The 55,052-nt window shown below is 58.8% G+C and carries 53 protein-coding genes (1 of these 53 running past the window's edge); 21 read left to right on the top strand and 32 right to left on the bottom strand.

Translation table 11 applies throughout. The annotated features are described in order from the left end of the window. The 3 genes in view from hpsO to ACQ4N7_RS21190 are tightly spaced (at most 56 nt apart) and all read right to left on the bottom strand, a layout consistent with a single transcriptional unit that may run on beyond the window. Nucleotides 1–21, bottom strand: partial view of a hormogonium polysaccharide biosynthesis glycosyltransferase HpsO gene (gene hpsO / locus ACQ4N7_RS21200; protein ID WP_430713499.1) — the start only. 1,161 nt of this gene lie to the left of the window's left edge; the window shows 21 of its 1,182 coding nt (coding positions 1–21); it begins with the start codon at nucleotides 19–21; its stop codon lies off the left edge, out of view. Between the two features lie 56 nt (nucleotides 22–77). Further along, on the bottom strand, nucleotides 78–341 hold the full coding sequence (locus tag ACQ4N7_RS21195) for a DUF3253 domain-containing protein (protein WP_430713484.1): 264 nt from the start codon (nucleotides 339–341) through the stop codon (nucleotides 78–80). Further along, complete coding sequence (locus tag ACQ4N7_RS21190; RefSeq protein ID WP_430713483.1) at nucleotides 338–1,204, bottom strand: alpha/beta fold hydrolase; 867 nt, start codon at nucleotides 1,202–1,204, stop codon at nucleotides 338–340. Before ACQ4N7_RS21190 ends, ACQ4N7_RS21195 begins: the two co-directional genes overlap by 4 nt. A gap of 212 nt (nucleotides 1,205–1,416) precedes the next feature. Here ACQ4N7_RS21190 and ACQ4N7_RS21185 point away from each other — a divergent pair, with 212 nt between their 5' ends. After that, entirely contained in the window at nucleotides 1,417–2,328 is a 912-nt protein-coding gene (locus tag ACQ4N7_RS21185) for a hypothetical protein (protein ID WP_430713482.1), read from the top strand. On the opposite strand, the gene ACQ4N7_RS21180 is transcribed toward ACQ4N7_RS21185, so the two are convergent. The 3 genes from ACQ4N7_RS21180 to ACQ4N7_RS21170 form a co-directional block, all read right to left on the bottom strand. Beyond that, complete coding sequence (locus ACQ4N7_RS21180; RefSeq protein ID WP_430713481.1) at nucleotides 2,325–2,819, bottom strand: SixA phosphatase family protein; 495 nt, start codon at nucleotides 2,817–2,819, stop codon at nucleotides 2,325–2,327. The genes ACQ4N7_RS21185 and ACQ4N7_RS21180 overlap by 4 nt on opposite strands. 141 nt (nucleotides 2,820–2,960) lie before the next feature. Next, nucleotides 2,961–5,114, bottom strand: coding sequence for a Tex family protein (locus tag ACQ4N7_RS21175; RefSeq protein WP_430713480.1), 2,154 nt, complete (start codon nucleotides 5,112–5,114; stop codon nucleotides 2,961–2,963). A gap of 198 nt (nucleotides 5,115–5,312) precedes the next feature. Beyond that, nucleotides 5,313–9,071, bottom strand: coding sequence for an AAA family ATPase (locus tag ACQ4N7_RS21170; protein WP_430713479.1), 3,759 nt, complete (start codon nucleotides 9,069–9,071; stop codon nucleotides 5,313–5,315). Nucleotides 9,072–9,477: 406 nt separating this feature from the next. Between ACQ4N7_RS21170 and ACQ4N7_RS21165 the strand changes: the two genes are divergently transcribed. The 5 genes from ACQ4N7_RS21165 (at nucleotide 9,478) to ACQ4N7_RS21145 (ending at nucleotide 13,067) form a co-directional block, all read left to right on the top strand. Further along, the gene (locus tag ACQ4N7_RS21165) at nucleotides 9,478–10,398 is read left to right on the top strand and encodes an ATP-binding cassette domain-containing protein (RefSeq protein ID WP_430713478.1); all 921 of its coding nucleotides are present in this window, start codon (nucleotides 9,478–9,480) and stop codon (nucleotides 10,396–10,398) included. Next, nucleotides 10,395–11,174 (top strand): ABC transporter permease, encoded by a 780-nt coding sequence (locus ACQ4N7_RS21160; protein ID WP_430713477.1) that lies wholly within the window; start codon nucleotides 10,395–10,397, stop codon nucleotides 11,172–11,174. The genes ACQ4N7_RS21165 and ACQ4N7_RS21160 overlap by 4 nt, the downstream gene beginning before the upstream one ends. A 149-nt stretch (nucleotides 11,175–11,323) precedes the next feature. After that, nucleotides 11,324–11,638, top strand: coding sequence for a hypothetical protein (locus tag ACQ4N7_RS21155; protein WP_430713476.1), 315 nt, complete (start codon nucleotides 11,324–11,326; stop codon nucleotides 11,636–11,638). A gap of 341 nt (nucleotides 11,639–11,979) precedes the next feature. Then, the gene (locus ACQ4N7_RS21150) at nucleotides 11,980–12,702 is read left to right on the top strand and encodes an acyltransferase (protein WP_430713475.1); all 723 of its coding nucleotides are present in this window, start codon (nucleotides 11,980–11,982) and stop codon (nucleotides 12,700–12,702) included. A 173-nt stretch (nucleotides 12,703–12,875) separates the two neighbouring features. Continuing rightward, complete coding sequence (locus tag ACQ4N7_RS21145; RefSeq protein WP_430713474.1) at nucleotides 12,876–13,067, top strand: hypothetical protein; 192 nt, start codon at nucleotides 12,876–12,878, stop codon at nucleotides 13,065–13,067. Nucleotides 13,068–13,162: 95 nt separating this feature from the next. Here ACQ4N7_RS21145 and thiO read toward each other — a convergent pair whose 3' ends face one another. From thiO to ACQ4N7_RS21100, 9 genes are all read right to left on the bottom strand, one after another. After that, entirely contained in the window at nucleotides 13,163–15,151 is a 1,989-nt protein-coding gene (gene thiO / locus ACQ4N7_RS21140; RefSeq protein ID WP_430713473.1) for a glycine oxidase ThiO, read from the bottom strand. Nucleotides 15,152–15,254: 103 nt separating this feature from the next. Next, on the bottom strand, nucleotides 15,255–15,737 hold the full coding sequence (locus ACQ4N7_RS21135; protein ID WP_430713472.1) for a hypothetical protein: 483 nt from the start codon (nucleotides 15,735–15,737) through the stop codon (nucleotides 15,255–15,257). A 176-nt stretch (nucleotides 15,738–15,913) separates the two neighbouring features. Continuing rightward, nucleotides 15,914–16,474, bottom strand: a complete 561-nt coding sequence (locus tag ACQ4N7_RS21130) for a hypothetical protein (RefSeq protein ID WP_430713471.1) — start codon at nucleotides 16,472–16,474, stop codon at nucleotides 15,914–15,916. A gap of 293 nt (nucleotides 16,475–16,767) precedes the next feature. Next, nucleotides 16,768–17,397 carry a CatB-related O-acetyltransferase gene (locus ACQ4N7_RS21125; RefSeq protein WP_430713470.1) on the bottom strand — a complete coding sequence of 210 codons (630 nt, stop codon included), beginning with the start codon at nucleotides 17,395–17,397 and terminating at the stop codon, nucleotides 16,768–16,770. A gap of 215 nt (nucleotides 17,398–17,612) precedes the next feature. Further along, nucleotides 17,613–18,209 carry a 5-formyltetrahydrofolate cyclo-ligase gene (locus ACQ4N7_RS21120; RefSeq protein ID WP_430713469.1) on the bottom strand — a complete coding sequence of 199 codons (597 nt, stop codon included), beginning with the start codon at nucleotides 18,207–18,209 and terminating at the stop codon, nucleotides 17,613–17,615. 167 nt (nucleotides 18,210–18,376) lie between these two features. Next, nucleotides 18,377–20,536 (bottom strand): pentapeptide repeat-containing protein, encoded by a 2,160-nt coding sequence (locus ACQ4N7_RS21115; protein ID WP_430713468.1) that lies wholly within the window; start codon nucleotides 20,534–20,536, stop codon nucleotides 18,377–18,379. Between the two features lie 5 nt (nucleotides 20,537–20,541). Then, the gene (locus ACQ4N7_RS21110; protein WP_430713467.1) at nucleotides 20,542–21,231 is read right to left on the bottom strand and encodes a M23 family metallopeptidase; all 690 of its coding nucleotides are present in this window, start codon (nucleotides 21,229–21,231) and stop codon (nucleotides 20,542–20,544) included. A gap of 352 nt (nucleotides 21,232–21,583) precedes the next feature. Then, a complete protein-coding gene (locus tag ACQ4N7_RS21105) occupies nucleotides 21,584–21,946 on the bottom strand; it encodes an antibiotic biosynthesis monooxygenase (RefSeq protein WP_430713466.1) in 363 nt (120 codons plus the stop codon). A 99-nt stretch (nucleotides 21,947–22,045) separates the two neighbouring features. Then, a complete protein-coding gene (locus tag ACQ4N7_RS21100) occupies nucleotides 22,046–22,555 on the bottom strand; it encodes an Hsp20/alpha crystallin family protein (protein WP_430713465.1) in 510 nt (169 codons plus the stop codon). 116 nt (nucleotides 22,556–22,671) lie between these two features. On the opposite strand from ACQ4N7_RS21100, the gene dinB reads away from it, so the two are divergent. The 3 genes from dinB to ACQ4N7_RS21085 all read left to right on the top strand — a co-directional run bounded on the left by dinB (nucleotide 22,672) and on the right by ACQ4N7_RS21085 (nucleotide 25,966). Further along, nucleotides 22,672–23,760, top strand: coding sequence for a DNA polymerase IV (dinB, locus tag ACQ4N7_RS21095; protein ID WP_430713464.1), 1,089 nt, complete (start codon nucleotides 22,672–22,674; stop codon nucleotides 23,758–23,760). 570 nt (nucleotides 23,761–24,330) lie between these two features. Further along, nucleotides 24,331–24,864: a hypothetical protein gene (locus ACQ4N7_RS21090; protein WP_430713463.1), complete on the top strand. Its 534-nt coding sequence runs from the start codon at nucleotides 24,331–24,333 to the stop codon at nucleotides 24,862–24,864. Nucleotides 24,865–25,240: 376 nt separating this feature from the next. After that, the gene (locus tag ACQ4N7_RS21085) at nucleotides 25,241–25,966 is read left to right on the top strand and encodes a TVP38/TMEM64 family protein (protein ID WP_430713462.1); all 726 of its coding nucleotides are present in this window, start codon (nucleotides 25,241–25,243) and stop codon (nucleotides 25,964–25,966) included. 61 nt (nucleotides 25,967–26,027) lie between these two features. Here ACQ4N7_RS21085 and ACQ4N7_RS21080 read toward each other — a convergent pair whose 3' ends face one another. The 3 genes from ACQ4N7_RS21080 to ACQ4N7_RS21070 form a co-directional block, all read right to left on the bottom strand. Continuing rightward, nucleotides 26,028–26,315 (bottom strand): hypothetical protein, encoded by a 288-nt coding sequence (locus ACQ4N7_RS21080; RefSeq protein WP_430713461.1) that lies wholly within the window; start codon nucleotides 26,313–26,315, stop codon nucleotides 26,028–26,030. Nucleotides 26,316–26,390: 75 nt separating this feature from the next. Beyond that, a complete protein-coding gene (gene lgt, locus ACQ4N7_RS21075; protein WP_430713460.1) occupies nucleotides 26,391–27,251 on the bottom strand; it encodes a prolipoprotein diacylglyceryl transferase in 861 nt (286 codons plus the stop codon). 183 nt (nucleotides 27,252–27,434) lie between these two features. Then, nucleotides 27,435–27,995 (bottom strand): tetratricopeptide repeat protein, encoded by a 561-nt coding sequence (locus ACQ4N7_RS21070; RefSeq protein ID WP_430713459.1) that lies wholly within the window; start codon nucleotides 27,993–27,995, stop codon nucleotides 27,435–27,437. 280 nt (nucleotides 27,996–28,275) lie between these two features. Here ACQ4N7_RS21070 and ACQ4N7_RS21065 point away from each other — a divergent pair, with 280 nt between their 5' ends. From ACQ4N7_RS21065 to ACQ4N7_RS21055, 3 genes are all read left to right on the top strand, one after another. Then, nucleotides 28,276–28,647, top strand: a complete 372-nt coding sequence (locus ACQ4N7_RS21065; RefSeq protein ID WP_430713458.1) for a DUF5335 family protein — start codon at nucleotides 28,276–28,278, stop codon at nucleotides 28,645–28,647. Between the two features lie 385 nt (nucleotides 28,648–29,032). Then, nucleotides 29,033–29,599, top strand: coding sequence for a signal peptidase I (lepB, locus tag ACQ4N7_RS21060; RefSeq protein ID WP_430713457.1), 567 nt, complete (start codon nucleotides 29,033–29,035; stop codon nucleotides 29,597–29,599). 136 nt (nucleotides 29,600–29,735) lie between these two features. Then, a complete protein-coding gene (locus tag ACQ4N7_RS21055) occupies nucleotides 29,736–31,196 on the top strand; it encodes an SGNH/GDSL hydrolase family protein (protein WP_430713456.1) in 1,461 nt (486 codons plus the stop codon). Nucleotides 31,197–31,377: 181 nt separating this feature from the next. Here ACQ4N7_RS21055 and ACQ4N7_RS21050 read toward each other — a convergent pair whose 3' ends face one another. Continuing rightward, complete coding sequence (locus tag ACQ4N7_RS21050) at nucleotides 31,378–31,608, bottom strand: hypothetical protein (RefSeq protein WP_430713455.1); 231 nt, start codon at nucleotides 31,606–31,608, stop codon at nucleotides 31,378–31,380. Nucleotides 31,609–31,827: 219 nt separating this feature from the next. Here ACQ4N7_RS21050 and recA point away from each other — a divergent pair, with 219 nt between their 5' ends. After that, nucleotides 31,828–32,904, top strand: coding sequence for a recombinase RecA (gene recA / locus ACQ4N7_RS21045; RefSeq protein ID WP_430713454.1), 1,077 nt, complete (start codon nucleotides 31,828–31,830; stop codon nucleotides 32,902–32,904). 146 nt (nucleotides 32,905–33,050) lie between these two features. On the opposite strand, the gene ACQ4N7_RS21040 is transcribed toward recA, so the two are convergent. The 4 genes from ACQ4N7_RS21040 to ACQ4N7_RS21025 form a co-directional block, all read right to left on the bottom strand. Beyond that, a complete protein-coding gene (locus ACQ4N7_RS21040) occupies nucleotides 33,051–34,166 on the bottom strand; it encodes an ABC transporter permease (RefSeq protein ID WP_430713453.1) in 1,116 nt (371 codons plus the stop codon). A gap of 108 nt (nucleotides 34,167–34,274) precedes the next feature. Next, nucleotides 34,275–35,384, bottom strand: coding sequence for an ABC transporter permease (locus ACQ4N7_RS21035; RefSeq protein WP_430713452.1), 1,110 nt, complete (start codon nucleotides 35,382–35,384; stop codon nucleotides 34,275–34,277). Further along, complete coding sequence (locus tag ACQ4N7_RS21030) at nucleotides 35,381–37,375, bottom strand: ATP-binding cassette domain-containing protein (RefSeq protein ID WP_430713451.1); 1,995 nt, start codon at nucleotides 37,373–37,375, stop codon at nucleotides 35,381–35,383. Before ACQ4N7_RS21030 ends, ACQ4N7_RS21035 begins: the two co-directional genes overlap by 4 nt. Next, nucleotides 37,375–38,643 carry an HlyD family secretion protein gene (locus ACQ4N7_RS21025; protein ID WP_430713450.1) on the bottom strand — a complete coding sequence of 423 codons (1,269 nt, stop codon included), beginning with the start codon at nucleotides 38,641–38,643 and terminating at the stop codon, nucleotides 37,375–37,377. Before ACQ4N7_RS21025 ends, ACQ4N7_RS21030 begins: the two co-directional genes overlap by 1 nt. Before the next feature lie 145 nt (nucleotides 38,644–38,788). Between ACQ4N7_RS21025 and ACQ4N7_RS21020 the strand changes: the two genes are divergently transcribed. Beyond that, the gene (locus ACQ4N7_RS21020; protein WP_430713449.1) at nucleotides 38,789–39,394 is read left to right on the top strand and encodes a TetR/AcrR family transcriptional regulator; all 606 of its coding nucleotides are present in this window, start codon (nucleotides 38,789–38,791) and stop codon (nucleotides 39,392–39,394) included. 2 nt (nucleotides 39,395–39,396) lie between these two features. Here ACQ4N7_RS21020 and ACQ4N7_RS21015 read toward each other — a convergent pair whose 3' ends face one another. Next, nucleotides 39,397–40,119: a phosphatase PAP2 family protein gene (locus ACQ4N7_RS21015; protein WP_430713448.1), complete on the bottom strand. Its 723-nt coding sequence runs from the start codon at nucleotides 40,117–40,119 to the stop codon at nucleotides 39,397–39,399. A gap of 117 nt (nucleotides 40,120–40,236) precedes the next feature. Further along, nucleotides 40,237–41,067, bottom strand: coding sequence for a DUF1206 domain-containing protein (locus tag ACQ4N7_RS21010; RefSeq protein WP_430713447.1), 831 nt, complete (start codon nucleotides 41,065–41,067; stop codon nucleotides 40,237–40,239). 542 nt (nucleotides 41,068–41,609) lie between these two features. Here ACQ4N7_RS21010 and ACQ4N7_RS21005 point away from each other — a divergent pair. Next, the gene (locus ACQ4N7_RS21005; protein WP_430713446.1) at nucleotides 41,610–42,083 is read left to right on the top strand and encodes a phage holin family protein; all 474 of its coding nucleotides are present in this window, start codon (nucleotides 41,610–41,612) and stop codon (nucleotides 42,081–42,083) included. A 138-nt stretch (nucleotides 42,084–42,221) separates the two neighbouring features. Continuing rightward, nucleotides 42,222–42,518 carry a hypothetical protein gene (locus tag ACQ4N7_RS21000; RefSeq protein WP_430713445.1) on the top strand — a complete coding sequence of 99 codons (297 nt, stop codon included), beginning with the start codon at nucleotides 42,222–42,224 and terminating at the stop codon, nucleotides 42,516–42,518. A 99-nt stretch (nucleotides 42,519–42,617) separates the two neighbouring features. Here ACQ4N7_RS21000 and ACQ4N7_RS20995 read toward each other — a convergent pair whose 3' ends face one another. Beyond that, the gene (locus ACQ4N7_RS20995) at nucleotides 42,618–42,776 is read right to left on the bottom strand and encodes a YqaE/Pmp3 family membrane protein (protein WP_106871181.1); all 159 of its coding nucleotides are present in this window, start codon (nucleotides 42,774–42,776) and stop codon (nucleotides 42,618–42,620) included. A 387-nt stretch (nucleotides 42,777–43,163) separates the two neighbouring features. On the opposite strand from ACQ4N7_RS20995, the gene ACQ4N7_RS20990 reads away from it, so the two are divergent. Beyond that, nucleotides 43,164–44,183: an AI-2E family transporter gene (locus ACQ4N7_RS20990; RefSeq protein ID WP_430713444.1), complete on the top strand. Its 1,020-nt coding sequence runs from the start codon at nucleotides 43,164–43,166 to the stop codon at nucleotides 44,181–44,183. A 136-nt stretch (nucleotides 44,184–44,319) separates the two neighbouring features. On the opposite strand, the gene ACQ4N7_RS20985 is transcribed toward ACQ4N7_RS20990, so the two are convergent. Genes ACQ4N7_RS20985 through ACQ4N7_RS20975 form a run of 3 tightly spaced genes read right to left on the bottom strand, consistent with a single transcriptional unit; the run spans nucleotide 44,320 to nucleotide 46,124 of the window. Then, entirely contained in the window at nucleotides 44,320–45,294 is a 975-nt protein-coding gene (locus ACQ4N7_RS20985; protein WP_430713443.1) for an aldo/keto reductase, read from the bottom strand. Nucleotides 45,295–45,334: 40 nt separating this feature from the next. Next, entirely contained in the window at nucleotides 45,335–45,751 is a 417-nt protein-coding gene (locus ACQ4N7_RS20980) for a carboxymuconolactone decarboxylase family protein (protein ID WP_430713442.1), read from the bottom strand. Continuing rightward, nucleotides 45,711–46,124, bottom strand: a complete 414-nt coding sequence (locus ACQ4N7_RS20975) for a MerR family transcriptional regulator (protein ID WP_430713441.1) — start codon at nucleotides 46,122–46,124, stop codon at nucleotides 45,711–45,713. Before ACQ4N7_RS20975 ends, ACQ4N7_RS20980 begins: the two co-directional genes overlap by 41 nt. 511 nt (nucleotides 46,125–46,635) lie before the next feature. On the opposite strand from ACQ4N7_RS20975, the gene ACQ4N7_RS20970 reads away from it, so the two are divergent. Then, nucleotides 46,636–47,364 (top strand): cytochrome b/b6 domain-containing protein, encoded by a 729-nt coding sequence (locus ACQ4N7_RS20970; protein ID WP_430713440.1) that lies wholly within the window; start codon nucleotides 46,636–46,638, stop codon nucleotides 47,362–47,364. 77 nt (nucleotides 47,365–47,441) lie between these two features. Further along, nucleotides 47,442–48,107, top strand: a complete 666-nt coding sequence (locus ACQ4N7_RS20965; protein ID WP_430713439.1) for a DUF6962 family protein — start codon at nucleotides 47,442–47,444, stop codon at nucleotides 48,105–48,107. A gap of 330 nt (nucleotides 48,108–48,437) precedes the next feature. Here the strand turns inward: ACQ4N7_RS20965 and ACQ4N7_RS20960 are convergent, their stop codons facing one another. Both ACQ4N7_RS20960 and ACQ4N7_RS20955 read right to left on the bottom strand, forming a co-directional pair. Further along, nucleotides 48,438–48,830, bottom strand: a complete 393-nt coding sequence (locus ACQ4N7_RS20960; protein ID WP_106872661.1) for an AbrB family transcriptional regulator — start codon at nucleotides 48,828–48,830, stop codon at nucleotides 48,438–48,440. A gap of 519 nt (nucleotides 48,831–49,349) precedes the next feature. Then, nucleotides 49,350–50,054: a 2,3-bisphosphoglycerate-dependent phosphoglycerate mutase gene (locus tag ACQ4N7_RS20955; RefSeq protein WP_430713438.1), complete on the bottom strand. Its 705-nt coding sequence runs from the start codon at nucleotides 50,052–50,054 to the stop codon at nucleotides 49,350–49,352. Between the two features lie 257 nt (nucleotides 50,055–50,311). On the opposite strand from ACQ4N7_RS20955, the gene ggt reads away from it, so the two are divergent. Then, nucleotides 50,312–52,108 carry a gamma-glutamyltransferase gene (gene ggt, locus ACQ4N7_RS20950; RefSeq protein WP_430713437.1) on the top strand — a complete coding sequence of 599 codons (1,797 nt, stop codon included), beginning with the start codon at nucleotides 50,312–50,314 and terminating at the stop codon, nucleotides 52,106–52,108. Between the two features lie 111 nt (nucleotides 52,109–52,219). Here the strand turns inward: ggt and ACQ4N7_RS20945 are convergent, their stop codons facing one another. Then, nucleotides 52,220–53,248, bottom strand: a complete 1,029-nt coding sequence (locus ACQ4N7_RS20945) for a formamidase (protein ID WP_430713436.1) — start codon at nucleotides 53,246–53,248, stop codon at nucleotides 52,220–52,222. A 599-nt stretch (nucleotides 53,249–53,847) separates the two neighbouring features. Between ACQ4N7_RS20945 and ACQ4N7_RS20940 the strand changes: the two genes are divergently transcribed. Continuing rightward, complete coding sequence (locus tag ACQ4N7_RS20940; RefSeq protein WP_430713435.1) at nucleotides 53,848–54,801, top strand: SDR family oxidoreductase; 954 nt, start codon at nucleotides 53,848–53,850, stop codon at nucleotides 54,799–54,801. The last annotated feature ends 251 nt before the right edge of the window (nucleotides 54,802–55,052 follow it).

The following is a 55,052-nucleotide window of genomic DNA, read 5'->3' as shown; positions in this document are numbered from 1 at the left end:
GCTGAGCACAAGCACCCGCATGGCAGCGGCACTCCACAGGTGGGACATGCCTAGCATGCCCAAATTTCCTCATTTCCCTATTCGCTCAGCCGTTTCCCCTGCCCGTACCGAATCGGCCCCTTGGCGGTTCGCGGATCGACTACCTGCCCCTTTTGGGTGACCACAATCTGCCCTTGGGCCGCCAGCTCAATGCCGACCTCGCGAACGGCGGGCATCAGGTCGCGCCATTGTTCGGCACTCAGGGCGCGGGCCACCTCTGAGGGGCAAAGGGTTTTGTCAGGGCGGCGCTGCTGTACCAGGGCCAGCAGCGTGGTGCGAATCTTGTCGGCAGAGATGCTCACGATTTGGCGGCGAGAAATTCGCTGATCAGGGCGTTGACCTGGTGGGGGCGTTCTTGCTGGACCCAGTGGCTGCAGTGGGGAATGTAGCGCAGCTGCAGGTCGCGCACGTAGGCTTCGGTGCCAAAGCTGAGTTCCTTGCCGAGGGCGGCATCGTCTTCGCCCCAAATCATGAGAGTGGGCATGTCGAGCACTCGCCAAGACTGCTGCCACTCGCCGCTCAGGGCGAAGGCCCGGTAGTAGTTGACCATAGCGGTGAGGGCACCGGGTTTGGCGGCGGCGGTTTTATAGATTTGCAAATCGGCATCACTGAAGGTGGCTGAATCGACGGCCATTCCCCGTAGGGCTTGCTCGATCGCCCAGTAGTCGCCCGCTTGCAGCAGCAGCTCAGGCAGCAGCGGCAGCTGAAAGGCCGCAATGTACCAACTGCGCAACAGCTGTTGGGGGGTGCGCAGCCCCTCAACAAACTTAGCCGGGTGGGGAATGTTCATGACAATGAGGGCATTTAGCCGCTCGGGGTGGGCGTCGGCCAAGGCCCAGGCGATCGCGCCCCCCCAGTCGTGACCGACCAGAATAGCCCGCTCATAACCCAGCGCCCCGATCGCACCTCGCACATCGTCTACTAAAACACTGAGGCGGTAGGCCTCTAGCCCTGCGGGCTTATCGCTGTCGTTGTAGCCCCGCAGGTCGAGGGCGACGCAGGTATAGCGATCGGCGAAATAGTCGAGCTGGTGCCGCCACGAGTACCAACATTCCGGAAAGCCGTGCAAAAAGAGCATCAGCGGCCCCTGCCCCCGGCTGACGTAGTGCAGGCGCACGCCGTTAGTGTCTAAAAACCCGTGCTGTGGACTGACTGCTGCCGTCATAGTCTCTTGTGGTGATAAGGATGTAGATCTATTTCAATTTAGCGGTTTAACCACTGCTGGCCAGGTGCTATGGCTGACCGAGCCTGTCAGGTGGGCTTAATAAGCCTGCGATAGTTGCTGATCGCTGTCTTTTACGGTGAAGCGCGATCGCGATTTGACGTTAGGTCTACCAGCGCTTAGCTCTGGTTTTGTGCCCTGGGGGTGTTTTTGCTATGACCGCACCTGATGATTTGACGCTGCTGCAGTGGTTTGCCTCAGGCGATGCCACCCTAGAAGCAAACCAGTCTCTGCGTATTCAGCCCGCCAACGGCATGCGCCAGCTGCTAGACCGCAAAGGCAAGCTGCTGGCTACGGCCTACGACGCTGCGACGCCCCCTCGCATTGAGGTCCGTCGCAACACCGACTACACGGATCTCCTACACCAAATTTTGCTTGATTACCACTTCATGCCCATCGGTCAGGGGCTAGATAGTCAGGTGCTGTGCTACGCCCACTCCGTCATTCCCGTGGGCTACCGCATGAACTACACCGAGGCCCGTCAGCTTTGGAAACAGTGGTGGATTCGCTCCAGCCGTCGGGGCAACCGCACCCTACAGCTTGACCTGTTTGTGCTGACTCAAAACCAGTGGTACCCCATCCGCGACATTGCCATCAACAGCGGCACCCTCTACATTGAGACCCTGCGCGGCGAGACCGTCCACTACGGCGACGACATGATGGTCTGGCTCGAAAAAGACTTGGCTGAAGCAGGGGAAGAGACCCGGCTCTGGTCAACCAAGGCAGCAAAGGACTCATCGGCTCACCTCTCTGCACCGCTCGCCCCACCTGTAGCGGTAGACTCTGCTTCCGTAGAGCAAACAGGCTCAAGGCCCCCAACTCAGCCAGTTAAGGCCGCCCCACCGCCCCCTCGCCCCATTGCCACACCACCCGCTGCGTCACCGGCCCCACCGACAGCTCAGCCCCCTGCCTCCGCCAACCCCGCCCTGGCCTCGGTGGTGTGCACCCGAGAGGGCAAGGTCTACGTCAAGACCGCTGTAGGCGTGGTCGTGATTGAAGGCGATAACCTGAGAGCCTATAGCCTTGCGCCCCGCGCGGCAGCCGCGCGGATCCGGCAGCCGCGCTAGACAAACAAACGGGGGGGCAACAGCCACAGCAGCGTGCCGCGACCGTATTCGACCTGCGCCCAGGAGGCCACCTCAAACTCCAGACAGGCCATCGCCGCCGTCGGCATGGGCACCGCACCGCCGCCCATGAAGTAGGTGATGGCGTCAGACCAGGTGGGCTGGTGGCCGACCAGCATGAGCGAGCCGTGGTGGTCAGGCACCCGGTGAATCACCTCTAGCACCTGCTCGATCGCGGCTTCGTAGAGCTCATCGGTGACCTCAATGGAGCATTTCCAGCCGCCCGCCTCGGCGGCCAGCTCCAGGGTCGTGCGAGCCCGCACCGCTGACGAGGTGATGGCGAAATCGGGGACTTTACCCGCCGCCGCCAGCAGCTTGCCCATGGTTTTGGCGGCGGTAATGCCTCGTTCGGCCACGGGGCGATCGCGATCGCGGCCAGAGCCAGCATTCCAGTCTGACTTGCCGTGGCGAAAGAGAATGAGCTGTTTGGTCATACCGATCGCTAAATGGGCGCTCCATCGGCGCTGAATTGGTGCTGTGGCCTCGCTCGGGCGCTGCCCTGGGGCGATTCTCCTTGCCTACCTTAGGGGATTGCCGCAATGGAATCAATGCTGGCGATAAAGTTTTCCTGGAGATCAGGATGCTGCCCGCATTGACAGGCTAATGCGCTTGAGCTTAGGGTCGACCTCCATTACCCGCACCGTTACCACTTGGCCCACCTTGACGATGTCGTTGGGGTCGCTGACAAAGCGATCGGCCATCTGCGAAATGTGCACCAGCCCGTCCTGGTGGACCCCCACATCGACAAACGCGCCAAAGTTGGTGACGTTGGTAACACTGCCCTCCAGGGTCATGCCCGGCTTCAGGTCGGTGATTTCGTTGATGCCCTCCTGAAAGCGGGCGTAGGTGAACTGCTCGCGGGGGTCGCGACCGGGCTTCTCTAGCTCCTGCAAAATGTCGCGCAGGGTCAGTACGCCCGCCGCCGCGGTGGTGTACTTTTTAATATCGAGGCGCTGGAGGCGATCGGCCGCCTGGGGCAGCTGGGTGACGGGGATAGATAGATCGGCTGCGATCGCATCCACAATGCCGTAGCTCTCAGGGTGCACGGCGGTATTGTCGAGCGGGTTTTTGCCGTCGCGAATGCGCAGAAACCCCGCCGCCTGCTCAAACGCCTTTGGCCCCAGCTTCTTTACTTTGAGCAGCTCGCGCCGCGACTGAAACGCTCCGCTGGCGTTGCGGTGTTCGACAATGTTGCCCGCCACCGCTGGGGTAATGCCCGACACATAGGTCAACAGTTCCTTAGAGGCCATATTGAGGTCAACGCCCACGTAGTTGACGCAGCTCTCGATCGTGTCGTCGAGCTTTTGCTTCAGCCGCTTCTGGTCGACATCGTGCTGGTACTGGCCCACGCCAATTGACTTGGGATCAATTTTCACTAGCTCCGCCAGGGGGTCTTGCAGGCGGCGGGCAATGCTGATCGCCCCCCGCACCGTCACATCCAAATCGGGAAACTCCGCCGCCGCCACCTCGCTGGCCGAATAGATCGACGCCCCCGACTCATTCACAAACACTTTTACGGGCGGATTAGGCAGGGTTTTGAGCACCTCCCCCACAAAGGCGTCGGTCTCGCGGCTGGCGGTGCCGTTGCCGATCGCAATTAGCTCAATGCGGTGCTTGCGAATCATGCCCGCCAGGGTTTCGGCGGCCTGCTGCCGCTGCCGGGCCGACTGGTGCGGAAAGATCGCCTGGTACTCCAAAAACTTGCCGGTGCCATCTACCGCCGCCACCTTGCAGCCGGTGCGAAAGCCCGGATCGACGCCCAGCGTCGGCTTCATACCCGCCGGAGGCGACAGCAGCAGGTTCTTGAGGTTGGCCTCAAAGGTTTGAATCGATACCTCATCGGCCCAGGCTTTCTTCTCCGCCATTACCTCGCTGGTCAGCGACGGCTTCATTAACCGACTGTAGGCGTCTTGAATCAGGGTGCGGTAGAACTGGCGAAGGTCGGGCACCGGGGTTTTGACCACCCGCTTTTCGAGGGTGTGCAGAACCGGCTCCTCCTCCAGCACCAGCCCGACTTTGAGAATACCTTCCCGCTCGCCGCGCAGCAGCGCCAGCAGGTTGTGGGAGGCGATCGCCCGCGCCGGGGCCTGGTAGGCCCGGTACATTTCGTACTTGGTGGTGCCCTCGGGATGGTCTTTTTTGATGCTGGCGGTAAACTGGCCGTGGTGGAGCAGGCGATCGCGCACGTACCGCCGCAGTTCTGCCCGCTCCGCCACCTGCTCCGCCAGAATATCCGCCGCTCCCTGCAGGGCATCATCCGCCGACAAAACGCCCTTGTCTGGATTCACAAACGCCTGAGCGGCCTGAAGCAGCACTGCCCGCTGGCCTGTTTTGTTCAGCTCCTCAATCTTTTGGGCCAGCGGCTCCAGCCCCTTTTCTTTAGCCATAGTGGCGCGAGTGCGACGCTTGGGCCGATAGGGCAAGTAGAGGTCTTCCAGCTCGGTCTTTTGCTGACAGGCCAGAATGGCAGATCTCAGCGCCTCAGTCAGCTTGCCCTGCGATTCAATCTCGCTCAGCACTGTCTGGCGGCGGTCTTCGAGTTCGCTCAGGTACTGGTGGCGTTCGGCAATTTGCCGCAGCTGCACCTCGTCTAGATCTCCGGTGCGCTCTTTGCGATAGCGGGCTACGAAGGGCACCGTGGCTCCTTCGGCAAAGAGCTCCAGGGTGGCCTCAACCTGGGCAGGGCGAATCTCTAGCTCGGCGGCAATGGTGTTAGCAATAGTCGTCATGGAAGCTGCTTTATTCTCCGTACTCCTGCAAGAATAGGAGAAAATCTTCTCAGGCTGCTTGAGTTTGCTGGCCAAGGGTGAGCTGGTGCCTTGTTGGGAGAACGATCCATCGATTTTGAGCGAGCAGCTCTGCAAGCCGCTCGTTCCCACTCCTCAATGCGCTGGTAAAACCGTTCCCTCCCCAGGGCAGAAAACCCGTTAGTAGCTGACGATCGCCCCCAGTGATTTGAGCATGCGGACTTCAGTGTCTGAAAGCCCGGTGGCCCCGCGGATATTGACGCCTTCGTAGGGGCGATCGGGCCGCAGGATCTGCTGGCAAACGCCTGACTCTAAGGCCCAGATGCGAATTTCATCATCCTGGCTGGCGGTCACCAGATGGGTACGGCTGGGGCTAACGGCAACCTGCCAAATATCCTGGCCATGGCCCTTGAGCACCTGGCGACGCTGGTTAATCTCAACGGCCCATACTTCGACCTGGGTCGCCGCGCTGGTAATTGCCAAAATCTCCCCGCTGGGACTGGTTGTGACACCCTGAAGCCACTGTTCGGCGGGGTGCTGCCACTGACCCCGTAGCTCTCCTAGAGCGGGCGTTGGGCCAATAGCGCTACTCAAATCACGGCTGTTCGAATAGCTGGACAGATCCCACCAGCGCACGGTGCCGTCGTGACTGGCGCTGGCCAGCATCGACCCGTCTAAACTTACCGCTAGCCCGTGCACCTGACCCTGGTGAGCGCTAAAAGTGTGCGGCTCGCCGCCTGCGCCTGAATCGCCAGCGCGGGTATATCGATCGAGGGGCCACAGGGTAATCGTGCCATCCCGTGCCCCTACGATCAGCCCGTCTTCGTCTGCATTAAAGGTCAGGGCCGACGGGCTATCCGGAGTGCTGTCTAAATCGCCAATGCAGCTGCCGGTAGCCGTATCCCAAATCGAAATGTTGCCCGCCAGGCTCACACTGGCCAGCCACCGTCCGCTGGCGCTAAAGCTAAGCAGGGTAACGGGGGCCGCAATCGGCCAAACCCAGTGGCTCTCACCACTGATGGCCGACCAGAGCCGCAGGGTTTGGTCATCGGCACTGCTGGCCAGCCACCGACCATCGGCGCTGAGGGCTACGGTGCGAACCGGGCCGCTGTGCCCTGACAGCATGCGAGGTCCGCTGGCGTAGGGGTTGCCCGCTTTGATCTGCCAAAGGCGCAGGTGGCTGTCGTCATGGCCGGTCAGAATGGTGCTGGAGCCGGAGTCGAGGCCAGAGCCAGCACTGGGATCAGCGCTGAGGGCCAAACAGCCCACCCGGTGCGCCTGGCTCAGAAAGCTGCGCCAGCACTGACCCCGTCTGGCGCTCCACAGTTTGATGGTGTAGTTGCTGCCGGTCACAAAGTAGCGACTGTCGGGGCTAAAGGCCAGCGCCCAGACCGGTGCCCCCAGCGAGGGCAGGGTGTAGCAGGCGCGGCGCTCAGGAATATCCCACACCGAGACGCTGAAGTCCTGGCAGCTGCACACCAGGTAGCGCCCGTTGGGGCTGATAGCCAGGGCGGGTAGAGCCTGCACATCGGCGGGCAAAATCCAGCAGGGTAGGCCGGTTTCGAGGTTCCAAATGGTGAGGCAGTGGTCGTCGTAGCCCGCCGCAAAGGGAATTGGGGGGCAGGCGGGGTCGTTGGGGTCGGCGAGGAACCCGGCGGTGCGCAAACTGGCCGTCGATCGCGCCTGAAAGCTCTGGAGCAGGGTGCGATCGCGCGTTTGCCACAGACAGGCCCGCTGGTCGTCGCCGCCGCTGACCAGGCGATCGCCCTCAGCGCTGTAGGCCAGGCTGTGAATGGGGCCCTGGTGGCTCTCTAGCTGCCCCTGGCTGATCCCCGAGGCCACTTCCCACAGGCACAGTTGCCCGCTGTCGTCGCCCGAAGCCAGCTGACTGCCGTCGGGGCTAAAGGCCAGGGCCCCCACCGCCACCTGGTGGTAGCTGAGCACATCGGTTTGGTAAGTGGTGCCCACCGGCCACAGCCAGATTTGCCCGGTTTCGGTGCCCACCGCCAGCAGGTCGCCCTGGGGGCTAAAGGCCAGCGATCGCACCCCCTGAGACTGGTCTTCGTCAAACATCCATTCCAGTTTGCCGCGCCGCAGATCCCACAGCAGCAGGCGGCCTTCGTGGTCGCCTGTAGCCAGGTAGCGGCGCTGGTCAGGGGCAGCGGCGGGGCTAAAGGCCGCCACCGGGTCGCGGCCCAGGGCGGTGGCAAAGGCCGTATCGCTAAACTGAGCCTGGCTAAAGCTGGCTCCCTGCAGGCTCACCTGCCGCAGGTCGCCCTGGCAGATGGCCAGCTGCGAAAAGTCGGCCCCGCTTAGCCTCAGCCCCCAGTAGTGGCAGAGGTGAATCAGGTTGCTGGCCCCGTAGCCGGGCTGATTGGCCAGGCTAGATAGGGCCTTGAGCAGGCGATCGCCCTTGGCCGCCAGTGCCCCCTCAGTGGGGTATCGTAGCCGGATCTCATCCCCCAGGGGCACCAGCATGGCGGTTCGCTGGCGCTCCTGCACAACCTCGCGAGCCGTCATGGTAATGAGCGGTAGCCGCTGCAACCACCCCAGCGCCTCAGCCTCTAGCTCAGCCACGAGTTCCTGGTGCAGCCGTTCCAGCACCAGAGTTTGCACAATCGGTTGTAGGCTCAGCATCAGCCCGCCGCCTTCCACAGGCAGGCTCACCACCCAGCCGCGCCCCAGCACCGACTGCACCGCGCCATCTTCAGGCGTGGGTTGCAGAATGGCGATCAGGTCGTTGTGTGCGACCGGCTCCTGGGCCAGGGCCAGCCCGTAGAGAATGGCCCATTCTTCGGCTACTAGCCGCTCTAGGGCCTGGGTAAACGTGCGCTGTACCACCATCGGCACCACCAGATCGTGGGCCTGAAGCAGCGATTTGGGCTGCCCCTGGTACATGTCGCGCAGAATGGCTCCTACCCCCCGCAGCACCAGAGGATGGCTGCCGTAGCGATCGATTAGGGCGGTCCAGTCTTCCAGGGCTACAGTAGGGGCGGCAGGGGATTGCAGCAGGGGGCAAATGTCGTCGGCAACCAGGTCTCCCAGGGCGCATTCCTGCACCCGTGGCCCCTGCACCTGGGCAAAATCGGCTGGTTTTTCTCGACTGACCCAGACCAAGCAGCTCTGATGATGGCGCTCGGCTCCCTGGTGGAACAGCTGCTGGATCGCCGCAGTGTCGGCCCGGTAGGTGCCCAGCAGCTGCTGCGGCTCAAACAACTGCTCCATATCATCGAGAATTAGCAGCACCTGACGCTGCTCTAGCTGGTCGAGCACCCAATCTACTGCGGCCAGGGGCGACAGGCTAGGCGCGGTCGGGCTAAGCCAGTGCAGGATAGCGGCTAGCACCGCCTCGTCGGTGGCATCGGGGGGTAGCGCCAGGTAGCCGCACTGGTCGACCTGGGGGCCGATCGCAGCGATCGCCGCCGCCGCCAGCGTAGTCTTACCCACCCCTGGCAGGCCCCACAGCACTACCGTGCGACAGCGCTCGTCTAAGATCCATCGTTGAATGTTGGCCAGCTCGGCACCTCGCCCGCCGCAGTCAGCCAGGTCAATACGAGGCGAGTCGCGTACCACCAAAACTGGGGCGGCAGCTGGCCCAGCGCCGATAGGCGACGATGGCGGCGGTGCCTCGTCAGCCCTAGCGGATTCCACCAGCCCCTGCGCGGCCCAGGTTTGCAGCACATTTTGGATGTTGCGCTTGGTAACTCGAATACCCCGGCGATCGGTATCGACCAGTTCGGTAAGGAACTGCCAGAGCTTAGGGCCAACGTCTTTCTTAAGGTAGTCTTCGGTGTAGCCGACGGTAGGGGTTGCCATCGCCGAGTAGGTCTTGTTCTCCCACGACCCCTTCAGCACCAGGCGCTCTACGTCTTTAAGCGGGCGGCCCTTGCGCTCTACGGCGACCTGGTTAATGAGTACAGCAATTTCCTCAAAGTCCATTGGCCCGTCAGCTACAGATGACCCCTGATCGTGCCTCAGTTTACCTGAATTTTTCAGAACTTTTCGAAGCGGGCTGTAGTCTAATCGGGCTAATTAAAGCAAAAAAAATCCCCCGACCCAAGGGCCAGGGAATGATCAGGGTGCATCTACCAGTTCATATTTCAGGGCCAAGCTGAGGTATCAGGATGGATTGGGGTGGATTTTGCTAGAGTGCCTGGGGGAGTGGGTGGGTGGATGGGTAGATGAGTGGGTGGGTAAGGTAGACATTTCCCATGTAGGGTGGGCAGTGCCCACCAGCGGTCTTAGCGTTTGGTGAAGGGATCCATTCTCCGGCGAACCATACTTCAGAGTTTTGAGAAAAACCCGTTTAGGGATAACCGTTCAGGGACAATAGAGGGAGCGAGCTGTGTCTGATGCGCTGAGTTTAACGGCCTACGATCTCTGGAAAACCTACGGTGATGAGGCGGTGGTGCAGGGCATTAGCTTTACCCTGGCCCCAGGTGAGATTGTGGGCCTGCTGGGGCCAAACGGGGCGGGCAAAACGACTACCGTGGGCATGCTGTTTGGCACGGTGATTCCCACCAAGGGGTTTGTGCAGTTTGGCCCCTGGCAGCTGCCGGGGCAGGGGCAGCTGGCCCGCGCCCAGATGGGCATCGTGACTCAAGAAGACAACCTCGACCCCGACTTTACGGTCTTCAACAACCTCACTCACTTTGCCCACCACTACCGCATTACCGGGGCGGCGGCGCGGCGGCGGGCGGGGGAACTGCTGGCCCTGGTCAATTTGGAGCACCGGGCCGAGGCCCAGGTTGACGACCTCTCCGGCGGCATGAAGCGGCGGCTGGTGCTGGCTCGCGCCCTGCTGAATGAGCCCAAAATTGTGTTTTTAGACGAGCCCACAACCGGCCTCGACCCCGACGCTCGCCAGGATTTTTGGCGGCTGGTGCAGCACCTGAAGGCGAATGGCTGCGGTATTTTGCTGACGACGCACTATATGGATGAGGCGCAGCGGCTGTGCGATCGCCTCCTTCTCCTCCAGGCGGGCAAAGTAATCGACGAGGGCACCCCCACCGACCTGGTGGCCCGCGTGATTGGCCGTGAGGTCGCCGAGGTGGAGGGTGTTGATGCAGACCGACTCAAAGCCCTAGCCGATCGCCACGGGGCCTGGTACCGGGCCTTTGGCAGTGGTCACCTGGTCACCCTGCCCGATGGGGAGCCTGAGGCCGTGTGGAGCCAGATTGAGGCCCACCACCCCAGTCGCCTCCTGCGGCGGCCCGCTAACTTAGAAGATGTGTTTCTGCGACTCACCGGGAGCGTGCTGGAATGAAATCAATCACCGCGACCCCCTGGGGGGTGTATTCGGTCTGGTGGCGGCACTTTCAGGTGTATCGCAGCACCTGGTTGGTCAACTGCCTGCCGCCGATTTCTGAACCGATTGTCTATCTACTGGCCTTTGGCTACGGCCTCACGCCCCTGATAGGCGAGGTGGAGTACCTGGGGCAAATGATTCCCTACTCGCGGTTTTTGGCTCCGGGGATGATTGCGATCGGGGTGCTGTTTCAGTCGTTTTTTGAGGGGGCCTACAGCAGCTTTATTCGACTCAACTTTCAAAAAACCTGGCAAGCGCTGCTGACGGCCCCGCTGAGCTATACCGACGTGTTTTTGGGCGACTGGTTTTGGGCGGCCACCAAGGGGGCGATCGCGGGTACCCTGACTGGCCTGGTGGCGGTAGTTGCCAACCTCTACGACTTCTCTAGCCTGGTGCTGTCGCTGCCGCTGATTATCCTTGGCAGCCTGCTGTTTGGAGCCTTTGGCCTGCTGGTGGCCGGGGCCGTGAATAAGGTCGATCAGGTGAATGTGCCGATTTTTCTGGTCATCATTCCCATGTTTACCCTCTGCGGCACCTACTTTCCACGCGATACGCTGCCGCCGCTGCTGGCCCGCTTTGCCAGTTTTTTACCCCTGGCCTCGCTGGTTGATCTGCTGCGCTGGCCCCTGGGGCTGCCGCCGTGGTGGCCCCTGCTGCTGCTCTGGCTAATTGGGTGGATGGTCGTTATGGCTAGGCTTGCTGCCCTACGCATCTACCCAAGGTTGTTTAGCTGACCCTCCTTCACAAAAATTTAAGCATGGGGATGTCTCCTTCAATACCGCCATCTACAGTCAATATCCCTAATCTTACTTAGGGAGGATTGCTGTAGACCTCGGTCTTGGGTTATGCTCCAGAGCATCAACGATACGGCCATGAGTCAGTGATGAATTTCGTTGGCAGTTGCATTTCTAAGCCAGCTTTGGGAGCAGCACTAGCAGATGTGCTGCCCTCTGCCGGGGTTTCGCTGGCCCAGAATGTTGACCCCAACGGAAAGCTAACTAATGTGCTGGACAAAGCGCATTTATGGCTCAAAACGATAGCTTGCTTTGTGCCTAGTCAGGAAGCAGGCGGTCAAGGAACCGCAACAGTTAAGCAAAGCCTAGAAGGCAATGGTGAACTCGGCAAGCCGTTCACCGACACGAGAATTTTAGCTACGGGTTACACAGCAATCTATTTGAGGCCGCTGACTCCACCATAGCTGTCTTGATCATGACAGCAGGAGGGGTGCCAGGCAGCCTGACGCAGGTACTTCAAAGCCCTGACAGAGTGCGTTTGAAAATTGGGTTTGGAGCCCATTTCTTCACATTCTTTAGGCCAAAGCTTTTATTCTTTGCTGTCTGGGGATACTTGCAAGCCCCAGATGCTCAAGTCATTTTTGAAGCTGGGAGAATTGTTCGCCAGCTTAGCAAGATCAAAATGGCTTAAGGCTCTGTCTCTTGCACTTTAGCTCCCTCAAAACAAGCTTTTACGGCGGTTCGTTAGGCGACCAGGGATTGCATCTTGTTGGCAGCGTGAACCTTCAACAAATTAGCGACAACAATGAATAACACTCTCGAGCAAAAATTGCCTGGGCAAAAGCCTCGCTTAAACTCTATTTGGGTAAAGCGTAAAACTCGCGTTCTTACCTCGCTTCTTGGCCCTGTTCCACTCTCGCTGGGCAATCGTCTGCGCTGTCTGTTTTACCGCTCAATTTTGGGCGATTTGGGCGAGGGAATCTATCTTGGTACGGAGCTAGAACTAGGGGGAGCGAAGGGAATTTTTTTGGGAGCAGGTTCAGCGATAGACAACAGGGTTCGCCTCGATAGCGGCGAACCTGATGGTCGCATCATCTTAAAACCACAGGTCTTGTTAGATCGAGGCGTTTCGCTTGAAGCCCTGGGCGGGTGCCTTGAGATTGGAGAACAAACCTGCATAGGTCCCTACGTTTGCATGGCCGGGCCAGGTGATATTCGAATTGGCAAAAACTGCATGATTGCTTCCCATGTCAGTATTTATGCCAACAATCATATTTTTACTGATCTTCATACTCCAATTGGCAAGCAGGGCGTATCTTGTGCTGGGATTGTCATTGAAGATGACTGTTGGTTAGGTACTGGTGTAAGAGTATTAGACGGGGTCACGATTGGCCACGGCAGTGTTATTGGAGCTGGGGCTGTTGTGACTAAAAACCTGCCACCTTTTTCCGTTGCAGTGGGCGTTCCGGCTAAGGTTATGTACAGGCGGTCTGATGCCACTTCAAAATCAGTTCCTGTAAAGCCGTAGCTACCGCAGTGCGTTTAGTTGGGTAGCCCGGCAACTCAACTGATGGAGCTAAGCGGCTAGTTTTGAATCGATTACCTGAATCCAAGTTTTGTTTGGGCAGGTTCTCTGCGGTTGGGCAATGGTACAGTGAGCGGTTAAAACAGGTACATAGTATTCTTCAACCGCTCTACTCTATGTCGTCACCTGACTGCCCGATTACCGACCTGGTTAGCCGGTGTATTCAAGCCCGCACCATTACCCAGTCGCAGTATCAGGAGCTAACCGCCCTGGTACTGGCCGATGGCACCGTCGATGAGAGCGAGCGCAAGCAGGTCAACCGCCTGTTTGACGCAATTCAGGTGGGGCGGGTGAGGATTTTGGACTAGCTAGCAGATGATGGGGGGATAGGGAAATGGCGGGATGAGGAAGTTCAGTCTTCCTTAACGTTCTCATCTCCTCATCATTCTCACCCCCTTCTCCCTTACTCGGTGATGCGTCCGGTCAGCGGCGAGCTGGCGATCGCCTTGCCCTGCACCGGAATGCGCCCGGCTCTGTAGGCGAGTCGTCCGGCCAGGGTGGCGAGACCCATGGCGCGGCCCATGGCGACGGGGTCGGCGGCTTTGGCGATCGCGGTGTTAATCAGCAGCGCATCGGCTCCCATCTCCATCGCTTCGGCGGCTTCGCTGGGGGTGCCAATGCCCGCATCGACCACCACGGGCACCGAGGCGTTTTCGATAATGATTTGAATATTGGCGGCATTGCGAATGCCCTGGCCCGATCCGATCGGCGAGCCCAGGGGCATGACGGTGGCGCAGCCCGCCTCTTCGAGGCGCTTGGCCAGCAGCGGATCGGCGTTGATGTAGGGCAGCACCGCAAAGCCCTCTTTGACCAGCTGCTCAGCCGCTTCCAGGGTGCCGATGGGGTCGGGCAGCAGGTACTTGGCGTCGGGAATGACTTCGAGCTTGACAAAGTTGTTGTCTTCCTGGCCCAGCAGCTTGGCCATTTCGCGACCCAGCCGCGCCACGCGAACGGCGTCTTCGGCGGTTTTGCAGCCCGCCGTGTTGGGCAGCATCCAGATCTTTGACCAGTCGAGGGCTTCAGCTAATCCCTCGTGGCCGGGGGCGTTGGTCTGCACCCGCCGCACCGCCACGGTGACAATGTTGCAGCCGCTGGCGGCGATGCTCTGGCGCATGGTGGCAAAGTTGTCATATTTGCCGGTGCCGGTCATCAGGCGCGAGGAAAAGGTGCGCCCGGCGATGGTCAGGGGGGAATCGCCAGGGACGGGAGCCAAATCGGTACCTAGTGTGGGAACGGTGGCGGGGGCAACATCGGTGAAGGTCATAGCCGAAGGGGGTGAAGAAAGGGTTGGTGGGGCAGAAAGGGATGGGGTAGGGGGGTGGAATCGCCGCCAGGAAAAGGGCTCTAGCTGAGCATTCCCCTGGCCTAAAACGCTCTGAGCCACCAGCTGAGCGGTGATGGGGGCGAGCAAAATGCCGTTGCGGTAGTGGCCGGTAGCCAGGGTGAGGTTGGCGGCGGGGCCGGGACCCAGAATGGGCCACTCGTCGGGGGTGGCGGGGCGATAGCCCCACCAGGTTTCGTCGAGGGTAAAGCTGGCCAGCTGGGGCAGCAGGGCGATCGCATTGCCCAGCAGCTGGTTCACCCCCCCAGCGGTATTGTGGGGCGCAAAGCCCGCATCCTGGCTGGTGGCCCCCAGCACAATGCGACCGTCGCGGCGGGGCACGATGTAGATGTCTTCGCCAAACAGCACTCGCTGCAGCGGCTGGGTCGTATCGGCACCGGGGGGCACCCGCAGACTGGCCATTTCGCCCTTTTTGGGAAACACCGGCAGGGGCAGCAGCTCGTGGGTCCAGGCCCCAGTGGCCAGCACAATGTGGTCGGCGTTAAAGTCACCTGCATTGGTGGTGCAGACTCGCTCAACCTGGCCCTGGTGCTGCTGTAGCGCGATCGCCCCGCTGCCCTCGTGCAGGGTAACGCCCAGATCGATCGCCGCCTGGCGCAGCGCCTGCACCAGCAGCCGATTGTCAACCTGGCCCTCGTCGGGGTACCAAAATGCACCCTGAACCGTGTCGCTCAAGCCCGGCTGGTAGTAGTTTAGGGTGGCAGCGCTTAGCCACTCCGCTGGCCTATCGGCAAGACCTGCGGAAGCCGTACGGCGCGGGGCCAAAATGCCGCAGGGCCAGTAGCCCACCGACTGCCCAGTCAGCGCTTCAAGCTTGTTGACCCAGGTGGGATAGAGGCTCAAACTGGCCAGGCACAGCTCTCGCATGGGGCCGGGGGCTATGCCCTCGGCCTGGGGGGCCAGCATACCGGCTGCGGCATGGCTGGCGGCCTGGGCAAAATTGCGGCTCAGCACGGTAACTGTGGCTCCCTGCTGCCGTAGCTCCAGCGCGATCGCCAGGCCGATAACGCCGCCGCCCACCACCAGGACGTCGATTCCCTGATTTACCATGCCGTTCAACTCAAGTGCTCACTGCCATTTTAGGCCACCTGAGGCCGCGACGGTCGCAGGTAGACGCCTGAGTAGAGCGATCGATAACGCGATCGCTGAGCCGCTACCACAGCGCCGGAATCGAGTCTAAATCGGGGTCAGGGGCGGGGCGAGTCGCCTCACCGGGCTGCACCAGACCCGGCTGAACGGGAGCGATATCGCCCGTCGCGGCGGGAAAGGTAGTCGCCTCACCCGCGCGCGGAATCACGTTGCCGGGGGCGGGAGTGACGCCGTTGGCCCCTACCGTACCCGTAGTATTTGGAGAAATAGTGGCGCGATTGCCGTTCTGGTCGGTGAAGGTGCTGTTGCCCGTAGCCGAAATGCCGCTGGTGCCCACCTCGCTCTGACGCTGCACCAGCTGCCCGGCCTGCTCGATGGGTACAGAACCCAGGTCACTGCCGTTGCCCTCAGTCGTTGTGTCGCTCAGGCTCGATATTTGTGTGCCCTCAGGGCCATTCTCAAAGCGATCGCTCAGCAGTCGATTGAGCCCGCCGGTTAGCATCACCGCGATCGCCGCCAGAATGCCGCCGATAATGAAGCGATTCATGGCCTTCCTCACCCATACCTATGGTTTATCATGGCGCAAATTGCCCCAGTTGACACGAAAAGCTCGATTTTTGGCCCTTTAGACATGCCAACTCAAGAAATATCCGTCTAAAGGCGCGAATGGGCCGTCAGAGCGATCGCGGTGAGCCCTCAAATAAGCTTCTAACAGGAACATTCCTAAGCCGGTTGAATAATTACGACTTCTAGCTTGAGGTCATTAAAATCGTCGAGGGAGTCTTGATCCTCAAAGGCAACATCGTAGCGGTTGCCGTTGGCGTAGCGAGTGCGCTTAACCCTAACGCCAAAAGCATCGCGCCAGGGGCTGCGGGCGTTGAGGCGGTTATCGCCATCAAAATAGTAGGTAAACAGGCCTGCCTCCGGCGGAAACGAGTACCAGCGGGTGGGGTCATTGTTGGTCACTTCGCGCCGCAGCTGCGACTCGGGGGGCAGCTGGTTGATGGGCCGGGGGGCAGCATTTTCCTGGTACACCCGCATCCGCTGGCGAAATAGCGCGTTGCCACCGTAGATGCGATACCACACCTGGTGGGGAGTGGTGGTGTTACTGGTATAGACCGAGTAGGCGGTCGCTGTTGGCATGGTCACAACCTCGTACTCGCGCACCAGATCGCGCAGGGGTGGAGCCTGCTGGGCGGAAGACCGCAGCCCCAGCGGCACGGCCAACAGCAGCACCGCCCCAAGGGCCACAATGAAACCGTAAACTGTACCGCGCCGTTTCATACTTTCAGCCACCAGGAGGTTTTGACCAAAGAATAACGCAGATTTTTGGGTTCAGAACGTTCAAAAGGGCTGATAACGACTGTGTAGACCGATTGAAACCGCAGCGAAGTCCTGGTGAATCAGGCTTGGTTTTTTGAGCGTGCTAGAGGCGAACGGTTTGATCTGGTAACGGGGGCAGCCGCGCCCAAATTCAGTCCTGAGCGGCCCATTCCATCAAAGAATGGCTGCTCAATCTCAGGGATATTGGGTTGAAGTCTGGTGGGATAGCATCCTGGCTGTCCATACTTGATGCCTCAGGCGGCGGCTTGCAGCGCCTGAAGGTCAGACCCACAAATGGCAGGCAGGTGGCGAGTAATTTTCTCAATATCCCAGTGCCACCACTGAATGGCCAGCAGGGCCTCAATGGTGGCCTCGTCGAAGCGGTAGCGAATGACTTGGGCGGGGTTGCCGCCAACGATCGCATAGGCGGGCACAGCTTTGGTCACCACAGATTGGGCGGCGATAATGGCTCCGTCGCCCACCTGCACGCCGGGCATGAGCGTCGCGCCATAGCCAATCCAGACATCGTTGCCGATCGCGGTGTCGCCTTTGTAGGGCCATTCGCTGGGCATGACCGACTCCCAACCCTGGCCAAACACGGGAAAGGGGTAATTGGTAAACCAGTCGGTGCGGTGGTTGCCGCCGTTCATGATGAACTTGACATCGGAGGCAATCGAGCAAAACTTGCCGATGATCAGCTTGTCGCCAATGAAGTCGAAGTGGTAGAGCACATTGCGCTCAAAGTTTTCAGGATGCTCAAAATCGTCGTAGTAGGTGTAGTCGCCGACGACGATGTTGGGGTTGGTGACGAGGGTGTTGAGAAACGCCGTGCGGGTGACGCCAGGGATGGGGTAGCGGGTGGTGGGGCTGGGTCCGTGGGGCATAGAGGGTGAGGGAGGTGAGGGGGTGAGGGGATGAGGGGGTGAGGTGACGGGCCGGTCCCTGAGCGGAGTCGAAGGGTGAGGTAGGTAGTGAAGGGGAAGTGAGAGGGGCGGTCCCTGAGCGGAGTCGAAGGGAGCGAAGTCGAAGGGAGCGCAGTCGTTGGTCCTGTGGACAGGCTTCGCCAACGCGCTAGCGTCTCCCGCTGGGAGAAAGGGCGCTACTTTTCGCCCAAAAACAGGCCGCTCTCAGAGCAGACGCCAGCCAGGGGTTTGTCCCACACATCCTTGGGCAGGCTGGGCAGGCGGGCGTACTCAAACACAATGCCAACGGTGGGAATGCTCTGCCAGGGGGGCTGGCTGAGCAGGCGATCGTAGTAGCCGCCGCCGTAGCCGAGGCGGTAGCCGCGCACGTCGCAGGCGACAGCGGGAACCAGGATGAGATCGACTAGAGACAGGTCAACCTGGGGCGATCTGGGGTGGGGTTCGACAATGCCGTAGGCCCCCTTGTGCAGGGGCCAGGTGTTTTGAGTTGACCAGTAGTGCCAGTTTAGCTGGCTTTTTTCGACGCAGCGGGGCAGACCCCAGTGCTGGTGGTGGGCCGTCAGGGGGCTGAGGTCGGGCTCCTGGCGAAAGCTGGTATAGGCCAGGATTACCCGGCACTGGCGAAAGTAGCTCCAGTTGAGCAGGTGGGCGCAGATGCGATCGCTTTTTTGTCGCCACACCTGGGGGGGAATGCTCTGACGGGCGCTGATCAGGCGGCGGCGTAGATCGGATTTGACCTGATGGTTGAGCTCTGAGGAAGAGGATTGAATCACGTTGGGAAGTAAACGGTCGATGGATAGCCAACAGCGACGCTAGGGCGTGTCATCAATTCTGGCCCAAAATCTTGAGAAATCAGCGTTGTCACGCCCGACCCCATACATAGGCTAGGGGCTTCAACACGTTATCCTTGGGCAGTTAGTAGACATTGTGATGACAGCCCCTAGAAGTAAATCAGGAGATTTAAGCCTGGAATGGTACGCGAGAGCGTCCACAGGAGCAGTGCTGTGTAGAGCAGACCCAACCCCCATTGATACCACACGAGCGCGGTTACGAGGCCCGGTACATGCTCGTCTCGTAACCGAATGTCATTAAAGCCAAATTTAAGCCAGTTGTTAAGGCTAAAGTCGAGGTAGTTGAGCCAGTTCCACTGGCGATCGAGCAGCAGGTAGGTGTAGCGATCGCGAAAAAACGGAAACTTCGGGATCACCGGCAGCCTCGCAATTAGCAGCCTGAGCTGCCGCAGGCTGCCGTCTTCGACAAAGTAGCTTTCATGCATCAGGTCATGGTAGCGCCCCCGCTTGAGCAGCAGACCAATCAGCACCGCCGGTACGGGCACCAGCAGCACAAACAAAAACCCCAGGGTGAGCCGCGGGTAGTCGGCGGCACGCAGCAGAGCGTTTAGCCCCAGCCCCAGCAGCAGGCTACAGCCCCCCACCAGCCACAGCCCTTCGACCAGCGGCGGCAAAACGGCAGGAGCGCGGCGGCGACGGTAGCGATCGACGAACCAAAACATCAGCGCAAAGGTCGGTATTGCCACCAGCCCCAGCCCAAAGGTGAGGCCAAAGCTGGTGCCGTAGCGGCTCAGCACTACCAGCCCCCCCAGCCACAGCCAGCGCAGCCCCAGCGCCAGCCGCTGGGTAATGGGAAACGAGTCGCGGGCAAAGATGCGATCGCGCACTTTCAAATACGCCGCCAGGTCAACCCCCGCCACGCTCAGCACCCCCTCAGTACCAATAAAGGTCTGGTTTTGCCGCTGCTCTACCACCGCCGCCGCCTGGGCTTCGGTAAAACCTGCCCGCACCAGAGCCGCCACCGAGGCGGTGTTGATGTTGGTGCCCAACAGCCGCTGCTGCCAGGCCCTGAGGCGCAGGCGCTCGGCGGTATAGGCGATGTAGTTGGCATCGCTAATTTGCTCCAGGCGGCGAAAGTTGCGCTCCAGGTTGCGCAGCAGGGTTTCGTTGCCCGCCAGCTGGGGCACCGAAAACACCCGGCCAATTTTGCCGGGGGTGCCCAAAATCTGGGTTTGCTCCAGGCTAAACTCCAGCCCCGCTACGTTCAGGTAGGCGGCAGGGGGAAACAGGGCGTCGCCCAGATCGACCTCGCTGCCCAGCATGGCGTTGCGCAGGTTAATCGGCTCGCCAAAGCGGGCCTGGCGCAGCACCAGCGGCGCGTCAAAGCGGGCCTCGGTAAAAAACAGCGCCTTGGCAAAGTAGCTGCGCACAAAAAAGGCCGACCCCAGCCAGAACGTGCGGGCAAAATCGGCCACTCCCTGCCACTGCACGCGGCTAAAGTTGAGGTCGCCCGCCAGCACGGCCCGGCTAAAGTTGGCGTCGGCTTTAAACTCGGCCCCCTGAAAGTTGGCCCCGGCCCGAAATTGACTCTGGTCAAAGCGGGCGGCTGCAAAAAATAGGCTGCCTTTGGCCTGTACCCCCCGGCGAAAGTCGGCCCCCGACAGGTTTACCCCCCGGTTAAAGCGCGCCCCCGACAGCAGTAGCCCCTGCTCAAACACGGCCCCACTGGCCAAGACGCGGCCCAAAAAGAAGGTGTCGCCCCCCAACACCTGACCATCAAAGCGAGTTTGCACCGCCACCAGCGGCGCTTTGAACAAATAAATTTGCTGACTGCTGCCCTGCCCCTGAATTAGCAGGGATTGCGACAGCCGACTGAGCTGCAGCAGTCGCTGGCGATCGCGCTTGAGCTGGGCCTGGCCCGCCTCACTCAGCAACGACGAGAGTGTATCGCCGTAGAGGGGTTCGCGCTGGCCCAGCCGCTGCAGGTCTAAATCACCCTGCACAACGGCATAGCTGAGGTCCAGGGCGGGAGCTGTGGCTGGCTTTTGCAGACTGTTGCTGAGCAGCCGATAAAAACTATCGGTCAGTGGGCTGTCGGGGCGCAGGTCAATGGTGTAATAGCGCAGGTCAATGGCGGCTCTGCCCTCCCGCTGCACTGGGGCAGCCAGTCGCTGGCGCAGGCCGTCGAGCGTGAGGGCAGGGTGACTGTCAACGGCCAGGGCGGTGGTAGGCCAGGCGATCGCGGTTACCACCACGAGCACCACCAGCAGGCTGAGCCAGGCTATCCACCGCCGCCACCAGTCGGGCACCGCGCCTACAGCGCTGCCTGCTGGCCAACATACATGGCCTGCAACACCAGGGCTGGGTCAACCCAGTTATCTTGATATTTCAGGCCCCAGTGCAGGTGTGGCCCGGTGGTGCGACCCGTCATACCCACCCGCCCAATGCGGGCTCCGGCGGGCAGAGACTGGCCTGCTCTGAGCTGAATGCCACCGTCGCGATCGACCATGGTTTTGCCCTGGCCACTGCCCTCCACATGGCCCTGCATGTGGCAGTAGATGTGGGTCCATTCGCCCGACTTAATGGCAATGGAGGTGCCGCAGGCCCCGTCACCTTCGACCCAGAGCACTTCTCCGGCCCACCAGTTGCGAATGTAGCTGCCGTTGGGGGCGGCTAAATCTAACCCGTAATGAAAACGAGAGCTACCGCTGTAGGGGTCACTGCGGTAGCCAAAGGGGGAGGTATAGGTTTGAAAATTTTCGACCGGGAAGGAGGCCCTTGTCCACAGCGCGGCGGTGAGCTGTTGGGCGCTGGCTGGGGGCGTCGCGCGGGGCATGAATACCGCCACCGCGATTGCCGTCGATAGGCCCAGCCCCAGCAGGGCCTGAGGTCGAGGCAGAGTCTTGATTCGTTTAGTTAAAGAGGAGGCTGTTGTCTTCACCCAGCGGGGTTTGAGCAGAGCAGCAAAAGACAGCCGTGGCAGAGTGCGGAGTCGACCGATCATGGTTCAAATGGCGATCGTAGGAGCAGCGAACATCGCCAATTAGCTTATCCCAGTTTTAGAAACTGGAGCGACTTTTTTGCAGGCTTTGCATTTAAACATCAAAGCTAACAAACGGCTATAAAGCCAGCCATTCAGCCGTAAATACGGCTGAATGGCTTTAGCGCTCCTATTTACTTAGCTAGAGGCAGTAACCCAGCATTCACGCCGGTCTAGATAAAACAGAAAACCATGTGCCCATGCGGCCTGGGTCAAAAGGTCGTCCAGGCAGCTTACTTATACTGGGCAGTGATCGAGGCCGCGAGTTAGGCGCTGGCGCTCGTCAACGTTGGTCGATCGGTTAATTAGTTAACAGTTAACGGCCTGCCTGGGCGGCAGCGGTGGCGCTGGCTAAAATCTGGGGCAGCCCAATTTCGCTGCACACTTCGTAGAAGGCGGTGACTGGCGGAGTCTCAAACAGGTGGGCAATTTTGCCCAGGGTCTGTTGGTAAACCGCATCCTGGTGGCCGTCCATGTTCTCGATGCTGTCCCAGAGAATGATGGCAATGCCGCGATCGCTACCCGGTTCTTGCAGCAGGTACGCGCCTTTAAAGCCTTCGGTGTAGGTCGAGACCGCCTTTTCGTAGAGCTGGCGGGCCTCGCTAAAACAGCCGGGTTTAAACTCGCCAATGGCCACGTAGGCGTACTTGTGGCGCAAAAAATCGTCAAAGTCACTCATAAACAGAAGTCGTCCTAGATCTGATCGTAACTGTCGTACGTTAAGTGTCGATCAGATGGTGACAACCGACACTTTTTCTTACCTAGGCTTTAGATTCTGTTACCGATCTTCTAACAGACGCTGACCCAGCGCCTTGAGAGATTGCCCCAGCGAGTGCCGCAGGCGCTGCCAGCCCCTGGCCAACCGCTGGCCCCAGCCTCGATTTCTAAGCAGCGTGACCACAATGGCCCCCTGCCGGTAAGCCACCTGCACCTGGCGATCGATCACGCGCTCGGGTAGGGGCACCGTCTGCTGAAAGTAGTTGATGCCAAGGTTTTGCAGCAGGGAGGTGCGGTAGCCCGACTGCCGCTGGCCCGAAAAGGTGAGCGATGTGGGCGTAGCCCGCACCTGCACCGCCTGCGGCTCTACCCCCGGCAAAAAGGCGGTGACCACCAGTGTATCGGCGGTGGTTTCAATCTCAAAGGAGGGCACCTGCACGCGGCCCGAGGGTGAAACCCCTAGCGGCATCAGGGCGGCGGCGATCGCATCCATCTGAGCCTGGGCCGCGCCTAAACCCCAAATGGGCGACTGAAACGACGACTGCCGCGACGATGATTGCCAGGTAACCATAGCCTAACTCCCTGCTTTCTATACTTATGATCATCGTGGTCAACCCGCCATTCCACAGGTCGGGAAAGCCCCCTGCTGCAGTGGGGTATAACCGCCATTAGCCTCCACCCGCCGCTATGAGAAAAATTCTCCACATCGATATGGACGCGTTCTACGCCTCCGTGGAGCAGCGAGATTTTCCCGCATACCGGGGCAAACCACTGGTGGTGGGCGGTCGGCCCGAGCAGCGGGGAGCCGTTGCCGCTGCCAGCTACGAGGCCCGGCGGTACGGCATTCACTCGGCGATGCCGTCTCGGCTAGCGGTGCAGCGCTGCCCAGAGCTGATCTTTGCCCGCCCTCGCTTTGAGGTCTACAAAGAGGTCTCGCAGCAAATTCGCGCTATTTTTCATCGCTACACCGACCTGGTCGAGCCGCTGTCGCTCGATGAGGCCTACCTGGATGTAACGGTCAACGCGCTGGGGGAACCTTCGGCCCTGGCGATCGCCCGCCGCATCAAGGCCGACATTCTTGCCACCACCCGCCTCACCGCCTCCGCTGGCGTGTCGGTCAATAAGTTTTTGGCCAAAATGGCCAGCGGCCAAAACAAACCCGACGGTCTGACCCTGATCTTGCCGGAGCAGGCCGCCGCCTTTGTCGCCGCCCTGCCGATCGAAAAGTTTCACGGTATTGGTCAGGTCACCGCTCGCAAAATGCACGCCCTGGGCATTGCCACCGGGGCCGACCTGCAGCCCTGGGCCGAGGCCGACCTGGTGCAGCACTTTGGCAAAGCCGGGCGCTTTTACTACCGCGTGGCCCAGGGCGAAGACGATCGCCCTGTGAACCCCAACCGCATTCGCAAATCGATCGGAGCCGAGCGATCGTTTTCGCCCGACCTGACCACCATGGCCGCCATGGTCGAGGCCCTAGAGCAGGTGGCCAACGACGTGACCCGCCGCCTGCGGGAGCAGCACCGCCGCGGCCACACCCTGACCCTCAAGGTCAAGTACGCCGACTACCGGCAGATTACCCGCAGCCGCACGTTTGCTGAGGCCATCGGCCCCGAATCGCCCCTTCTGCCCTGGGCTAAAGATATGCTGTTGACCCACTGCAATGGACCAGCCCCGGCGGGCCAGCGCCGCCAGCCCGTGCGTCTGCTGGGCATTACCCTCTCCAATTTGACACCGGTTGGAGAACCCGACTACGTTCAGCTTTCGCTAAAGGTTTAGCCATCGGCCCATTGTTGACGCTCTGGTAGTGACCTTTTGTAAATAAAGAATCAGAGAAATACAGCCTGGAGCTTGCCCCTTTTGCGGCAAAACCTTCAAACTGGCCTGATTATTTTCTACCTGGCGTAGGCGCGAACTGATGCACCGAGCCGCTTATAGCGCTGGCCAGTTCGCTCAGGACATTGCTGACCGCCTGTAGCCCAGCCTGGGACAGCGAACTGACGTATAGCCATCGCCCACAGGCGACCTACGAAAACGTTCTAACTGTTGTAGCGACGGCTATAAAAGCTAGCTTGCAAAGCATTGCTGCCTGTAACAGGAGATTACGTTTTTTATCGTCTGGGGTGATTGGTTAACCGCTGCGATCGCCCTAAATCTTCATGCCGCAATGGTTTTGCCTTTGTGTGGCAATGTAAAACGACAGCTGAAATAGCGCCGCCGAAAGAATAGTTCACATCTGCCGCTAGTAAAGTTCGCTAGGCTGAAATTATTGATAAATCAGGAACTCTCGCTAAACAACAGAGTTCTAAATCGGCATTTTGCCACTCATAATTCACAAGGCCTACATCGATGAATACGCTTTCTCACCCCACTGCCGCCAGGCCCAATCGCTGGGTCGGGGCGGTCTTGTTTGCGCTTATGTTTTGGTTCAGCAGCAGCCTGCTGATGGATTTTGTCATTATGCCCGGCCTGTTTGTGGGCGGCATGATGAACCAGCCCGATTTTGGCCCCACGGGCTACGCCATGTTTTGGGTGTTTAACCGCCTGGAGTTGCTGTGCGTGAGCGTCATTCTCACTGGGCTGCTGGTAGCTCGCCAGGCCCGCCGCGAGCAGGATGTGATTGCCAGCGGCTTTCGCAGCCGGTGGGCGACCGAAATTGCCGTGGTGCTGCTGGGCATTACCCTGGTGCTGACCTATGCGATCGCCCCGGCTATGGGCGCGCTGGGCGCATCCCTAGACCCCTTTGCGACCAGCACCGCCATACCGCCCGCCATGGACCAGATGCACGGTCTGTACTTTGGCCTCGAAGCGGTCAAACTGCTGGGCTGTGGCCTTTTGCTGAGCCTGTTTTACGGTGACTTTAGCCGGACTAAAGACGCCTGATTAGGCCCCGGTTTTAATCGCCGCGATCGACAGCGCCCCCGATCAGCCTGACCGGGGGCGCTGTCGATCGCGGCAAACATTAGAGCAAACCTGTGAACCATAGCGTTGGTCTGCTAGAAGATATAGCGCTGGCCAGTTCGCTTAGGACAATGCTGATCGCCTGTAGCCAAGCCTGGGATAGCGAACTGGCGTATAGCCATCGCCCATAGGCTACCTACGAAAACGTCCTAACCGTTGAGGCGACGGCTATAAGTCGGTTGCTTGCTGCTAGCGTAGGTGCAAGCCCTATCCCCAGCGTGAATGACCTTCACTACTAAGAGAGAGGGAGTTTCACGATTTAACTGGTTAGCTAAAGACTAATCTTGTGTAAACGATTATGACATTTGGCTGGCTGCGTAGTCGCCGGTTTTGGCTACTGATTTTGGTCGGAGCTGTAATCAGCTTGATTGCTAGTCAGCTGCCGCTGGCTGAATGGTTCGTTGTAGTCAATCAAAAGCTGGCAGCGCTGGGGTTTTGGGCAATTCCCGCCTTTATTCTGGTGTATTTTGTTGCCACGGTTCTAGGGCTGCCCAACATTCTTTTAATCTTGGTGGCCGGGTCTTTGTTTGGGCTGCTCAAGGGTACCGTGGTCGCTTCGATTGCTGACATATTGGGTGCAGTAGGCTGCTTTTTAGTTGGGCGCACGTTTGCCCGCGATCGCATTAGCCGCTGGGTGCAAAAACGTCCGCAGTTTGCTCGTATTGACCAGGCGGTTGAGCACAAGGGCTGGAAAGTGCTGCTGCTGACTCGCCTTTCGCCGCTGGTGCCGTCGAATATCTTGAACTACGGCTTTAGCTGCACGAAGGTCAACTTCTGGCAGTATGTTTTTTTCTCGTGGGTTGGCATGCTGCCCGTGATTGCCCTCTACACCTACATGGGGTCGTTTGGCACTTACCTGCTCAGCAGCGAAATTACCGTACAAAAAGTAGCGATTCAGGGGGTTGGCCTGGTGATGGCGCTGGGGGCGGCTCTCTATATCACCCGGCTGGTTCGCAAAGCGCTAATTCCTCCCTGCCCCGCAGAAACGCCCAGCCAAGAACCCAATCCTTCCGGACGACTCTAGGGCTCGATTTTGCCATCGGCCCTGGCCCGGTTAAGAGACTGGTGCACCCGGTAGCGCTTGACTACCCATCAAACGACACCAGCATGAGCAGAACGAAGCCCAACCCGTAGAGCCACGGCAGCGCGATGAAGCCGACGACAATCGGTGGGGCGGTGCGCCCGTAGGCCAGGGCGGTGCCAAGGGCCGAAATGACAAACATAGCGGGCACCAGCAGCGCGGCAACTACCAGCATCCCCCGCCAGGGCACCGTCATATTGGCGATGCTAATGATGCTGCCCCCGGCAAAAGGCACCCCAAGCAAGGCCCCCACCACACACACAATGCCGTTGAGAACGACTGGCCAGGACATGCTTGTGCCTCCGCTTTGGGCTGATAACAGCGCTGCACTGACCCTTGGGCCGTGCTCGCCCTATTTAGCCCACAACTACTCGGCTCTTACCACATCGGGCAGGGGGCGCTTGAGCCGATACAGCCACAGCAGCCCCACCATGCCCAGGGCAATACCGGTCAGACTGACGACCTGAGCGATTTTTAACGGCCCCAGCATCAGGCTGTCGAGGCGCAGGCCCTCGATCCAAAAGCGGCCCAGGCTGTAGGTGGCGAAGTAGACCAAAAAGATGGTGCCGGTCTTCAGCCGCCCAGGGTGGCGCAGGCCCCAGAAAAATAGCCACAGCACCAGACCCAGCACCCCCAAATTCCACAGCGATTCGTAGAGAAAGGTGGGGTGATAGTAGGCGACATTGCCCAGCCCCGGCGGGCGCTGAATGGGGGGAATGTAGACTCGCCAGGGCAGCGATGTGGGGCTACCAAAGGCTTCAGAGTTGAAGAAATTGCCCCAGCGGCCGATCGCCTGCCCCAGCACCAGGGCCGGGGCCACCACGTCGGCCAGCTGCCAGAACGAGAGTTTGTAGCGGCGGGCAAACAGCAGAGCCGCGATCGCGCCCCCCAAAATAGCCCCGTGAATGGCAATGCCCCCCTGCCAAATCGCCAGGGCCGAGAGGGGGCGATCGGCATAGCGCGGCCACTCAAACAGCACGTAGTAGAGCCGCGCCCCTGGTAGCGCCCCCAGCACCAGCCAGATCGCCAGATCGCCAATTCGCTCTGGGTCTAGGCCGCGCCGCTGGCCCAACCGCTGGGCCAGGTTAATGCCCAGCAGCAGCCCGGTCGTAATCAGTAGCCCATACCAGCGAATGGTAATAGGACCCAGCTGAAAGGCGATTGGCCCTGGGGAAGCCAGCTGCCCGAGGGGGCCAAACCCAGCCGCACTGGCGATTGCATGCATCATTAACGAAATGTAGAAACAGGACAGACCCGACTGCTAGCGGTTGGCAAAACAGCGGCGCTAGGTTCAGTGTAGGGTGCTGAGCTACCCTTCTGGCCGGGCAGCGCGGCTGTTTTGGCGGTGCTAAGCCTCTAAACGCCCCCACAAAACCGCCGCCTGATGCAGACCCATCCTGAATTCAGTTCCTTAGCTGGCCTGCTGATCTAGCGCCAGGTCGTGGCACAGCCTGCGAATTGAGTTGGCAACGGCGGGCGAGGCCGGGTGCAGCACCCGCTGATAGCTGCGATAGGCGGCCCGAAATTTTCCTAACCCGTGCAGAGCTACCCCGCGAAACAGCCAGGCCTGGGTGTGGCTGGGCGATCGCCAGAGAGCCTGATTGCAGCAGGTCAGCGCCAGCCTGGGCTGGTTGAGCAAAATCAGCAGCACCGCCTTCTGCACCCACAGGCGGGCATTGGCCAACCCGGCCAGGGCCTGGGCCTGCTCTACACTTTGCAGGGCCTCTTCGTAGCGACCCAGGCAGCTGAGGGCGTCGGCCCGACTGCACCAGCCTTCGGCCTGGTGGGGGTCAAGGGCCAGGGCCTGCTCAAACTGGGCCAGGGCCTCCTGGTAGCAGCCCTGCTCCAGATACAGCTTGCCCATTTCGCCGTAGCGCAGGCGTTCAAAGTCGTCAGTCGGCTGACTTGGGGCCAGCGCCGTGGGGCGAGGGCCAGTGGGTAAAATCTGGCGATTGCGCACACAGGTTTCCATAGGTCCATCCTTTGTGTGAGAGGAAGCGATCGATTTGGTAGCCAACGGTAGTTAGCCCGTATGGCGATCCTGTGTCAGCGCTATATCGACGGTATGGCGGAGTTATTGCAGCTCCGATTCACCCCAGGCCCCAAAGGCCTTTCCGGGCGCGCCAGCGGTAAGAACATCTCGTCGTCACAGCATCGCCATATCAATGACATAGCTCATCCTTAAGCTGAGGCTCAATTGCGGCTCCTATGAGTCTCAATACTCAGGCTATTTAATTGTGAGGAGGTGAAACATGCAACTGGGCCTGTCCTACAAGCGCTATCAGCTCGACATTCCCCCAGCGGTGTGGTCGGAATTTTTTGATCGGCTCACTGACGAAAACCGGGGCCGGTTGATTACGCTCAAGCAGCTAGATGACCAGCTGGGAGATTTTGAAGTGCTGCGCCACACCCCCCTCTATGCCATCACCTACGATCGCCCCGACTGCGGCAGCGACCTGGTTGTCACCGTAGGCCGTCCCCAGGGCCTGGGCGAAGCCACCTACGCCCACCGCGTTGTGTGCCCCCAGGCGGTCAGCATCGTCACCGATGAAGATGGCGTTGTGCTGTCCTGCACCATCACCAATCGAGACCAGGCCCAGAGCAAGATCAGCTTTCAATCCTAGGGCGTGGCATCAATTGTGGCCAAAAGCTTGGTATATCGAGCCTTGTCACGCCCGACCCAAAAGACAAGCTAGGGCGGGCCTCAGTTGCGTCTGCAATTGTGGCTACAATCCTTAGCCCATCAGCAATTATCATTGACGACAACCTCTGGCGCTAGCGCTGTTTGAGCCAGGGGTTTCTCAATCTGGCTTTATGTAGAAGACATGGACTATGTATTAAAAACTACAAAAAATCACTTTGGGGGCAGCCTCTTGACGCGCTGGCACAAAACCCAGCGCTACCATAGGATTCATCAGCCTAAGATCTCGGTAAAATCAGGCAGGCGATCGCCTCTTATCCTGGTCTTTTGACCGTTGTTCTATATCCCTACCCATTTGCCATCCGCCCATGCACAACGCCAATAGCCGCCCCTCCGACCCTGAGAACCTTCCGGCTACCAAAGTTAAGGGAGTTTTGCGTGAAACCGTTGAAACTCTTGGTCTCAGCGTACTGCTAGCCTTTGGCCTGCGCACCTTTGTGGCCGAGGCTCGCTATATTCCCTCTGAGTCGATGCTGCCCACCCTGGAGATCAACGATCGCCTGATCATCGATAAAGTGAGCTACGACTTTGGCAATCCTCAGCGGGGCGACATTGTGGTGTTTCGGCCCCCCGACGCCCTGGGCCAAAAAGACGCCTTTATCAAACGGCTGGTGGCGCTACCGGGAGACGTGGTCGAGGTCAAAGCCGGCCAGCTTTACATCAACGGTGAGGCTCAGCAAGAGCCCTACATCGCCGCCAAACCCGACTATCAGTACGGGCCGGTGACGGTTCCTCCCGATTCGTACCTGGTGCTGGGTGACAACCGCAACAAGAGCTTTGACTCCCACTACTGGGGCTTTTTGCCCAAAGATCACCTGATTGGTCGGGCCGTCTTTCGGTTTTGGCCCCCCGACCGACTGGGTGATTTAGACTAGAGATGGCTTTTGGCCTGGCTCTGCCGGTTCAATCACGGCTGGCCAGCTGGGCCAACGCTGGGCTCAACCCCCCTGTCGCTTAGCCCCAAAGGCGCTGAACACAGCCCAAAGCACAGTACCTAAGGAGACGCACCCGATGGCTAAACTGGTTGCGATCGGCGATAGTCTGACCCAGGGCTTTCAAAGCGGTGCTATTTTTCGAACCGATTTGGCTTACCCAGCGCTGATGGCCAGGGCCCTGGGCCTGAGAGTGCCCAGCGAATTTCCTATTCCATCCTTTGCGGGCAGCGGCTTACCCGTCAACATTGAAGACCTGCTGCGATCGATGGAGCAGTCTCTGGGCCAGGAGATTAGCTCCTGGGAGTGGGTAGTGCGGCTGCCCACCCTGCTCAGCCAGTACGTCGATCGAGTTGAAGACCTCTACGAACGCGGGGCCGGGTCTCGACCGGCTTCCTACGGCGGGTGCTACCACAACCTGGCGGTATGGGGCTTTAAGGTTATCGACAGCATGACGGTTTCCTCAGACTACTGCGACAAAGCCATCAACCGCGAGGAAGGATGGCTCGAAGACGACTTTTTTGGCCTGCCGGCGGCCCCCATGTATCGCACCGCCAAGCAGGTGCTAAACCCCAGCTTTCAGGCCCAAAAGTCTACCTGGACACAGCTGCACAATCTCAAGGCGATTGTGCAGCGGGACGAGCAACTCGACGCGCTGATTCTCTGGCTGGGCTCTAACGACTGCCTGGGTACGGTGATTGACCTCAGCCTCAAAGACATGACCGCAGCCGATGTGCAGCAGCTGGAGCAAAAGGGGCAGATCAACGATCCGCAGGCCCGCCGCGACTGGAACCTCACCAACCCGGCTCTGTTTCAGCGCGACTTTACCGCCCTGGTTGAGACCGTAGCCAAAATTATCTTGCCCAGCACCAAAGTGTTTGTGGGTACTGTCCCCCACGTCACCATTCCGCCCATTACCCAGGGGCTAGGAGAGTTTGATGGCAAATACTTTGAGTACTACGGCTCGTTTTTTGCTAGCCCCTACAACACCAGCAACCCGCCCCAGCGGCGGCACCTGACCAAGGCTGAAGTAATCGCGATCGATCAGCGGGTTGATACGTTTAATCAGATCATTCGCGATGTCGTCGGCAGTCAGGGCCAGGCATGGACCATTGTCGATACCGGAGCCATGCTAGACGCCCTGGCCGTCAAGCGCAACAACAGCACCGACGCCCCCGGTTTGCCACTGATTGAGTACTGCCGCCGCAACGGTCGCCCCGACCATCCGCTGCTCAGCCTGGAGCCAGTGCCCAGTATTTTGCGGTTTACGACTCACAACGCCACGCGTTTGCAGGGCGGCTTGTTCAGCCTCGACTGTATCCATCCCACCACCATTGGCTACGGCTTGATTGCCGAGGAGTTTTTAACGGCGATGCAGACCGCTGGCGTCGCCGGGGCCGACCCGCTCCGGCTCGACTGGCCCGACATCATCATCCACGACACGCTGCTCCAGGCTCCCCCGGCCCTGTGGGACGACATTCTCACCGCCGCTGAGCACAACGCCGCTCTTTGGGATACGCTACTGAGCTTTATGACTTAGTGGTCTGTCAATCCTAAAATTGTAGGTTGGGTGGCGCGCTAGCAAAACCCAACAAGGCTGACTGCTGTTGGGTTCCACTGCGTTTCACCCAACCTACAGGACCCCTAATTTTTAGTCTTGACGCTGCATTAGGGCAGGAGCGAGGGGTTGGTGGCCTTTACTGGAGGTCAGCTGAGGTCAATCAGTCGTACAGGCGGCAGCGGCTAAAGTCAATTTGCTGGCCAATTGAGCACTGCACCAGACTGCGACCGGCGGCGAGCGCGGCCTGGCTGGTCGAGTAGGCCTCGCCGTCGGTGAGGGCTGACAGCTCAGGCGTAATCACCCAGCAAAAGAACCCGGCTGAGCGGCGCTGAGTCACCGCTACAATCCATTCGGGAAACGCAATTAGGGTATTTAGCGTATCGCTTGCCATTGGCTTTACTCCCCCCAGCGGAGGCTCTAGATTAGAGGCTCTAGGTTGGAGACTCTACGTTAGTTATAGCTAGCCCAGGTGAGCTGTAGCCAGACCGGCAAGCAACACCCGCCGTCTGGATAACTACCTATTGCTATTAAGTGCAAGTGTACTATACTAGTTCTCTAAAGACAACTGTCCCAGGGTTCAGGGGTCTTGTCGTACCGTACCGAGGCAATTATGGCGGCGAAAAAAGGCAAAGAGCAGAGTGAGAAAGAGAAGGCGCTGACCATGGTGTTGGGCCAGATCGAGCGCAACTTTGGCAAGGGCTCGATCATGCGTCTGGGCGATGCCGCCCGCATGAAAGTTGAGACCATCCCCACCGGAGCCCTCACCCTGGATTTGGCCCTGGGGGGCGGTTTGCCCAAGGGGCGCGTAATCGAAATCTACGGCCCGGAAAGCTCGGGTAAAACCACCGTAGCCCTGCACGTGGTGGCTGAAGTGCAAAAGGCGGGCGGTGTGGCTGCCTTTGTCGATGCTGAGCACGCCCTCGACCCGATCTATGCTGCCGCCCTGGGGGTTAATGTCGAAGAGCTGCTGGTCTCCCAGCCCGATACGGGTGAGATGGGCCTGGAGGTGGTCGATCAGCTGGTGCGATCGTCGGCTATTGATGTGGTGGTGGTAGACTCGGTGGCGGCCCTGGTGCCTCGCGCCGAAATCGAGGGTGAAATGGGCGATGCCCACGTTGGCCTGCAGGCTCGCCTGATGAGTCAGGCGCTGCGGAAAATTACCGGCAGCATCGGCAAGTCGCAGTGTACGGTCGTCTTTTTGAACCAGCTGCGGCAAAAAATTGGTATTTCCTACGGCAACCCGGAGGTGACGACCGGGGGCAACGCGCTCAAGTTTTACGCCTCGGTGCGCCTGGATATTCGCCGTATTCAAACCCTGAAGAAGGGCACCGAAGAGTACGGCATTCGCGCCAAGGTCAAGGTGGCGAAGAATAAAGTCGCCCCCCCCTTCCGCATCGGCGAGTTTGATATTCTCTTTGGTCAGGGTATCTCCAGTATGGGCTGTCTGGTGGATCTGGCCGAGCAGCACGGCGTGATTGTGCGCAAAGGGGCCTGGTACAGCTACGAAGGCGACAACATTGGCCAGGGCCGCGAGAATACAATCCAGCGCCTGCAGGAAGATGCCGAGTTTGCCCAGAAGGTTGAGGCTCAGGTCAGAGAGAAGCTAGAAATTGGTGCTGCCGTTGCCGAAGCTGAAGATATTGAGGTCGAAATGGAGGACGCGGACTACCCGAGTGAAGATGAGTAAGGGCTTGGCCTGCGGCTAGCGCCCTATATCGCAACCTGCACAACGGGTAGGCTAAAAACCCGGTTCCTTCGCTGCTGTTCTGCTGGCATGACCTGTAGTTGGGTTGAGGAACCGGGTTTCTGTATTGATGGGAGCTGCTTTTGGCCTTAGTTGAGCTGGGCGCGAAAGCGATTGATGCTAATGCCCAGCAGCAGCACGGCAAACCCGACCAGGGTTAGCACCTCGGGCAGCAGCACCTGCAGGCCAACGCCTTTTAGGATCAGGCTGCGGGCGATGGTGACGTAGTGGCGCAGGGGGTCGAAAAACGACAGGGTGCGAAAGAAGGCGGGCATGCTCTCGATCGGGGCGATCGCCCCCGACAGCTGAATCAGCGGCACGTTAAAGAAGAACGATGTCAGCACCACCTGCTGCTGGGTGCGCGAAATGGTAGCCAGCAAAATACCGATGCTGATGCAGACCACCACGTACACCCCCGACAGGGCCAAAAATAAAAAATAGCTGCCGCGAAAGGGTAGGCCAAACACCAGGCGGGCGATCGCAGAGGCCAGCAGCACATCCCCCATCAGCACTATGAACAGAGGGGCGATCTTGGCCGCCAAAATTTCCCAGCCCTGGGCGGGGGTCATCAGCAGCTGCTCCAGAGTGCCCGTGTCTTTTTCGCGAATGACCGTGGTGGAGGAGACCAGCGAGCCGGTCAGGGTGAGCACCACCCCAATTACCCCCGGCACAAAAAACCAGCTGCTGAGCAGGCCGGGGTTATACAAAAACTGCGCCGACACCTCGACGGGTATGTCTGTGGGCAGCCCTGGGGCCAGGGTTTGCCCGTAGCGGTTGATCATCTGCTGCATGTAGCCGCTGGCAATGCCTGCTGTGTTGGCATCGACGCCGTCGATCAGCACCTGCACATCGACCGATTGGCCTGCGGTGAGGCGATCGCCAAAGTCAGGCGGAATCACCAGGCCCGTTGAGATCTGCCCCCGGCGCACCTGCTGACCCAGCATCCCCACGCTGGGCTGAAACGACTGCAGCTCAAACACATCGTTTGCGACCAGGTTGGCCACAAACTCGCGACTGGCGGGGCTATGGCTGTAGTCAACCACGCCCAGGCTGAGATGATCGACCGCCGGGTTGAGCGCCAGCCCAAACACCAAAAGCTGCACCGTGGGCGGAAACAGCAGCAGAAAGATGATCTGGCGGTTTTTGAGAATCTGCCGGATTTCTTTCAGCATCAGCGACCAGAAGCGGGAGTTGGTGAGGGGCATGGGTGGGAAGGGTGAATGGGTGGATAGATAGATGGGAGAGGGACCGGGTGCCTTTTAGACGGTGATAAGAGTCCTTGCCTTTGGCCCAGGCACCCGGTCCCTGAGCAACTAATCCTTAAACTGCATGCGGTGGAGAACGCGGGTGGCGGTGCGAAAGAAAAAGCCGCCGATCAGGGCGATCGCGAGCGGGGCGTACCAGACGCCGACCCAGCCGGTGCCGCGCACGAAGGCATCGCGGGTGACTTCGATGAAGTAGCGGGCGGGGATGACGTTGGAGAGCAGCGACAGCGGAAAGGGAATATTCTCTAGGCGGTAGATAAAGCCCGAGAGCAGTAGGGCGGTGAGAAAGCCTGCGATCGCGGTGCCCTGTACGGCTCCGGTCTGGTTGCCGGCCCTGGCCCCCACCAGCAGGCCAAAGGCCACCGCCGCGCTCAGGTAAATGAACGTGCCTACCAGCAGGGTGGTGGGGTCGCCGCGAAAGCGCAGGCCAAACAGCAGCGTGGCCACTACCATCACCACCAGGGCTTCGCCCAACCCGACGATCAGGTAGGCCAGCTCTTTACCCAGCAGCCACTCCACGGCGCTGAGGTCAGAGGCGTAGACCTGCACGATGGTGCCCTGCTCTTTTTCGCGCACCAGGGCGATCGAGGCCAGCATGGACGGAAACACCCAGAGAATGACGCCAAAAATGCCGGGCACAATATAGAGCGCCTCGCGGCGACCGGGGTTGAACCAGAGCCGCACGCGGGGCTGAATGGGTGAGCCTGCCTGCTCGGGCACCAGACCGCTGCTGCGGATAAAAAACTGGGTGGTGGCCCGCAGGCTGTTTTGAATCACGCGGGCGTTGTTGACATCGGTGCCGTCGATTAGCGCCTGCACGGTGACGGATTCGCCCGATTTCAGGCGGCGCTCAAAGTCGGGCGGAATGACGACGGTGGCTTTGGCCTCGCCGCGATCGAGGGCGATGGTGGGGGCGCTGCCCGCCAGGGGCGTGGGCACAAACTGGTTGGTGGCAAACAGCCGCTCCACGTAGGTGCGACTGAGGAAGCTGTTGTCGAAATCTTGAACGGCGAGGGGAATGTTTTTGGCCTCTAGGCGAATGGCGAAGCCGTAGATTAGCAGTACGGCCAGGGGTAACACAAAGGCCAGGGCCACGGTGAGGCGATCGCGGCGAAACTGGTTGAGTTCCTTTAAGCACTGGGAGAAAACGCGCCTCATGCTCCCTCCGCCCGCTGCACAATGCCGATGAAGGCGTCTTCGAGCGAAAACGGAATCGGGCGGGCCGACTGCACGTCGATGTTGGCCTCGCTCAGCCAGCGGTGGACTTCATCCAGCTCGCGGTCGGGGTGGTCGAGCACCAGGTGGAGGCGATCGCCAAAAATGGCTACCCGCCACGGCTCCAGCCGTGCTTTCAAAATGTTGGAGGCGGCCTGGGTCTGGCCCGACACCAGCTCGATCAGCTGCCCCGGCTGGCTGGTCTTGATGTCGCTGGGGGTGCCCTGGGCGACAATTCCTCCGGCTACCATAAAGGCCATGGTGTTGCAGTTTTCGGCCTCTTCTAGGTAGTGGGTAGTGACCAGAATGGCGGTGCCGCGCTGGGCAAAGTCGCGAATTAGCCGCCAAAACTGCCGCCGCGCCAGGGGGTCTACGCCGGAGGTGGGCTCGTCGAGAAACAGAATATCCGGCTCGTGCATGACCGAGGCCCCAAACGAAACCCGCTGCTTCCAGCCCCCCGGCAGGCTGCCCGTGATCAGGGTTTCGCGCCCCGCTAACCCGCAGGTTTCGAGCACCCAGTCAATTTTTTCGCGCCGCAGCTGTTTGGGCACGCCGTAGACGCCGCAGTAAAACTCCAGGTTTTGGCGAATGGTGAGGTCGTCGTAGAGGGTGAATTTTTGGCTCATGTAGCCGATCCGCGATCGCACCTCCGATCGGTTCAGGTCGCTGGTTTCTCCCGCCAGCTCAATCTCGCCGCCGCTGGGGGGCAGCAGCCCGCAGAGCATTTTGATAGTGGTGGTTTTGCCTGCGCCGTTGGCCCCCAGCAGCCCGTAGATTTCGCCGTAGCGCACGGTAATATCGACCCCCTTGACGGCCCGAAAGTCGCCGAAGGTCTTTTGCAGCTGGTGGGTATTGATGGCCCGCCCGCCCTTCTCTTTACCGGAGCGGTAGGCCGGAAACTCCAGGTAGGCGGGGTCGAGGCCCTGCTGGCGGAGCTGGTTGACGAACACGTTTTCCAGGGTGGGTTCGTCCTGGCGAATGTCGCTGAGGGCGATCGGGTGCTGGGCCAGCACTGAGCGGATCTGGCGATCGCCCCGCTCGGCATCGGTGACCATGACATCGAGGCGATCGCCGAAGGTCTGAATATCCACAATGGCAGCAGAGGCTTCTCCAGTTCCCTCTCCCCCAGGGAGAGGGCTAGGGTGAGGGCCTTCCCCTTGCTGACTCAGAAACCTTTCTGCTTCATTCAGCGGCTCTGCTCGCACCTCCAGGCGCTTCAGCCCCAGACCGTCGCGCAGTTCGCCCAGGGTGCCAATCTGCTGAATTTCGCCAGCGTAGATCAGGGCGATGCGATGGCAGCGCTCGGCCTCATCCAGATAGGGGGTGGCGGCAACTACGGTAACGCCCTCTGCCGCCACCGCCGCCAGCAAATCCCAAAACTCCCGCCGCGATACGGGGTCAACGCCGGTAGTCGGCTCGTCGAGCAGCAAAATTTTGGGCTGGGCCACCAGGGCGCAGCAGAGGGCCAGCTTTTGCTTCATGCCGCCGGAGAGCTGCCCGGCCAGGCGATCGCGAAACCGATCGAGATCAACCTGCCGCAGCAGCGACTGCGATCGGGCCTCAAAGTCCTGGTCATTCACCTGCCGCAGCCCAGCTGAGTAGCGCATGTTTTCGGCAATGCTGAGGTCGGCATAGAGCGAAAATTTTTGGGTGACGTAGCCTAGGTCCAGGCGGGCGTCGCGGGGCCGATTGCCCAACACAGCCACCTCGCCTGCGGTGGCCTCCATCACCCCCGCCAAGATTTGAAAGGTGGTGGTTTTGCCCGCCCCGTCTGGCCCGATCAGGCCAAAAATTTCGCCCGGCTGCACCGTAAAGTCAATGCCTTTGAGGGCCTCCAGGCTGCCGTAGCGCTTGCGCAGGGCGTGGACGGCGATCGCGCTACCGTCAAGGGGCACTGTCGCCAGCGGGCCGGGTAGCGTTTGGGAATGCGCCATCACTCGGCCTCCGCCACATCTAACAAAATCTCCCCGTCGGCGGGCATGCCCGGTTTGGCAAACCCCTCGGGGTTCTCCAGCCCCAGCTTGAGGCCAAACACCTGGGTGACGCGATCGTCTTTAAAGTAAATATTTTCTGGGGTAAACGAAGCCTGGGTATCGATCGCCGTCACTGTCGCCTCTAGCGGTTGATCGGGGGCCGAGTCTAAAAACACCTGGGCGGGTTGGCCCACCCGCACCGCTCCGACCTGGCCTTCGGGAATGTAGCCCCGCAGGTACAGGTCGCTCAGATTGACCACCGTCAGCACGGTGGTACCGTTGGCAATCACCTCCCCAGGCTCGACGGTGCGGCTCAGCACCACCCCGTCAATCGGGCTCGTGATCTCCAGGTCGTCGAGTCGGGCGGCAATTTCGGCCTGGGCGGCCTGGGCCTGCTTGAGCTCGGCCTGGGTGGCGGCGAGCTGGGCCTGGGCCTGCTCTTGCTGGGTTTGCAGCCGGTTGAGCTGGGCCGTGCGAATGTCGGGGTTGAGCTCGCTGGTCTGGGCCTGGGTGAGGGCACCCTGGGCGGCGCTCACCTGCTGCCGGGCCGCTGCCACCGCCGACTGCCGGGCCGCCAGCGTTTCCTGGGCGGTGGCAAACTGGGTCTGGGCCTGCTCAAACTGCTGCTGGGCGATCGCCCCCTGGGCGGCCAGGGTGGCAAAGCGATCGCGATCGCTGCGGGCCAGCTCCAGGGCCGACTGCGCCTCCTGGGCGCGGGCCTGAGCTTCGGCCAGCTGGGCGCGAGCCGCCGCCACTGAGGCCTCTGACTGGTTCACCCGTCCGGCCGCGTCGCCCTGGGCCTGCTGCCGGGTGAGCTGGGTTTCGTCAATTTGGCTCTCGACCACCGCCACCTGAAGCTGGGCCTGGTTGACCTGCTGCTGCGCCGCCGTTACCCTGGCCTGGGCCGCCTCTAGCTGGGCCTGCAGCTCGGCATCGTCGAGCCGCGCCACCACCTGCCCCGCCTCTACCCTGTCGCCCTCGCGCACCGTTACCTCGGCGATGCGCCCGCCTGCTTTTGCACCCAGATCGGTTTCGTAGCCTTCGATGCGGCCGCTCAGCGCGATCGCGTCCTCGTCGGGGCGGGTGAGCCAGTACCGCAGCCCTACCCCCGCCGCCGCCACCAGCAGCACCAGCGGAATGATGACCTTTAGCTTCGATTTCAAACCTTTGCTCTGCGCCTTTTGGGCAGGCTGCTGGGGCGTAGCTTCGGCAGGAGCAACCTGAGTCATCACATGTTCCCTTCGCGTCAAAAGCTAAACTATACGGTGTAGTATAGATCGAAATCTAGAATTGTCTAGGGTTTACGATTCAAAGCGTTAGAGAGCTTTGGAGCAGTTTTTGAACTGGCCACTCAGGCCGTTGGAGGTAAGAACGATGGGCACCCCATCAGGGCTATCGGCGGCAGAACTAAAGCGCGAGCAAATTTTGCAGGGGGCGCTGCAGATTTTTTTGCACAACGGCTATGCAGGCACCAGTATGGACCGGGTGGCGGCCTCGGCAGGGGTGTCTAAAATCACCATCTACAAGCACTTTCAGGATAAGGAGGGGGTGTTCAAAGCGCTGATTGAGCAGGTGACAGACCAGCGTTTCGAAATGGTGTTTGGCCACTTTTCGTTTACGGAAGACCCGGCGGTTTTGCTGCGGCGGCTAGCCCACACCCTGCTGAACCTGATGGCTACCGACGACGAATACATTGCCTTTCTGCGGCTGATTATTGGTGAGTCGGGGCGGTTTCCAGAGCTGGCACAGCTGTTCGTTAAAGCTCTGCCCCAGCGGGTTTGGGCGCTGCTGAGCAACTACTTTGCGGCCCACCCCGATCTCCACCAGCGCCACCCGGAGGCGACGGCGCGCATTTTTATGGGGTCACTGATGAGCTACGTGCTGACGCAGAATATTCTTCACGGTCAGGCGATCGCGCCCTTTAGCCCTGAGCTGATGATTGACAGCCTGGTCGATACCCTGATCGATCAGGCGCACTGACCTTACAGCGCTTCCTCGACGCGTTTCAGGGCCACAATCACCGTTGTCAGCCACAGTATACCGATCACTATTCCAACCCCGACATCGCTAGGCCAGTGGGCTCCCAGCGCCAGACGCGAGCTGATGATCAGACCAATCCAGCCGGTGACCACCAGGGTGATCAGCAGCCTTTCGACCCAGCTGCGCGAGGCGCGACACCACAGGTAGCCCAGCAGCCCGTAGACCGTAATTACCACCACCGCGTGGCCCGACGGAAACGAGTGCAGTCCCGAGGCCGCTACTCCATTGGCAATTAAATCGGGGCGATCGCGGTTCCAGTAGCCCCAGCCAATCCACACCAGGGCAAACTGCAGCCCATAGGCCATCATCATGGTGGCCGCCAGCAGAGGGCGCGATCGCGCCACCATAATGCCCACAAATACAGACACCACGGGCAGCATGCCGAGCAAATTGCCCGGCGACTCCCAGGTAATCGCCCTCGAAAAACTCAGCGGCAGGCGATCGGCCAGCACGGGCAGCATACGGGCATCCCAGGCCTGCAGCCCCTGGTCGGTGTAGGCCTTAACCCCCACCGTCAGGGCGAAGGTGATCAACGCGCACAGCCCCAGCCCAATCGCCAGAGTACCGGCCCACCGCCGCCAAACCTTCTGGGGCACCTGACGGCTATCTTGCCAAAACTGGTACCAACCCCGTTTCAGAATCTGAGCCGTTGTCCAACGCGCCATACCGAACTCAATCTCCGATAGTGATGGGTGGTTGTAGCGAACGTGCGGTGCCGCTTGGCCCATCTTACCGAGCCAAGCGGCACACAGAAAATCAGCCGACATGTGTGGAGCTGAAACCTACGGAGAAATGCGGCGGTAGCGAGCCTGCACCTCAAGGTGAATGCCGTAGGCAATCAGGCCCAGCGCGACAATGCCCATTAACCATGCGCCAAAAGGCTGCTGCTGGAGCGTTTGCAGGGCTCCCTCCGTCGTGCCGGCCTGGCTGGCATCGTAGGTGCGGGCGGCTTGAATAAAGAAGTAGCCAATAATAACGGCCACAATCCCTTTGGCGGCAAGCCCAAAGCGCCCAATGATGGTGGCCCACTTCTCGGTGCTGGCATTCATCTCAGACAGCTTGAGTTTGCGGCGAAACTGGGTGGAGTAGGAGCGGTAGAAGCAGTAAAACCCGTAGGCTACACTCGCCACGCCAATGGCCGCCACCAGCCACCGACCAAACGGCTGAGACAGTAGGGTGGCCGTTTGCTGCTGGCTCCCAGAACTGCTGCCAGACGAGTTGCCAAACACTATCTTTAGGGCAGACAGGGCCAAACCGGCGTAGATGATGCCGCTGACGGCGTAGGAAATGCGTCTGCCGATCGCGCCTGCCCCGCTGTCGCTGTGTTCTGGATCTTTCGCCGCCTCGACAAACCGCCAGAGCACGTACCCCAACAGCCCAACGGCCACCAGAAACAGCAGCAGCTTGCCAAAGGGCTGCGATGCGATCGTTTGAAATGCGCCCTGGGTGCCCGTGACCCGACCGCCCCAGTTAAAGGCGGCCATAAAGGCGAGAATGCCGATGATCATATAGACGATTCCCTTAGCGGCATAGCCAAATCGGGCCAGCCGCTCAATCCATTGTTCCGGCTGTTGGCTATTGGGTCCGTGGGGATGTAAGTCCTGAATATTCATTATTGTGTTGCCTATAGCGTTTAGCTAACGTCCTGACTTAAAGAAAAAGGTGCGCTAAGCAGGCCAAAGGGGTGAGTCGCGCGCTTGAATTTGTTCAAGGTTCGGCAACTGCGATCGCTTCAGCTAGAGCGATTTGGCCTAGGCCATTTAGCCAGGGAAATTCAAATTGAGGGGGATCGATCTGAAAGTAATCAATCTGAAAGTAATCGATTTATACGCTGTAGCCTCAGCCCAGACCATCCTTCTAGCGCTATATTTTGGCCCAAATGGGCCTCTATCTTTTGATGCCAAAGCCTGGCGGGGCTGTAGTTGCCCAGGACAGCACCAACTAAGATGTCCCCCAAGATAGAAGCCGCAGAAACTAATTTTTTTTAACCTATATAGAGATACGGCAGATGTAGAAATGCCTTAAAAGCTATCTTGCTGCCGTCATTAGCTTAAGTCAGTGTCTTGAGGTCATCTGTTCCACAGCATTTGTCCTTCAGGTTTGAGTCTATGGCCTTAAGTTTTAGTATCTGTGTAATTAAAAGTAGGAGCTTGCTATGTGGAGTATCTTTTTGTCTGGTTTAGCCACAGCCTTGAGTCTGCTGGTCGTTGATTTAATAGTGCCTGGTGTAACCATTAACACTATTACTGCCGCCGCGATCGCCGCTGCTGCCGTCGGTATCGTCAACGCATTTGTGAAGCCGTTTCTACAGGCGTTCACTTTACCCATTAACGTCCTCACGTTCGGCGGCTTTTCGCTGATTGTGAACGGCCTCTGTCTCTGGCTGGCCTCCCTGTTTGTGCCGGGTTTTTACGTTACCGGCATCATCGGCTTTTTGCTGGGGCCAGTTGTGCTGTCGGCGGTCAACACATTTTTGGGCAACTACCTCGACAAAAAAGCTCCTGCTTTTATGCGAGACGGAACTGAGCTGAGTGGTGCCGGTAATTCCTCTCAGCTGCCCAAGAGCAACGCCACCCCAATGACGATCAAAGAAAGCGAACTCAGCACCGACAGCAGTTCTCAGGTGTAGTCGGCTGGCCATGATTTAGCTCCAGCCCAGATTGCCCGCCAGGTCCAGTTCAGAATCTGGAGTTTTTCTACCCGCAAAACTCTGTTTCTGAACTGGATTGAACTCAGGTTGTTGCTCCAGAAGGTTTTGAGGTTCATCGTGATTAAGCCTGCTAATGTTGTCAAACGACTAGCGCTATTTTCTGGAGCGTCGATTTTGTCCTTTGGCGCAGGTTATCAGGCGGCGGCGCTATGGATTCAAGACGGGTCGCCGCGCTTGCTGAACGTTAAGCACCTGACTATGGTTAAGCGATCGTCGGGGCTGCACCTCGCGTCGGTTGAGCAAGCCTTGCGGCAGGCCAACTTTAGATTTTTGACGACCTCGGCCTACAGCTTAGTTGGCCCTGCGGCCACTCAGTCGGCCGCCTTTGAGGTCGACACGATCACCGGCGGGTGAAGCGCGATCGCGCTACAGCCTTCTAGCTGCGCGCAGCATAAAAGCCCTGACCTATGGCCAGGGCTTTTATACTTTAGGTTTTTTATCGGCTCAGACCATCTATCGCTTGACAATGACCCACACAGCGTGGATGATGCCGGGAATGTAACCCAGAAGAGTCAGCAAGATATTAATCCAAAACTGGGCACCAATGCCTTCCTGCAAAAACACGCCCAGGGGTGGCAGCAAAATTGCCGCTATAATTCTGACGATATCCATAAATTCTCCTCGATTGATCTGGCTTCTCTCATTCCTAAATTAAAGACGATAGCTACTCAATCTTCATCCTTCTTTGGACAGTTAGCTAGTCTGCAAAAAGATATAAATTGACGCTGTTTAGTTCTTAAGAAGGATGCTTGTCAGAGAAGAATAACCAACAATAGCAGTACTAACGAGTCATTAATAGCTACCCCTTGAAAGCTGCTGTGTCAAGTTTGCTTTCAGTTCCCTCAATTTTGATCCAATTAGCGCGTTATATCAGGTTGTACTTGGCCCACAGGCTCTGCAAGGGCGATCGCTGCTCAGCCCACCATCTGAGAGTAATCAAGCGTTTGGCACTATTGCCTGAGCTGTTCTTGCTGCATTCGCACGGTAGGGAAACTTCCATTGAAATTTAGCCAGTGGTTGAGTTTAGTTATCTTAGGAGTTTGCCTCTATATCTTTTGGCAAATTCGCACCGTGCTGCTGCTGGCTTTAGCCGCCGTCACCTTCGTTGTTGTGCTCAATCGTGCGGTTAGGGTGCTGCAAAAGCGCATTTCCGATCGCAGAGCAGCGGTTCTAATTTTGGTTGTCGCTGTTCTGCTGGTTTTGGGTGGGTTTGGGTTCGTGATTGTACCGCCCTTTTTTAATCAGCTACAGGCCATTATTGACCTCACTAGCCAGGTCGTCAATCGGGCCCAAACCTGGGTGCTCAATCTGGGCGACACGATACCGGGCTTTGCCATAGACGATTTGCAAAGTCTGGAAGCCATTTTAGACCGGCTTCAGACCCTGAACCTGGAGATGATATTCGGGCGATTTTTCACCTGGTTTTCGAATACCCTCACGATCGCCCTCAACCTGCTTTTGGTGACGGTACTGATCGTCATGATATTGATGAACCCAAAGGCCTACCGGGGTATTTTTCTCAAGCTGTTTCCCTCGTCTCGTCGGCAGCAGGTGAGCCACGTGCTCGACAACTGCGAAGAAGCTATCTCAGGCTGGTTTATCGGCATTCTCTTCAACATGACGATCATCGCCACGATGAGCATGATCGGCCTCTGGATTTTGGGCATTCCCCTGGCGTTTGCCAACGGGCTGCTGGCCGGGCTGCTAGCGTTTATTCCTAACCTTGGCCCTTTTTTAAGCGTGCTTCCACCCGCAGCGATCGCGCTGCTTGATGCTCCCTGGAAGGCGATCGCGGTGATTATCTTATACGTAGTGATTCAGCAGGTTGAAAGCAACATTTTGACCCCGCTGGTGATGAAAAAGCAGGTTTCGCTGCTGCCAGCGGTAACGCTGCTGTCTCAGGTGGTGTTTGCCGTGTTGTTTGGCTTTTTGGGCCTGCTGCTGGCCCTGCCGCTGACGCTGATTATTCAACAGTGGGTGAATGAGTTTGTGGTCAAAGGCTTTTTAGACCAGCATTAGACTGCTGTGCAAAATTCAAAATGAAAAGTTCAGAATGAAAAATTGGTAACCGTCCCCTGAGCGGAGTCGTTGGCGGAGCCGCCCCGGAGGGGCTAGGGGACGGTTACAACAAAATAATGCTCCTACTAGAGTGGCTCTAGCGGTTGACGGTGCTCATATCGGCGTAGCGATCGCCCACCGCCGCCCCCTGGGGAGCCACGGCGTCGAGGCGCTCCAGGTCTGTGGCAGAGAGCGCAATATCGACCGCCGCCACGTTTTCTTCCAGGTACTGACGGCGCTTGGTGCCTGGAATCGGCACCACGTCATCGCCCTGGGCCAGCAGCCAGGCCAGGGCCAGCTGGGCTGGGGTAACCCCTTTTTCCTGGGCGATCGCCTTCACCTGATCGACTAGGGCCAGATTTTTGGCAAAATTTTCGCCCTGAAAGCGAGGCGCGTGGCGGCGATAGTCGTCGGGGGCAAAGTCGTCGGGGCTTTGAAAAGCTCCGGTCAAAAACCCGCGCCCCAGAGGGCTGTAGGGCACAAAGCCAATGCCCAGCTCGCGCACCGTGGGCAAAATGTCGTCCTCTGGCTCCCGGCTCCAGAGCGAGTATTCGGTCTGCAGGGCGGTAATTGGGTGCACCGCAGCGGCCCGACGAATGGTCTCTGGGGCCGCCTCCGACAGGCCCAGGTAGCGCACCTTGCCTGCCTGCACCAGCTCGGCCATCGCGCCAATTGTGTCTTCGATCGGCACAGTGGGGTCGACCCGGTGCTGGTAGTAGAGGTCGATTACCTCTACCCCCAGGCGCTTGAGTGAGGCATCGCAGCACTGTTTGACGTAATCGGGCTGGCCGTTGACGCCGCCCCAGCCGCCCTCGGCGGTGCGCACGTTGCCAAACTTGGTGGCCAGCACCACCTGATCGCGACGCCCCTGAATTGCCCGCCCCACCAGCTCTTCGTTGGTAAAGGGGCCGTACATGTCGGCGGTGTCGAGAAAGTTGACCCCTAGCTCCAGGGCGCGGTGCAGGGTGGCGATCGCCTCAGCTTCGTCGCGATCGCCGTAAAACTCCGACATGCCCATGCAGCCCAGCCCCATGGCGGAGACCTCTAGCTGACCTAATTTGCGGGTTTTCATGCTTAAACTCCTGGTTTAGTTTGCGTTTGTTGAATCGGCGCTAGTGCTGTTCGGCAAAGACTTCTTTGACGGCGGTCATACCGTTGAGGGCAGCCGGAAAACCGGCATAGACCGCCATCTGAATCACGACTTCGATAATTTCTGCCCGGCTACAGCCCACGTTGAGCGCCGCCTGAAGGTGGACTTTGAGCTGGGGCTGGGCGTTGCCCAGGGCGGTCAGCGCCGCGATCGTGGCAATTTCTCGAGATTTCAAGTCCAGCCCAGGTCGGCTATAAATATCGCCAAAGGGAAACTCGATCACGTAGCGGGCCAGGTCGGGGGCAATGTCTTGGAGGCTGGCGATCACCTGCGCTCCGGCGGCCCCGTCGATGGCGTTGAGCTGCTGCCACCCCTGCCGAAACCGGGCCGTATCGGCATCAGGCCGAACGGGTTTGGGGGGGTGTTTTGAGTGAGTCATTTAGGTTGGCCTCTAACTCGCTATAGTGCTGAATCTTCCAGTCGATGACGGCCAGGTTGTCTTGCAGCTGCTGAATCTGGGCCAACACCGCTTCGCGGTGCGATTCCAACATTTGCCGTCGGCTGTGAAACCCGGAGTCAGGCTGAGACCTGACTAGCTCCGCATACTGCTGCATCTGACGAATGGGCATGCCGGTCAGCCGCAGCTTGTTTAAGAACTCAATCCAGCGCAGGTCGTTGGCCGAGTAGCGGCGATGGCCACTGGTCGAGCGACCAATGGGGGCAATCAAATCGCAGCGTTCGTAGTAGCGCAGGGTATGTACGCTAAGTCCGGTGGCTTGAGCGACCTGCTGAATGGTGAGTTCTGGTTCCATAGCTGCACCTTAAATGTTAGAGCGCACTCTAAGTCAAGCAAGTTTTGAATCAAATTGCGATCGCTAGGAGCCGTCATCAATTAGCTGTGAATGCCTAAAAACGAAGGGTTACAGCTCCTAGCCTGTCCTTTGGGGCGGGCGTGGCAGGGCTTGGTGTGCAAGGTTTTTGGCCACGATTGATGACACGCCCTGAGCCTCTCAGCGGTGTGGCCAGGTTGAAAACCAACAGACAGCCTTGTACGCCTAGCCAAACGTGACCATCATTTAGTTATCTTCTGGCCAGTGATTTAATCAAAACATCAGCTCAGTCCTCCTCATTTTTTATTCATAAATGAGTCTACTTTAGTCGTTTTTTGAAAATTGCCAAAAGATTATAGTTGAGCATGACTCTTGCGCCCGTGACATCATCCTTTGGGATAAGATTGGCTTGTTTAGGGCCGATTTAACTCGGGTTATTTTGAACCCACAGTATCGGCCTGCCTATATCTTGGATACTTATTTACTGTAGTTTATGAAAACGACACAGCCTTATCAGCCCCTTCTGCTGCGAATTTTGCACGGTTTGACGGGGCTGTTTTTGGTGGCAGCAATTTTAACGGCTTTCTGGACCTATGACACCTACGACGGTCGCTGGGGCCGAATTCCTTTACCCGTCTTTAAAGATATTGAAGGGATTCACGGCACCTTTGGTCTCTGGACATTGCTGATATTTCCAGCCTTTGTCGTCTATGCGTTCCATCGCGGGCAGCGGCGGCTGGTGCAGCCCAATTCGTTAGCCCATCTGGCTCAGGTTGGTCAGCCGATTTGGTGGTATACCCTCAATCGGTTTACCAACACGCTGGCCCTTTTGGCCCTTACCTTTGCCCTCTTTAGCGGCAAAATGATGGACGAAACCTGGCTGCCGAAGGGAGAGCTTCAGCATGGTTGGTACTATGCTCACCTAATTTCGTGGGTGGTGATGGTGAGCGCGATCGCACTGCATCTGTTAATGAATGCCAGAGTGGGTGGCACGCCATTACTGCTATCTATGCTGACTCGAAAAGTGCGCGATCGCGATCGCCCAAAGCTCTGGCCAGAGCAGGTTGCGCAGTGGTGGCAGAACGTTAAAAAAGGAGCCTGGAAAACCTGGTTTCAACCCGTCTCAGGCTTAATCATTTTAGAAATAGCTATTTTGAGCAGTATTTTTATTGCCTGGGTGCTGCCCGTGCTAAAAAAAGCGGTTGAATCTGGTTTGGTTTAGTTTGCAGGCGATCAGCCCAGTGCCCTGTGGGAGAATGGCTGTTCAGCGCAACCTAGCTCGATCTAGCCCGGCCTTTGATGACAGAACCGCTAACAACTCTCACCGACTACGCGATCGCCCTGGAGTGTCTGTTGTTTGCGGCGGGGCTTTTGGGTCGAGGCTGGCTGGCACGGGTCTGGGCCATCGCCTTTAGCAGCGTCGGTGGGGCGGCCTTTTTGGGCGGCACGCTGCACGGGTTTGGCCCCCAGCTGGTCTGGGAGCAGCGCCTCTGGCTCTGGCAGGGGATGGTGCTGGCCCTGGCGATCGCTAGCTTTTGTATTCTTGTCGCCGTCGCTCTGCTGGTGCCCCAGCGCTGGCGCGTGGGGGTGCTGATTTTGGCGATCGCCAAACTAGCCTGGGTCCTCAGGCTAGACACCAGCCCCTGGGCCTTTGCCATCAGCGTTGCCGACTACCTGAGCGCCCTGACCCTGGTGCTCCTCGTTCAGCTGAGGCCGTTTGGGCGGCAGCACCGCAGGTCGCCAAAGCAACGCCCAAATCCAGATCTCACCTGGATGGCCACAGGCATGGTTATCTCTGGGCTGGCCGCTAGCATTCTCCTCATTCCCAGGCAGGGCTTACCCCTCAGCCCCCTGGCCGTCTACCACCTGGTGCAGATGGTGGCGCTGTACTGCATTTACCGCAGCGCTAGGGTCATGGGCCAGATCAAAGGGCGCGATCGCAGGGGCATGGCAGGTGATGATTAATTCATCTATGGGTGCTGTTACTACTGAGGGGGCCGCGCTGGCGGCATGGACCATTTGCGTAAGCGTAGCTTGAGCCACAGGATGGTTCTCTTTGTGAAAAACCCTGATTAGCCAGTGCTACGGAGTAGATTGTGGCAAAGGTTAAGAGCCAATCAAAAACCAGGATAACTAAATAGGGTGCGCTACTGCTAGGCGTAACGCACCCCATAAACCATTAGGCCTACCGACGTATCTCCTTGACTGGGGTAGCCCTGGAGATTCGTTCGACATACTTCATCCGATAAGCATCACTCGGCAAGAATGGCTGGTCAAAGCTAACTTAGCTAAAGCCTACTCTTCTCCTTCTTCGTTGCCCTCGCTATCGAGCTTGACCAGGCGAATGTGCTTGTAGCCCAGCTTAATTTGAAACTCATCGCCGGTTTTGAGGCCCATTTCCTGAGTGTAGGCGGCCCCAATCACGATTTGACCATTTTTATGAACCGTGACGCTGTAGGAGGCTTCTCGGCCTCGACCGTCTTTGGTCTTTTCAGGCTCAAGCTGAATGCCCTTAGCAGACAGCAGCGCGTCATAAAACTCGGCCAAGTTTACACGAACTTGACCATCCTTGCCAACGGTGTAGTAGCCGCATTCCTTAGCAAGTTCGCGCTTGGTCAGGCCATCATTTTCTTTGACTTTGGCCAGCAGCTCTTTGCCCGTCAAAGATTCCTTACTTTTTACTGCCATAGTTTAAAACGTCCATAGGGTACACATCGAATTTCATGATGACCGTCAGAAGATTTTCTTCAAGGTCTCTTAGTACGTTTGCCCTTTCAACCTATCTAACGATTCAAAGGAACGCTCAGAACCTCTTTACCGATTCCACATTGATTATAGTTACGAACAGGATAAATGGTTCCTATATTTAAGATTGATAGTCATGAAAAAACGCGATCGGCTTGATTTATACTATCTAGTCTACCAACCTCTCTACACGATGAGTCGCTCGGGCTCAGGCAAAAATCATGGAAAAAGTCATTCTATACAGCTGTGTAAACGATTGACGAAACTAAGGATAGCCGATTTGTGAACTGACGATTCGCTCAGATTGAGGCACCAGCGCAAGGGGTAAGGCGTCTAGGGCGTAAGGTACAGACCGACCCTAGCCGCCAATAGTCGCCCTAAGCTTCTAACTCAGGCCTGGCAGACGGTAGGGTTAACTACCAAAAAACGTCGCAGAAAACATCCTGAAGCATTTCTAACGCATTACTGACTCAGAACTTCTTTGTTGGTAAACGCCCCTTCGGCATCGACATCGTACACAATGGGTACGCCCGTGGCCAGTTCTAAGCTGGCTACCTCATCTTCGCCCATCTGATCGATATACATCAAGATTGCTCGCAGAGAATTGCCGTGGGCCGCCACCAGCACGTTTCTTCCGGCCTGGAGTTCTGGCAGAATTGCTTGCTCAAAAAAGGGCACCGTCCGCTTGACCGTGTCGGCCAAACTCTCGCCGCCGGGCGGGCGCACATCGTAGGAACGTCGCCAGAGGTGAACCTGTTTTTCGCCAAACTTTTCCGCCATTTCGGCTTTGTTTAATCCCTGGAGGTCGCCGTAGTAGCGCTCGTCTAGGGCTGGCGATCGAATGATTTTGAGTTCTTTCTCGGGTTGGCCAAAGTGATGATCCCAACCGTGCCAGTCAGGTTCAGCCGGATCGTGCCAGATGTAGGGAATGCGATCGCCGCGCACCGGGTCACATTCGGTCAGGCAGACGATCGCTGTTTCGATCGCCCGAATTAGCATACTGGTGAAACAAATATCCACGGTGTAGCCCGCATCTCGCAGCTTACACGACGCAATTGTAGCTTCGGCTCGCCCTCGCTCACTCATTGGCACATCGACCCAGCCCGTGAACTTGTTGGCCGCATTCCACAGACTTTGCCCGTGGCGGATCAAAATGAGTTTAGCCATTAGGGGAGTAGACGGGTGAAAGGTTTCATTACGCTAAATCTATCTTCCCTATGGTAAGAGAAGTCGTAAATAAGATAACAGTCAATGGCTAGATAGGATGAGCTTTCCAAAGGCATAGTAGGCTAATTGAAACCCACAGGTTTGAATGTGCTTCCTGTCTGGAGACAACCGACAATTGTTTAGCGCCGAAACCATCGATAGCGTTGTCAACTCAGCTGGTGGGTGGGTCTTGAAAACAAGAACTATGGCTCAGCGACATGGCTAGACGAATTGTGCTGGCGGTACTGGGGATTTGCCTTTGCATCGGCTACGCCCTCCTCAGCAATCCGCTGTCGGCTCAACCCGCCATGGCGGTGGCCGAGGGGCGCGGTGGGGCCGTGGCCACCGAAGACGCCCGCGCCACCCAAATTGGCCTTGATGTTCTAAAGCGGGGGGGCAACGCGATCGATGCCGCCGTTGCCGCCGCCGCCGCCCTGGGCGTTTCTGATCCCTTTTCGGGGGGTATTGGCGGCGGTGGGTTCATGGTGATTTACCTGAAGGAGAGCGATCGCGTCATTACCCTCGACGGTCGCGAGCAGGCCCCCGCCGCCACCACGGTCGATCTGTTCAAAAACCCCGACAGCCCCACGGGTGGGCTGCTGCCCTTTGCCCCCAACCGAATTTCGTCGGGCCTGGCGGTGGGGGTACCGGGTACGCCCCTGGAGTGGGCCGAGGCGCTGAGCCGCTACGGCACCCTGTCGCTGGCCGAGGCGCTGCAGCCCGCGATCGCCCTGGCCGAAAATGGCTTTGAGGTTGACGCCAACTTTGCCAGCCAGGTCGAGCAAAACCAGGCTCGCTTTGCCGCGTTTACCTCTACCCAGGCTCTGTACCTGCCCGGTGGCGGCCCGCCCGCCGCTGGTTCCCGCTTCAAGAACCCAGACCTGGCCAAAACCTATCGGCTGCTGGCGGAGCAGGGGGTGAATGCTTTTTATCGGGGTGAGATTGGGGCGGCGATCGCCCAAACCGTGCAGCAGCCCCCCGCCGTAGCCCAGCCCCCCTTTCCCGTCATCCCCGGCGGGCTCACTCTGGCCGATCTCGATCGCTACGCGGTGCGGGTGCGACCCCCAACCGTGACCCCCTACCGGGGCTACACCCTCTACGGCATGGGGCTACCCAGCAGCGGCGGCATCACCACGGGCGAAATTTTTCGCATTCTAGACGGGTTTGACCCGAGTCAGACTGACCTTCCGACTGTTTGGCACCAGGTGATTGAAGCCGAACGGCTGGCCTTTGCCGATCGCAACGCCTACCTGGGCGACCCCGAGTATGTGGATGTGCCCCTGTCGGGGTTGCAAAGCGATGGGTTTATTCAAACTCGCCGCGCGTTGGTTAGTGACCGCGCCCCCGCCGATCCAGCTTTCCGCGCCGCCCCCGGTAACCCGCTGCCCTACCAAAACGACCCCAGCCCCAGCCTCACGGGGCTGCCCACCGTAGCCCAGTCCGATGGCCAGGTTGGCACCTCGACCACCCATCTCGTCACCAGCGATCGCCAGGGCAACGCCGTATCTTACACGCTCACCCTCGAATCGATCGGCGGCTCGGGCATGGTGGTGCCCGGCTATGGCTTTATTCTCAACAACGAGCTAACCGACTTCGATGCCGTTAGCCCTCACCCCAACGCGCCCGAGCCGGGCAAACGGCCCCGCAGCAGCATGGCTCCTACGATCGCCCGCAGCCCCACGGGCGATCTGCTGGCCTTTGGCTCCCCCGGTGGCTCCACCATCATCACCACCGTGGTTGGCATTGCGGTCAACCTGATCGATCTGGGTCTGCCGCTACCGGAGGCGATCGCGGCTCCCCGCATTTCCCAGCGCAACGGTGGCTCCACCCAGGTCGATGGCGGCTTTGAGCAGAGCGCGATCGGGCGATCGCTCACCGCCCTGGGACATGTTCTAGAGCCTGTACCCGAAATTGGAGCCGCCGCTGGGCTGATCATCCGGTCCGACGGCACCATACTGGCGGCGGCAGAACCAACCCGACGCGGCGGCGGCACGGCGATGGTGGTGAATCCGTAAAGGGTAGGGGCACTGCACTGCAATGCTTCCTACCGGGTATCGGGTTGGCATCAGGATCCTGTGAGCCAGATTCAGTATCAGCCTCAGCAGTATCGCCAGCGGCAGGTCAGGCTACGGCGTCACCTTATCGATCGCCGGAGGCAGCTCTTCCCCGCTGTACGTTCGGGTTGGGGCCGCAAATCCGCAGCCGGTGCCATCGGTATGCACCACCTGCTCCTCCCAGGGCAAACGATAGGATCCATCTACCATGTCTTTCATGTAGGTGTAGGGGCAGTCCTGGGCACCGCCTTTGACCGCCACGTAGCCCCGATGGCCAAACTGGTAGATATTGTTCTCAACGCCCCAGTGAATGCGGGCTTCTCTAACTAAGTCTGGGCGCACTTCAGCGGTAATAATTTCGTCGGGGCGGTGGCTGCCCATCACCAGCGGTTCGCCATCGAAGTTGACGATCATGCCCTCGCCCATTGAGTCAAAGGTGCCATCGGTGCCGCACATGCAAACCGAGGCCGTCACCATCAGGTTGCAGAACGCGTTGGCCTGATTGGTCACCCGCCAGGAGTGGCGAATGGGGGCCGTGTAGCCCGCCGTGCGAATCATGATCTCGGCCCCCTTGTACGCGCATTCCCGCGCCATTTCGGGAAACATGCCGTCATGGCAGATAATTAGCGCAATTTTGCTGCCGTTGGGGCCTTCGCACACTGGAATGCCCAAATTCCCCGGTTCCCACGGCTCAACCGGTACCCACGGGTGCAGCTTGCGGTAGTACAGCGTCATCTCGCCCGTGTTGTCAATGATAATGCCGCTGTTGTAGGGGTTGCCGCCGGGGTTGTACTCCATAATTGAGAAGCAGCCCCAGATGTCATTAGTGATGCAGGCCTGGCGAAAAGCCTCTACCTCAGGGCCATCCAGCCGACACATGATGTCGGGGTTAGTGTCCATCGACAGCCCGTGCAGCGAGTATTCTGGGAACACCACCAAATCCATCGTGGGCATATTGCGCCGAGCCTTGGCCACCATATCCACAAGGCGCTGGGTTTGGGCCGCCAAATCTTCGGGTGTGGCGATGTTGGGCAACTGGAGCTGCACCATGCCCAGCACGACACCGTTGGGAGATTTATTCAGTCCGCCAAGTCCGCTCATCACGCCTCTCTCTAGAAACTCAATCGACAAGCACTATAGGCCCATTGGTACCCCCCAATGGTGTTCAACATTACGCAACCGGGAGTTTGGCGAGCCGTTTGGCCCACTCAAGCCACCCAAACCGCGTCAGCCTTCCCTATCTTACCGCCCGTACCCTATCGGGAGCTTTGCTACTTATACGAAAACTGCCTTGATAAACCCTGATTCAAAATACGGATCTCGCAGGGGCATTGCACTGCGATGTTCCTAACCAACCGGGTGCAACCAAATAGAATTCGCTGTTAGAAGAAAATCTGCAATTTGTCATTTTTCCTTTGACCGATGTAGCTCGACTGAGAGACAGCTAAAATTCAGGGCTTTTCATTATGCAGAAAAAACTCTTTCGTTTGGCGGACGGCTAAAGCATAGCTAGCCCATACTCTGAATGTAAAGATACATGTAGAAATCGCATCTGTTGTACTGCCAAAGCGTTGTTTTAGTAGCTTTAACGGCTCGCCTAACCGCTGCAATTTATCTTTCAGAACTGAAGGAAACTTGCAACGGGGTCAGCGTTGTAGCGGTTCTCGATGTGCCCAACAACCGTAAAAGATTTTTGTCCTATGCAGCTTAAACCGTTAGATCAACAGGTAGTCGTTGTCGTTGGGGCTACCAGCGGCATCGGGAGGGCTACGGCACTACGCCTGGCTAAAGAGGGGGCAAAGCTGGTTATATCGGGCCGCAGTGACGAAAAATTGGCTCCGCTCAAGCAGGCTATTCAGGCTTTGGGGGGTGAGGCGACCGCTATTTTGGCCGACGTTTCCGACTTTGAACAGGTTAAGGCAATTGGCGACAAGGCGATCGAAACCTACGGACGGCTGGATACCTGGGTGCATGTGCCCGGTGTGGTCATTCTTGCGCTATTTGAGCAGACTACTCCAGAAGAGTTTCGGCGAGTGATTGATGTCAACCTGATGGGACAGGCCTACGGGGCGATGGTAGCTCTGCCGCTAATTAAGCGGGAAGGCAGAGGCGCTCTCGTTCACATTTCCTCTGTGGAGGGGCTGCGATCGATACCGTACCAAAGCTCTTATTCGGCCTCTAAGCACGGCGTGGAAGGGTTTCTAGAATCGCTGCGGGTGGAGCTAATGCACGAAAAATTGCCCATCGGCGTCACCAGCGTTAAGCCTTCGGTGATGAATACTCCTCTGTGGAACAATGCGCAAACCAAACTGGGCTTTAAGCCCAGGGGCTTTCCGCCCTACTACGACCCTGAACTGGTGGCCGAAGCGGTGGTGCAGTCGGCGACTCACGTGACCCGCGACTACTACGTGGGAGATGTCGGTCGAGTGCTGGCGGCCCTGCAGCGCCTCTCGCCGGAGCTGGTCGATGCGCTGCTGCTGGCGATCGGCTTTGATTTTCAGCTCAGCGACGAGCCTAAATCGCCCCAAGGCTCTAACAATGTCTATGAAACCGTACCGCAGGAAACTCGGGTTGACGGCGACTTTACCAAGTGGGTGATACCCAGTATTTCTGACTGGTTGGCCAAAGCCTTTACAGAGGTAGCGCGGTTTTAACTGTATGGGCTGATGCAAACGTAGGATGGGTTAGCGATAGCGTAACCCATGCGGGCGTTGGGTTATTGCCTTCGGCAAGGCTATGCCAACGTGGCCTCAACCCAACTTACATCAACTTATATTTGTAATTGCTCAACTAGGTTGACGGGTACCGGCGAATGAGAGAGGGTGGTAGACTTTTGCCATGAAAGACCTGCCGCCCTTAGAAGGCCTTAGTTCTGAGGAGAAAGATGCTCTGATTCGAGAGCTGT

It is taken from the genome of Nodosilinea sp. AN01ver1, assembly GCF_050565655.1.
Taxonomy (GTDB): domain Bacteria; phylum Cyanobacteriota; class Cyanobacteriia; order Phormidesmidales; family Phormidesmidaceae; genus Nodosilinea.
Note: the sequence above shows the minus strand (reverse complement) of the source record. Positions and strands in the feature narration are given on the sequence as shown.

What these genes read in the sequence shown, in the direction of transcription:
- ACQ4N7_RS21190 (WP_430713483.1), bottom strand. Translation starts at nt 1,204, where the DNA reads ATGACGGCAGCAGTCAGTCCACAGCACGGGTTTTTAGACACTAACGGC.
- ACQ4N7_RS21185 (WP_430713482.1), top strand. Translation starts at nt 1,417, where the DNA reads ATGACCGCACCTGATGATTTGACGCTGCTGCAGTGGTTTGCCTCAGGC.
- ACQ4N7_RS21180 (WP_430713481.1), bottom strand. Translation starts at nt 2,819, where the DNA reads ATGACCAAACAGCTCATTCTCTTTCGCCACGGCAAGTCAGACTGGAAT.
- ACQ4N7_RS21175 (WP_430713480.1), bottom strand. Translation starts at nt 5,114, where the DNA reads ATGACGACTATTGCTAACACCATTGCCGCCGAGCTAGAGATTCGCCCT.
- ACQ4N7_RS21170 (WP_430713479.1), bottom strand. Translation starts at nt 9,071, where the DNA reads ATGGACTTTGAGGAAATTGCTGTACTCATTAACCAGGTCGCCGTAGAG.
- ACQ4N7_RS21160 (WP_430713477.1), top strand. Translation starts at nt 10,395, where the DNA reads ATGAAATCAATCACCGCGACCCCCTGGGGGGTGTATTCGGTCTGGTGG.
- ACQ4N7_RS21155 (WP_430713476.1), top strand. Translation starts at nt 11,324, where the DNA reads ATGAATTTCGTTGGCAGTTGCATTTCTAAGCCAGCTTTGGGAGCAGCA.
- ACQ4N7_RS21150 (WP_430713475.1), top strand. Translation starts at nt 11,980, where the DNA reads ATGAATAACACTCTCGAGCAAAAATTGCCTGGGCAAAAGCCTCGCTTA.
- ACQ4N7_RS21145 (WP_430713474.1), top strand. Translation starts at nt 12,876, where the DNA reads ATGTCGTCACCTGACTGCCCGATTACCGACCTGGTTAGCCGGTGTATT.
- thiO (WP_430713473.1), bottom strand. Translation starts at nt 15,151, where the DNA reads ATGGTAAATCAGGGAATCGACGTCCTGGTGGTGGGCGGCGGCGTTATC.
- ACQ4N7_RS21135 (WP_430713472.1), bottom strand. Translation starts at nt 15,737, where the DNA reads ATGAATCGCTTCATTATCGGCGGCATTCTGGCGGCGATCGCGGTGATG.
- ACQ4N7_RS21130 (WP_430713471.1), bottom strand. Translation starts at nt 16,474, where the DNA reads ATGAAACGGCGCGGTACAGTTTACGGTTTCATTGTGGCCCTTGGGGCG.
- ACQ4N7_RS21125 (WP_430713470.1), bottom strand. Translation starts at nt 17,397, where the DNA reads ATGCCCCACGGACCCAGCCCCACCACCCGCTACCCCATCCCTGGCGTC.
- ACQ4N7_RS21110 (WP_430713467.1), bottom strand. Translation starts at nt 21,231, where the DNA reads ATGATCGGTCGACTCCGCACTCTGCCACGGCTGTCTTTTGCTGCTCTG.
- ACQ4N7_RS21105 (WP_430713466.1), bottom strand. Translation starts at nt 21,946, where the DNA reads ATGAGTGACTTTGACGATTTTTTGCGCCACAAGTACGCCTACGTGGCC.
- ACQ4N7_RS21100 (WP_430713465.1), bottom strand. Translation starts at nt 22,555, where the DNA reads ATGGTTACCTGGCAATCATCGTCGCGGCAGTCGTCGTTTCAGTCGCCC.
- dinB (WP_430713464.1), top strand. Translation starts at nt 22,672, where the DNA reads ATGAGAAAAATTCTCCACATCGATATGGACGCGTTCTACGCCTCCGTG.
- ACQ4N7_RS21090 (WP_430713463.1), top strand. Translation starts at nt 24,331, where the DNA reads ATGAATACGCTTTCTCACCCCACTGCCGCCAGGCCCAATCGCTGGGTC.
- ACQ4N7_RS21085 (WP_430713462.1), top strand. Translation starts at nt 25,241, where the DNA reads ATGACATTTGGCTGGCTGCGTAGTCGCCGGTTTTGGCTACTGATTTTG.
- ACQ4N7_RS21080 (WP_430713461.1), bottom strand. Translation starts at nt 26,315, where the DNA reads ATGTCCTGGCCAGTCGTTCTCAACGGCATTGTGTGTGTGGTGGGGGCC.
- lgt (WP_430713460.1), bottom strand. Translation starts at nt 27,251, where the DNA reads ATGATGCATGCAATCGCCAGTGCGGCTGGGTTTGGCCCCCTCGGGCAG.
- ACQ4N7_RS21070 (WP_430713459.1), bottom strand. Translation starts at nt 27,995, where the DNA reads ATGGAAACCTGTGTGCGCAATCGCCAGATTTTACCCACTGGCCCTCGC.
- ACQ4N7_RS21065 (WP_430713458.1), top strand. Translation starts at nt 28,276, where the DNA reads ATGCAACTGGGCCTGTCCTACAAGCGCTATCAGCTCGACATTCCCCCA.
- lepB (WP_430713457.1), top strand. Translation starts at nt 29,033, where the DNA reads ATGCACAACGCCAATAGCCGCCCCTCCGACCCTGAGAACCTTCCGGCT.
- ACQ4N7_RS21055 (WP_430713456.1), top strand. Translation starts at nt 29,736, where the DNA reads ATGGCTAAACTGGTTGCGATCGGCGATAGTCTGACCCAGGGCTTTCAA.
- ACQ4N7_RS21050 (WP_430713455.1), bottom strand. Translation starts at nt 31,608, where the DNA reads ATGGCAAGCGATACGCTAAATACCCTAATTGCGTTTCCCGAATGGATT.
- recA (WP_430713454.1), top strand. Translation starts at nt 31,828, where the DNA reads ATGGCGGCGAAAAAAGGCAAAGAGCAGAGTGAGAAAGAGAAGGCGCTG.
- ACQ4N7_RS21040 (WP_430713453.1), bottom strand. Translation starts at nt 34,166, where the DNA reads ATGCCCCTCACCAACTCCCGCTTCTGGTCGCTGATGCTGAAAGAAATC.
- ACQ4N7_RS21035 (WP_430713452.1), bottom strand. Translation starts at nt 35,384, where the DNA reads ATGAGGCGCGTTTTCTCCCAGTGCTTAAAGGAACTCAACCAGTTTCGC.
- ACQ4N7_RS21030 (WP_430713451.1), bottom strand. Translation starts at nt 37,375, where the DNA reads ATGGCGCATTCCCAAACGCTACCCGGCCCGCTGGCGACAGTGCCCCTT.
- ACQ4N7_RS21025 (WP_430713450.1), bottom strand. Translation starts at nt 38,643, where the DNA reads ATGACTCAGGTTGCTCCTGCCGAAGCTACGCCCCAGCAGCCTGCCCAA.
- ACQ4N7_RS21020 (WP_430713449.1), top strand. Translation starts at nt 38,789, where the DNA reads ATGGGCACCCCATCAGGGCTATCGGCGGCAGAACTAAAGCGCGAGCAA.
- ACQ4N7_RS21015 (WP_430713448.1), bottom strand. Translation starts at nt 40,119, where the DNA reads ATGGCGCGTTGGACAACGGCTCAGATTCTGAAACGGGGTTGGTACCAG.
- ACQ4N7_RS21010 (WP_430713447.1), bottom strand. Translation starts at nt 41,067, where the DNA reads ATGAATATTCAGGACTTACATCCCCACGGACCCAATAGCCAACAGCCG.
- ACQ4N7_RS21005 (WP_430713446.1), top strand. Translation starts at nt 41,610, where the DNA reads ATGTGGAGTATCTTTTTGTCTGGTTTAGCCACAGCCTTGAGTCTGCTG.
- ACQ4N7_RS20995 (WP_106871181.1), bottom strand. Translation starts at nt 42,776, where the DNA reads ATGGATATCGTCAGAATTATAGCGGCAATTTTGCTGCCACCCCTGGGC.
- ACQ4N7_RS20985 (WP_430713443.1), bottom strand. Translation starts at nt 45,294, where the DNA reads ATGAAAACCCGCAAATTAGGTCAGCTAGAGGTCTCCGCCATGGGGCTG.
- ACQ4N7_RS20980 (WP_430713442.1), bottom strand. Translation starts at nt 45,751, where the DNA reads ATGACTCACTCAAAACACCCCCCCAAACCCGTTCGGCCTGATGCCGAT.
- ACQ4N7_RS20975 (WP_430713441.1), bottom strand. Translation starts at nt 46,124, where the DNA reads ATGGAACCAGAACTCACCATTCAGCAGGTCGCTCAAGCCACCGGACTT.
- ACQ4N7_RS20970 (WP_430713440.1), top strand. Translation starts at nt 46,636, where the DNA reads ATGAAAACGACACAGCCTTATCAGCCCCTTCTGCTGCGAATTTTGCAC.
- ACQ4N7_RS20965 (WP_430713439.1), top strand. Translation starts at nt 47,442, where the DNA reads ATGACAGAACCGCTAACAACTCTCACCGACTACGCGATCGCCCTGGAG.
- ACQ4N7_RS20960 (WP_106872661.1), bottom strand. Translation starts at nt 48,830, where the DNA reads ATGGCAGTAAAAAGTAAGGAATCTTTGACGGGCAAAGAGCTGCTGGCC.
- ACQ4N7_RS20955 (WP_430713438.1), bottom strand. Translation starts at nt 50,054, where the DNA reads ATGGCTAAACTCATTTTGATCCGCCACGGGCAAAGTCTGTGGAATGCG.
- ggt (WP_430713437.1), top strand. Translation starts at nt 50,312, where the DNA reads ATGGCTAGACGAATTGTGCTGGCGGTACTGGGGATTTGCCTTTGCATC.
- ACQ4N7_RS20945 (WP_430713436.1), bottom strand. Translation starts at nt 53,248, where the DNA reads ATGAGCGGACTTGGCGGACTGAATAAATCTCCCAACGGTGTCGTGCTG.
- ACQ4N7_RS20940 (WP_430713435.1), top strand. Translation starts at nt 53,848, where the DNA reads ATGCAGCTTAAACCGTTAGATCAACAGGTAGTCGTTGTCGTTGGGGCT.